We start from the raw sequence: 44,141 nt of genomic DNA, 5'->3' as shown, positions 1-44,141 counted from the left end.
GAGGTGCCCCCACGCTGCGTTGTCGAATCGTCCGAGTAGCCCACTACGAGGACGACTCTCCGCCTTGCGATGCACCACACCTGGGGGCACCTCCCAGCGCAAGCCGGGGGAGCCGCTGAGCCCGCCCTCCGGGCGGTGGGGGCACCTCCCAGCGGTGGCTGGGGGAGCTCATTTGACGACAGGCTCTAGTAGGGCTTTGTTAGGTGGTGTCGTAGGGCTGCCATGGGGTGGGTTGTCGGCAGGTTGGGCAGGTGCCGGTCCAGGTGGCCAGGAGGTGTTGGAGCAGGTCCAGGGCCTGGTAGAGGGTCAGGCCCTGGCAGGGGCTTTTGGGCAGGTTCGTTGCTCGGTCAGGAACAGGTGGGCGGCGGTGACGAGGGTGACGTGGCGGTGCCAGCCGAGGAAGGAACGGCCTTCGAAGTGGTCGAGGCCGAGGCTGGTCTTCAGCTCCCGGTAGTCGTGTTCGATGCGCCAGCGTGACTTCGCGATCCGGACCAGGTCACGGGCGGGGATGTCCGCGGGCAGGTTGGATATCCAGTACCTGACCGGCTCGTCTTCGCCTTCGGGCCATTGGGCGATCAGCCAGGTCAGCCCGATGACACCGTCGGCGGCCGGTTTCGGCCGGCGTCCGGCCAGCCGGACCCGAAGGAACACAAAGCGCGAGGTCAGCGCGGCTTTGGAGCCCTTGCGCCAGGTCACCGACACCGCCCCTTCGCGACCGACGGCCAGGACGTGGTCGCGCAGGCTCACCGGCCGGGTCCGGTAGCGGGGCAGCGGCCGGGGCCCGAGCCCGCCGTAGGGCGGCTGCTCGGGCATCGCATCCTGGCTGTGTGCGGTCATCTCGCCCTTGACCTGTAGTGAGTAGGCCAGGCCCCGGTCCTCCAGGGCATGCCGGAAGTCGGCGTTGGTGCCGTAGCCGGCGTCCGCGACCAGCACCGCGGGCCGCAGTTTGCCGGTGGCCAGCTCATCGAGCATCTCCACCACGAGCTGCCACTTCGGGCGGTGGTGTTCGTCCTCGGGGATGCCGCAGCTTGCCCGCCGATCGGCCGCTTCGGGTTCATCCCAGCCCACCGGCAGGAACAGCCGCCATGACAGCGGACACGAGGCGGTGTCGGAGGCGGCATGCACGCTGACACCGATCTGGCAGTTGCCGACCTTGCCCAGTGTTCCAGAGTACTGGCGGGCCACCCCGGGCGAGGCGATGCCGTCCTTGGGGAAGCCGGTGTCGTCCACCACCCACACCTGCGGTCGCACCACCGTCACCGCCCGGCGGGCCAGCCCTGCCCGGACCACGCCCACCGGCCAGGTCGAGGACGTCATGAACTGCTGCAACTGCTGATGATCCACCCCGAGGCGTCCGGCCATCGGCTGCATCGATTTGCGGCGCCCGTCCAGGAGCAGGCCGCGCAGATACAGACCACCTTTGGCCCGCTGATCCACACGCGCCAGCGGCGCGAACACCTCCCTGGCGAACTCCTCCAACCGCTCACGACACGCGGCTAATTCATCCGGCCTCATGACCGCAGCGAACCACCAGCACCGCCACCTGACCAGACAGCTAACAAAGCCCTACTAGACCGCTGAGCCCGCGACCCGCCGTCCCGCCCGGCCCGTAGACGGTCGTTTCGTGCGGGTCCGTCCGGGCAGACGCAGCCCATGTGCCACGACCGGTTCGGGCGACCGCACGGGAGCGGTCGCCGGGGCGCGCGAGCTGTTCCCGGCCGTACCAGCGCGTCGGGACCCGCGCAGGGCCCGCGCGACGGAGCACCCCGCACGCGCGGGCGACCGGCGGGGCGGAACACCGGGGCGTGCAGCGCGCCGTCCTCGGGGGAGATTCCGGCATGAACCGTCCGACCTGCGCAGATACGTTCTGGAGATGCGGGCCGCCGGGTGGCGGTCCAGTCTTGATTCGGACCGGACGGCAGAGGCCGCCCTCGACACGGGTGTCACCTGCCGTCCCTCGGCCGTTCGTCCGGGGCGCTCTTGAGCGGCCCGGACCGAAGGGATTAGGTGGTACGGACACCGTCCGGCCCCGGCCGGGCGGACACGGAGAGCCGCCTTCGACGGGAGGTCCCGGCCATGCCCGGCACCAGTCAGCGGATGGAGACATCCGAACCGATCAGCGAGACGACAGCGGAGGACCATATCCAGGGCATCTGCTTCAAGACCGGCCCGCCGCGCCGCATAGGCGTGGAACTGGAATGGTTCCTCCACGACCCGCACGACCCGGCCCGCCCGGTGGGCCCCGCCCGGCTCGGCGCCGCCGTCGCCGGACTGCACGACCTGCACCTCCGCTCCCGGCTCACGACCGAGCCCGGCGGACAGCTGGAGCTCAGCTCGCTGCCCGCCCCCTCGCTGACCGCGTGCGTCAACGCCGCGGCAGCCGAACTCCACTCCGTACGCCACCGGCTCCGCCGGGACGGCCTCGTCCTGGCCGGCCACGGCCACGACCCCTGGCGACGGCCCCGCCGGCTGCTGGACGAGCCCCGGTACGCCGCCATGGAGGCGTACTTCGACCGGTCCGGACCCGCGGGCCGGGCCATGATGTGCTCCACGGCCTCGGTCCAGGTCTGCCTGGACTCGGGCACCGAGGAGCCGGGTCCCTTCGGCCTCGGCAGACGCTGGCTGCTGGCGCACCTGCTGGGCGCGGTCCTGGTGGCGGCGTTCGCCAACTCGCCGCTCAGCACCGGCCGCCCGACCGGCTGGCGGTCCACCCGGCAGGCGGTGTGGGCGGCGCTGGACCCCGGGCGCACCCTCGCGCCGCCCGGCGGGGGCGACCCGCGTGCGGCCTGGACGGCCTACGCCCTGGACGCCCCGGTGCTGTGCATCCGCGGCGACGAGGGACCGTGGACGGTGCCGCACGGGCTCACCTTCCGCGACTGGATCCGTGACGGCTCGCACCGCCGGCCGACCCTCGCCGACCTGGACTACCACCTGTCGACGCTCTTCCCGCCGGTGCGGCCGCGCGGCTACCTGGAGCTGCGCATGATCGACGCGCAGCCGGGACGGGACGGCTGGATCGTGCCGCTGGCGGTGGCCGTGGCGCTCTTCGACGACGCCGCCGCCTCCGAGGTCGCCTACCGGGCGGTGAAGCCGCTCGCCGACGCGGCGGGCCGGGACCCGGCGCCCCGCAACCCGCTGTGGCGGCGCGCCGCCCGGCACGGTCTGGCCGACCCCGAGCTCCACCCCATCGCCGTGACCTGCTTCGCCGCGGCCCGCGAGGCCCTGCCCCGGCTCGGGGCGGACCGGGCCGTACGGCGGGCGGTGGACGACTTCACCGAGCGCTACGTCGAACGCGGCCGCTGTCCCGCCGACGACATGCTCGACGCATTCCTACGCAAGGAGAGCCGCACGTGACCGCACCCGCGCTCGACCCCGAAGCCCTGCGCCGGCGGGCGCTGGACGCCCTGACCACCGCGCGCGAGCGCACCCGGGCGCTCACCACCTGCGTGGACGACCGTGAACTCACCGCCCAGCACTCCCCGTTGATGTCCCCCCTGGTCTGGGACCTGGCCCACATCGGCAACCAGGAGGAGCAGTGGCTGCTGCGGAACGTCGGCGGCCGTGAGGCCCTGCGCCCCGACATCGACCCGATCTACGACGCCTTCGAGCACCCGCGTTCGGAGCGTCCCACGCTGCCGCTGCTGCCGCCCGCGGAGGCGCACGCCTACACGGCCGAGGTGCGCGGCAGGGTGCTGGACATCCTGGAGCGGGCACCGCTGCGCGGCACCCCGCTGACCGACGCGGCCTTCGCCTTCGGCATGATCGCCCAGCACGAACAGCAGCACGACGAGACGATGCTGATCACGCATCAGCTGCGGCGCGGCCCGGTGGCCCTCACCGCTCCCCCGCCGCCGCCCGCCCCCGCGGACACGGCGCTGCTGCCGGCCGAGGTCCTGGTCCCCGGCGGTCTGTTCACCATGGGCACCTCGACCGAGCCGTGGTCGCTGGACAACGAACGTCCTTCGCACGTGCGCGAGGTGGCGCCGTTCTACATCGACACGGTGCCGGTGAGCAACGGCGCGTACCTGGCCTTCGTCGAGGACGGCGGCTACGGGGACGAGCGCTGGTGGACCCCGGCCGGCTGGGCGCTCGTCCGCGAACACGGCCTGGCCGCCCCGCTGTTCTGGCACCGGGAGGGCGGTACGTGGCTGCGCCGCCGCTTCGGGGTGACCGAGCCGGTGCCGCGCGAGGAGCCGGTGCTGCACGTGTCCTGGTACGAGGCCGACGCGTACGCCCGCTGGGCCGGACGCCGGCTGCCCACCGAGACGGAGTGGGAGAAGGCGGCCCGGCACGACCCGGCGACGGGGCGTTCCCGCCGCTACCCGTGGGGCGACGCCGACCCCGGTCCCGAGCACGCCAACCTCGGCCAGCGGCACCTGCAGCCGGCCCCGGTGGGCAGCTACCCGGCGGGTGCCTCGGCGCTGGGCGTACGGCAGCTGATCGGCGACGTGTGGGAGTGGACGGCGAGCGACTTCCTGCCCTACCCGGGCTTCGCGCCGTTCCCGTACAAGGAGTACTCGGAGGTGTTCTTCGGCCCCGACCACAAGGTGCTGCGGGGCGGTTCCTTCGCCGTGGACGAGGTGGCCTGCCGGGGCACCTTCCGCAACTGGGACTACCCGGTCCGGCGGCAGATCTTCGCCGGCTTCCGCACCGCCCGCGACGCCCGTCCGGAGCAGGTGTGAGGGCCCCGGGCAGACGGGGGCGCGGCTGATGTGCCGGCACCTGGCGTACGTGGGTCCGCCCGTCACGCTCCGCGAACTCGTCATCGACCCGCCGCACTCGCTGTACCGCCAGTCGTGGGCGCCGCGCCGGCAGAAGTACGGCACGGTCAACGCCGACGGCTTCGGGCTCGGCTGGTACGCGGACGGCGACCCGCTGCCCGCGCGCTACCGGCGCGCGGGGCCGGTCTGGGACGACCCGTCCTTCGCGGACGTGTGCCGGGTGACACGCTCCGGTGCGCTGCTCGGCGCGGTCCGCGACATCACCGAGGGCTCGGTGGCCGACGAGTCCGCCGCGGCCCCGTACACGGCGGACCGCTGGCTGTTCAGCCACAACGGGGCGCTGCGCGGCTGGCCGCACTCGGTCGCCGAGGCGGCCGCCGCGCTGCCCCCGCACGAGCTGCTGACCCTGGAGGCGCGCTGCGACTCGGCCCTGGCCTGGGCGCTGACCCTGCACCGGCTGCGGGCCGGCGCCCCGGCGGACGAGGCGCTCGCCGACACCGTCGGCCGGCTGGCCGCGCTCACCCCCGACTCACGGCTCAACTTCCTGCTGACCGACGGCCGGGCGATCGCCGGCACCGCCTGGGGCGACACGCTCTGGTACCTGGACGTGCCCGGCCGCTCCCTCGTCGTGGCCTCCGAGCCGTACGACGACAGTCCGCGCTGGACCGAGGTCCCCGACCGCCACCTGCTGTACGGCGATCCCACCGAGGTCCTGCTGATCCCGCTCAAGGAGCCGCACCTGTGAGCCCGTTCACCCTCACCCGCACCCTGCCCGCCGACGCCACCGCGGCCGCGCTGCGCGCCGACGTCGCGTACGGACTGACCCGCAGCCCCAAGCAGCTCCCGCCCAAGTGGTTCTACGACGCCCGTGGCAGCGAGCTGTTCGAGGAGATCACCCGGCTGCCCGAGTACTACCCGACCCGCGCCGAGCGGGAGATCCTGCACGCGCGTGCGCCGGAGATCGCCGCGGCGACCGGTGCCCGCACCCTGGTGGAGCTGGGTTCCGGTTCCTCGGAGAAGACCCGGCTGCTGATCGGCGCGCTGGGAGGGCCGCTGACGTACGTGCCGATCGACGTCAGCGAGTCCGCGCTCACCGGCGCGGGCGAGGCCCTGCTCGCCGACCACCGGGACCTGTCCGTGCACGCGCTCGTCGCCGACTTCCAGCACGGCCTGGCCCTGCCCGGGACGCCCGGCCCCCGGCTGGTCGCCTTCCTGGGCGGCACGATCGGCAACCTGCTGCCGCAGGAGCGGGCGCACTTCCTCTCCTCGGTCCGCGCGCTGCTCTCCCCGGGCGACGCGCTGCTGCTCGGCACCGACCTGGTCAAGGACGAACAGACGCTGGTGGCGGCGTACGACGACGCGCAGGGCGTCACGGCCGCCTTCAACAAGAACGTCCTGTCGGTCATCGACCGCGAGCTCGGCGCGGACTTCCACCCGGACGACTTCGACCACGTCGCCGTGTGGGACCGCGAGGAGGAGTGGATCGAGATGCGCCTGCGGGCGCGCGCCGACGTGACCGTGAAGGTACCGGCGCTCGACCTGACCGTGGACTTCGCGCGCGGGGAGACGATGCGCACCGAGGTCTCCGCGAAGTTCCGCGAGGAGGGCGTGCGGGCGGAGCTGGCGGCCGCCGGTCTCGCCCTGCGCCACTGGTGGACCGACGCCGGGGACCGCTTCGCACTGTCGCTGGCGTTCCCGGCCTGAGCCGGGCGGCAAGGACGCGGTGGCCGGTCCCGGGGACGGGGCCGGCCACCGCGTCCTTGCCGCGTCGGCAGATGTTTCACGAGTAAAACACCTGCTAAGCTTTTCAGCATGTCCGCTTTCCCCCTGCCCGTCCGCGGTGTCCTCCGGCTCCGTTCCGTGCAGGACCTCTGGCACCACCGGGCGCTCGGCGTCGTCGCCGCCGTGGGCCCGGTCGAGGTGACGCTGCTGGCCCTCGGGCGGCTGGACCTGGTGCCGTACGCCGCGGGCGGCGGGCTGTGCGCCCTGTACGCGCACGGGCTGCCCTACGCGGCCCGGGCCAGGGTGCTCGCCCTGGTCGTCCTGGGCATGGCGGCCGGGACCGGGCTCGCGCTGACCACCGCCGCGCTGACGCAGTCGACGCCGCTGCGGGTGGCGGTGGCCGCCCTCCTCGCCGCCGTGCACAAGGTGGTGTGCGACGCGACGCGGATCGGGCCGCCCGAGAACGTGATCTTCACCTTCGTGGCGGCGAGCGCCGCCTTCGTCCCGCAGACACTCGGGCAGGTGCCGGCCCACACCGGGCTGACGCTGCTCGGCGGGGCCGTCGCCTGGCTGGTGTGCATGGCCCCCGCGCTCGTGCGGCCGTACGCCCCCGAGCGCGCCGCCGTCGCCCGGGCCCTGGAAGCCCGGGCCCGCGCCCTGGCCGACGGGGGCGCCCCCGGCAGCCGGCACGAGGCCACCGTCGCCGTGCACACCGCCTGGCACACCCTGCGCGGCGCCCGGACCACCGCCCACCTGGCGGGCCTGGAGCGGCTGCTGGCGCGCGCCGAGGCCGCGGACCCGGCCGACGGGGACCGGCTCACCGCGTGGGCCCGTGCCCTGCGCCGGACCCGCGCCCTGCCCGACCCGGGCCCCGCCGCACGCACCCCCGCCCCCTCGGTCGGCACCCGGACCGGCCGCGCGGGCCGGCGGCCGCACCGGCCCGCCCCGCGGCACCTGCTCCCGGTCGGGCTGCGCGTCCTGCTGGGCAGCGCCCTGGCGGGGTGGGGATCGACGGCGCTGGGCGTGGACCGGCCCTCCTGGGCCGTGGTGACCGCCGCGGCCGTCTTCGCGGCCAACACCACCCTGTCCTGGCACCGGGCGCTGCAGCGGGTACTCGGCAACCTCCTGGGGGTGCTGCTGTTCACGGCGCTGGTGCCGGTCACGGCCACCGGGGCCGCGGCGCTCATCGCGACCGCCCTGGCGTGCAACGTCGCGGCCGAGGCGACGATCGCGCGCAACTACTGGATCGCCAGCGCCTTCGTGACGCCGATGGCGATGGTCATGACCGAGTTCACGGGCGCGCAGCCCGCCGGCCACCTGGTGGCCGACCGCTGGCTGGACACCCTCGTCGGCGCCGCGGCCGGGCTGCTGGCCTGCTTCGCCGTACCGAACCGCCGGGTGGGCCACCGGGTGGCGGCCGCACTGCAGCGCCTGGAGCACGAGCTCACCGCGCCCGTCGCCCGCGAGGCCCGGCTGGCGGCCGCGCTCCTGGAACTGCGCGAGGCCGCCGACACCGCCTCCGGCGAGTGGTGGGGCCGGGCCCTGCCCGAACGGCGCATCGCCGCCGCGGAGGAGCGCGGGCACCTGATGCTGGCAGGTCGGTGCCACCAAGGCCGGTCCGTCACCGTGACCTGACGACGCGTACGATCATGCGGACGCCGCCGGAGCCGCCGGCGTACGGAGGGAGGACGACTCGCGTGGAGGACGCCGTCGCGACGGTGCTGCGCCAGTGGCAGGACGTCTACCCCGACCTGGACTTCGGTCCGGTCGCCGTGATCGGCAGGCTCAACCGCTGCGCGGCGCTGCTGCAGCAGGTCACCGAGACGCCTCTGGGCCGCGAGGGCCTCACCCGTCCGGAGTACGACATCCTCCTCGCCCTGCGCCGCGTCGGCGGCGAGCTCACCCCCGGCCGGCTGGCCCGGGAGACCTTCGCCTCGGGCGCCGCGGTCACCAAGCGGATCAAGCTGCTGGAGGAGCGCGGCCTGGTGGCCCGCCGCCCGGACGGCCGCGACCGCCGGGTCTCCCACCTGCGGCTGACCGACGAGGGACTGACGCTCGTCGACCGCGTGCTGCCCGAGCAGCTCGCCTACGAGACGGGGCTGCTGTCCGGTCTGCCGGAAGGCCGCCGCGAGGATCTGGCGGGTATCCTCGGTGAACTCCTGCTGCTGCTCGAAGGCCGCTTGGGAGCGCTTTCCGGGTGAAGCGGGCGGTCCGCGGGGCCACGGCACCGGCACTTCAGCGAGCGCACATCTGCGCGCTCCGTCAAGGACACGCCAAGGCAAGGCCGCGACGGGACAGATAAGGGTGTCCCCGTCCCCCTGACCAGGGAATCGCGCCATGACCGCTTCGTACGAACTCGCACCCGTCGTCGACACCCCGACCGACCGGCCCCGCTACTCGGTGAGCCTCGCCCAGGACGAGGCGGAGGTGCGGGCCGCGCAGCGTCTGCGGCACCAGGTGTTCGCCGGGGAGATGGGGGCCGTGCTGGACACCCCCGAGCCGGGCCTGGACGTCGACGCCCTCGACGCCTACTGCGACCACCTGCTGGTGAAGGAGGACGCGACCGGTGAGGTCGTTGGCACCTACCGGCTGCTGACCCCCGCCAACGCCCGCCGCGCGGGCCGCACCTACTCCGAGTCCGAGTTCGACCTGTCCCGGCTCGCGCCGATCCAGCACGACATGGTCGAGGTCGGCCGCTCGTGCGTGCACCCCGCCCACCGGGACGGGGCCGTCGTCGCGCTGATGTGGGGCGGCATCACCCGCTACATGGCGACCACCGGTCACAACTGGCTGGCCGGCTGCTGCTCGGTGGAGCTGGCCGACGGCGGCTCGCTGGCGGCCGGCGTGTGGGACCGCGTCTCGGCCAAGAACCTGGCCCCCGAGGAGTACCGGGTCTCCCCGCTCCGCCCCTGGGACCCGACGGGCATCGCCCGCCCGGCCCGCGCCACGCTGCCGGCGCTGCTCCGCGGCTACCTGCGGCTGGGTGCCTGGGTGTGCGGCGAGCCCGCCCACGACCCGGACTTCGGTGTCGCCGACCTGTTCATCCTGCTCTCCCTGGAGCGCACCGACGAGCGCTACCTGCGGCACTTCGGCGCCCTCGGCTCGCTCGGGTCGGTCTGAGATGGCCGCGGCGTGGTGGTCGCCGGTCTCGACCTGCACCCCGCAGGCGTGCGTGACCGGTGACGGCCCGAAGGTGGGCCTCCTCCGGCGGCTGCTGCGTTACCTCGCCGCGGTGACGGTGCTGCTCGTCGGCGTCGTGCTGTCGGTGCCGCTCGGCGCGCTGTGCGGTCCGGCCGGACGCGAGCGGCTGATCCGGCGCTGGACCCGCGCCGCGGTGGCGGCCTTCGGCATCCGGGTACGGCTGCCCGATGCGGCGCCGCGGGAGCCGGGCACCGGTCTGCTGGTGGTCTCCAACCACGTGTCGTGGCTGGACATCGTGCTGATCGCCGCGGTCTTCCCGGGGCGCAACGTCGCCAAGCGGGAGATCCGCGACTGGCCGGTGATCGGGCGGCTGTGCGTGCGCGGCCGCACGATCTTCATCGACCGGGAGCGGATCCGCACCCTGCCGGACACGGTGGCGGAGGTCGCGCAGGCGCTGCGCTCGGGCGCCACGGTCGTGGCGTTCCCGGAGGGCAGCACCTGGTGCGGCGGCGAGGAAGGCCACTACCGCCGGGCGCTGTTCCAGGCCGCGCTGGACGCGGGCGCCGACGTGCAGCCGCTGCTCGTCCGCTACCGGTACGCCGACGGGCGGTCCAGCACCGCGGCGGCGTTCCTCGGCGAGGACACCCTGATGGACTCGGTGCGACGGGTGGTCGCGGCCCGCGGCCTCACGGCGGAGGTGACGGCGTTCCCCCGCATCACCGCGGACTCGCTGCCCGACCGGCGTGCGCTGGCGGCCGCCGCCCGCCACTCCGCCGTCGCCCCCGCGCCGCGTCCGGTCATACCGGTCCAGGCCGGTCCCCACGGGCGCGGGACGGGCGTCCGGGTCGGCGCGCCGGCCCTCCGTCCCGGCGACCAGGTCGTGGGACTTCCCGGCTGACGTCCGGGCCGGCGTCCGGGCCCACTCCCGACGAACGCGCAGGCTGACGTCCCGTCACCGGACCGCGCCCACCGGCTGCCGCCTCCACGGCACCGGGCGGGCGCGGTCCGGCGGTTCGTGGCCCTCTTGTGACCACCCTTTCGGTTCATGACAATGTGCATGCCAAAACCGAAAGAACTTCGGTCTCGAGAGGACCCCCCACATGAAACGACCTCTCAGAGGATTCCTCGCGGCCGCCCTCGCGGCCCTCGCCGCGGTCGCGACCCTCGGCCTGTCCGGCGCCCCCGCCTCGGCGGCCGGCCGTGACGCCGCGGCCGCACCGCACACGGCCGCGGCCCCGGCCCCGGCCGCCGTCACCGTCGACTTCGCCGGGACGGTGTCGCTCAGCAACTGCTCCGGGTCGCTCATCCGCTTCCCGTCCTCCGCGTCCACCGACCCCGCCCTGGTGCTCTCCAACGGGCACTGCCTGACCAGCGGCTTCCTCGACGCCGGCGAAGTGCTGGTGAACCAGGCGTCCACGCGCACCTTCGGCCTGCTCAACGCCTCGGGCCGCTCGGTCGCCACGCTGCGCGCCACCAAGCTGGCGTACGCGACCATGACCGACACCGACATCTCGGTGTACCAGCTGAACCGCACCTATGCGCAGATCCGGTCCTCCTACGGGATCTCCGCGCTGGAGGTCTCCGGCACGCACCCGGTACAGGGCACGGCCATCAAGGTGGTCTCCGGGTACTGGAAGACCATCTACAGCTGCTCCATCGACGGCTTCGTCCACCTCCTCAAGGAGGGCGACTGGACCTGGAAGGACTCGGTCCGCTACACCCCCTCGTGCAACACCATCGGCGGCACCTCGGGTTCGCCGGTCATCGACACCGCCACCGGCAAGGTCGTCGCCATCAACAACACGGGCAACGAGGACGGGGGCCGCTGCACCCTCAACAACCCCTGCGAGGTGGCCGCGAACGGCACCGTCACCGTCCGCCAGGGCATCAACTACGCCGAGCAGACCTACGGCATCGGCGCCTGCGTCACCACGGGCAACCGCTTCGACCTCACCCTGCCGGGCTGCGGGCTCCCCAAGCCGTGACCGCGGTTCAGCGCCGGTACATGGCGTCGATCTCGGCGGCGTAGGCCTCCTCGACCGCCCGGCGCCTGAGCTTGCGGGAGGGGGTGACCAGCCCCCGTTCCTCGGTGAAGGAGGCGGCCAGCACGCGGAACGAGCGGATCGACTCCGCCTTCGACACCCGTGTGTTGGCCGCCGACACCGCCCGCCGCACCTCCGTCTCCAGGTCCGGGTCGCGCACCAGCTCCTGCAGCCCGGCCCGCTCCTTCCCGCGCAGCCGCAGCCACTGGGCCGTCGCCTCGGCGTCCAGGGTCACCAGGGCCGTCACGTACGGCCGGTCGTTGCCGATGACCAGGCAGTGCTCGATCAGCGGGTGCTCGCGGACCCGTTCCTCCAGGACGGCCGGGGAGAGGTTCTTGCCGCTGGTGGTGACGATGATCTCCTTCTTGCGGCCGGTGATCGTCAGGTAGCCGTGCTCGTCGAGGGAGCCGAGGTCGCCGGTGTGCAGCCAGCCGTCGCGCAGGGCCTGCGCCGTGGCCTCGGGATCACCGAGGTAGCCGGAGAACACGGCCGGGCCGCGCAGCAGGATCTCGCCCTCGTCCGAGATCCTGACCGCCGTGCCCGGCACGGGGTGGCCGACCGTTCCGTAGCGCACCCGGCCGGGCGGGTTGGCGGTGGCCGCCGAGGTGGACTCGGTGAGTCCGTACCCCTCGTACACCGTGACCCCCGCGCCCTCCAGGAACAGCCCGAGCCGCCGCCCCATCGTGGAACCGCCGCTCACCGCGTTGCGGACCCGGCCGCCCAGCGCCTCGCGGACCCTGGCGTACACCATCCGGTCGTAGAACCGGTGCAGCACCCGCAGCGCGGCGCTCGGGCCCGGGCCGGTGCCCAGCGCGCGGCGCTCGCGGGCCTCGGCGAAGCGCACCGCCACGTCGACGGCCTTGTCGAACACCCCGAGGTGGCCGGCCTCCTCCGCCTTGTCCCGCGCGGAGTTGAAGACCTTCTCGAAGACGTACGGCACGGCGAGCACGAAGGTCGGCCGGAACAGCGCCAGGTCGGGCAGGAGTTCGGCGGCCGTCATCTCCGGCTGGTGGCCCAGCCGCGCCCCGGCCCGTACCGTCGCCACCTGGATCATGCGGCCGAAGACGTGGGCCAGCGGCAGGAAGAGCAGCACGGACGGCTGCGCTGAGGTGCCGCTGTCGAAGACCGGCCGCCAGCCCGCGATGAGGTTGTCGGTCTGGCACATGAAGTTGCCGTGGGTCAGGACGCAGCCGCGGGGGCGCCCGGTGGTGCCCGAGGTGTAGATCACGGTGGCGACGGCGTCGGGGGTGACCGCGAGCCGGTGCCGGTGGACCACGTCCTCCGAGATCCGCTCGCCGTCCGCCACCAGCTGCTTCACCGCCCCGGAGTCCAGCTGCCACACCCGGGTCACGGCGGGCAGCCGGTCGATCACCGAGCCCAGCGTCATGGCGTGGTCCTCGTTCTCCAGCACGCAGCCGACGGCGCCGGTGTCGTGGAGGATCCAGCGCAGCTGCTCGGCGGAGGAGGTCGGGTAGACGGGCACCGGCTGGGCCCCGACGGTCCACAGCGCGAAGTCGAACAGCGTCCACTCGTAGCGGGTGCGCGACATGATCCCCACCCGGTCCCCGAACCGCACCCCGTGCGCGAGCAGGCCCTTGGCCAGGGCCAGCACCTCGTCGCGGAACTCCGCCGCGGTCACGTCGTGCCAGCGGCCGTCCTCCTTGCGGCCCAGCCGCACCTCGTCGGGGGCCTGCGCCGCGGTCTCGAACACCACGTCGGCGAGGCCACCGGCGAGGGTGGCCGGGACCAGCGCGGGAAGACTGAATTCGCGCACGCGGGCACCTCGTGGGGGGGTCGGAGCGGGCGGAGAAACGTAACGTAACGGATCTCTCACGCACTGTCGGCCCGGGGCCGGTCGCCGTCCGGCTTCTTCACCAAACCTCCCCCGGCGAGAGATCATGGATGCAGGAGGTGACCTCCATGACCACCAGGATCCGACTCCACGGCGGCCCCGGGGACGGTCTCACCCTCGGCATCGTCCTGGGAGCCGGGGGGCAGCCCCCCGAGGGCATCCTGTACGACCCGCTGGCCATCAGCGTGCAGGACGCCGGGGTTCACCAGGCGTGGCCCGACAGCGCCGCGTACTACAAGCGCCTCGAGCACATGGCCGACGAGCCCTGGGACTACGCGTACGAGAGCGAGGCCACCGCTCCCCTGGAGTGACCGCCGGCCCGCCGCCGACCGCCCCGGGACCGCCCCGCGACCGCTCCGGGCCACCGCCCGCGGCCACCGGACGGGGCACGGGCGAAAGCCGCCGTTTTGGCCGGGGCCCGCCGCCTCCGTAGAGTTCCGCAGGACACCAGTGGGAACACACGATCCAGGGAACGACGGCGGGCATGACGGCGACCGAGAACGAGCAGAGCACGGCCACGGCCCGGGACGGCGTCCCCGGCATCGACCCGGTACGCCTGGAACTGTGCCTCAGCGTGCTGAGGGAACTCGACGAGCTGCCGCTGGACCACCCCGACGCGATCACCGTGCGCAGGGCCACGGCCGGCATCTACCGGACGGTGAAGCAGCGGCGCCGCCAGGAGCGGCGTTCCGCCAAGACGGCCCACGACAAGGCCGTCACCGAGGCCACGGCCACCGGTTCCGCGGAACGCATCGACGACGAGACCCAGGGGCTGCTGCCGTCCTCCTCGACCATCGGTGAGATCGCCGGCATCCTGCAGCGGCCGCGCTCCTGCTACGTGTGCAAGGGCCGCTACGTCGAGGTCGACGCCTTCTACCACCAGCTGTGCCAGGACTGCGCGGCCTCCAACCGTGCACGGCGCGACGCGCGGGCCGACCTGAGCGGCCGGCGCGCCCTGCTCACCGGCGGCCGGGCCAAGATCGGCATGTACATCGCGCTGCGGCTGCTGCGCGACGGTGCCCACACCACCGTCACCACGCGCTTCCCCGCGGACGCGATCCGGCGCTTCAAGGCGATGCCGGACAGCGACGAGTGGATCCACCGCCTCAAGATCGTCGGGGTCGACCTCCGCGACCCGGCCCAGGTGGTGGCGCTCGCCGACTCGGTGGCCGCCGAGGGCCCGCTGGACATCCTGATCAACAACGCGGCGCAGACCGTGCGGCGCTCCCCCGCCGCGTACGCGGAGCTGGTGGCCGCCGAGTCCGCGCCGCTCCCGGCCGGTGCGCTGCCCGCCTCGGAGGTCTTCGGCGCCTTCGGCAGCGGCGCCCAGCCCGCACTGCCCGCCCCTCGCGCGGAGCTGGCCGCCCGGGCCCGGGAGGTCACGGACCTGGCCCTGGTGAGCGGTTCTGCCTCGCTCGCCCGGATCGAGGCCGGCACCGCGATCGACGCCGGCGGGCTGATCCCCGACCTGGACGCGGAGAACAGCTGGAGCCGCGCCGTGGGCGAGGTCGACCCGGTCGAGATGCTCGAAGTGCAGCTGTGCAACGAGACCGCGCCCTTCATCCTGGTCAGCAGGCTGCGCCCGGCGATGGCCGCCGCCGCGGCCCGCCGCAAGTACGTGGTGAACGTCTCCGCGATGGAGGGCAAGTTCACCCGCGGCTACAAGGGCGCGGGCCATCCGCACACCAACATGGCCAAGGCCGCGCTCAACATGCTGACCCGCACCAGCGCCCGGGAGATGCTGGAGACCGACGGCATCCTGATGACCAGCGTCGACACCGGCTGGATCACCGACGAGCGCCCGCACCCGGACAAGGTCCGCATGGCCGAGGAGGGCTTCCACGCCCCGCTGGACCTGATCGACGGCGCCGCCCGGGTGTACGACCCGATCGTCCGCGGCGAGCAGGGCGAGGACCTGTTCGGGGTGTTCCTCAAGGACTACGCGCCGACCGAATGGTGAGGGCCCCGGCACCGTCCCCCAGGGCCATGTGACGGCCCGTTGCGGGACAGGGGGGGGACAGGCGGGGCGGCCGGTCCGCGGCTACGATCGAAGCGTGGCCGAGCGAGGTTCCGCGCCCACCGCGCCCAAGCTCGTGCTCGAGACCGACGGGGACACCCGGATCCTGGTCCCGGGTCGGGACTACCACGTCGGTCGCGACCCCGACGGCGACGTCGTCCTCGACGACCCCCGGGTGTCGTGGCACCACGCGGTGATCAGCCCCGCGGGCGACAGCTGGATGCTGCACGACATGGACAGCACCAACGGCACCTTCGTCAACGGCCGGCCGGTGCGGCAGTGGGGGGTCGGCCCGGGCAGCGTCATCCGCTTCGGCCACGCCGAGCAGGGGCCGTGCGCCCGGCTGAGCAGCGCCGAGGCCCCCACCGGCGTCTACCGGGCGCCGCCCGCGGCCTCCCCCGCGGCGACCGGCACCTTCCGCCACCCGACCTCGGTGCGGTCGCTGCCGCACCGCACGATCCACATCGGGCGGGCCTCCGACAACGACCTGGTCGTCTCGGACCTGCTGGTCTCCCGGCACCACGCCGAGCTGCGGTCGCTGCCGGACGGCGGCTACGAGATCATCGACCTGCACAGCCACAACGGCACCTACTTGGACGGCCAGCGCGTCGACCGGGCGACGGTGCACCAGGGCGACATCATCGACGTCGGTCACGCGGTGTTCCGGCTCGTCGGCGACGAGCTCCAGGAGTTCACCGACACCGGCGAGGTCTCGCTCAACGTCCGCGACCTGTCGGTACGGGTGGACGACGGCGGCAAGGTGCTGCTGGACGACATCAGCTTCCCCGTCGGCGAGAAGTGCCTGCTGGCGGTGGTCGGGCCGAGCGGCTCCGGCAAGTCGACGCTGCTGAACGCGCTGACCGGGCTGCGCCCCGCCGACCAGGGCACGGTGCTCTACGACGGCCGGGACCTCTACCGGGAGTACGCGGACCTGCGTCAGCGCATCGGGCTCGTCCCGCAGGACGACATCCTGCACCAGCAGCTGCCGGTGGGCCGCGCCCTCTCCTACGCCGCGGAACTCCGCTTCCCCGGCGACACCGCCAAGGAGGAGCGGCAGGCCAGGGTGGACGAGGTGATCGCCGAACTGGGCCTGGAGGCGCGGGTGCGGCAGCCGGTGCACACGCTCTCCGGCGGCCAGCGCAAGCGGGTGAGCGTCGCCCTGGAGCTGCTGACCAAGCCCTCGCTGCTCTTCCTGGACGAGCCGACCTCGGGCCTGGACCCGGGGATGGACCGTTCGGTGATGACGATGCTGCGCGAACTCGCCGACGACGGCCGCACGGTCATCGTGGTGACGCACAGCGTGCTCAGCCTGGAGGTCTGCGACCGCCTGCTGGTGATGGCCCCCGGCGGGCGCATGGCCTACTACGGGCCGCCCTCCAAGACGCTGCCCTTCTTCGGCTTCCGGCAGTGGCCCGAGGCCTTCGAGGCGTTCGAGCACGAGGAGAACCGCGACTGGGCAGGCCAGTACGAGGCGTCCCCGCTCTACGACGAGTACATCGCGCCGGCGCTGGAGCCCGCCGGTCCCGGGGCCCCCGCGGAGCTCGAACCCCTCGAGCCGCCCAAGCCCCAGGGCTGGGGCGGCCAGTTGTGGACGCTGGTGCGCCGCTACACGGCGTCGCTGGCCGCCGACCGCACCTTCCTGGCGATCATGGTGGCACTGCCCTTCGTCATGGGCGGGATGGCACGAGCCCTCGCCGGCGGTTCGCTGGGCCGGAACAACGCGCTCAACGTGCTGCTGATCCTGTGCGTCGGCTCGGTGCTCACGGGGGCCGCCAACGCGGTCCGCGAGCTGGTCAAGGAACGCGTGATCTACCAGCGGGAGCGGGCCGTGGGCCTGTCCCGCTCGGCGTACCTCGCGTCCAAGGTCGTGGTCCTGGGACTGGTCACCGTCGCCCAGGCGGTGGTCCTGACGATGGTCGCCCTCGTCGGTGTCCGCCTGAGACCCCAGGGCGGGAGCGGGGTCCTGATGCCGCCGCTGCTGGAGATCACGATCGCGGTGGCGCTGCTGGCGTTCACCTCGATGATGCTCGGGCTGCTGATCTCCGCCCTGGTGCGCAAGGAGGAGGTGACCATGCCGCTGCTGGTGCTGCTCGCCATCGTGCAGGTCGTCTTCTGCGGTGCGCTGCTCCCCCTGCACGGGGTCCCGGGCCTGGAGGAGGTGGCCTGGCTGGTGCCGTCGCGCTGGGCGCTGGGGGCGATGGCCGCGACGCTGGACCTGCATGCCATCACGCCCGGCACCGTGACGTCGGACCCGCTGTTCCGGTCCGTCCCCTCGATGTGGCTCCTGGACATGGGCATGCTCGTGGTGCTGTCGGCGGCCTTCGGGCTCGTCGTCACCAGGCTGCTGCGGCGCCAGGAGCCGGCCGTCATGCGGAGGTAGGCCCCGATGTACGAGCCGGAGTTCGTCCCGACCCACGTCGCCCCGGCCGCCGGGCTCCCCACCTGGCGGGCGCCGGACGACTCCAGCCCCTCCGCCGGGCTGGACCCGCTGCTGCCGGTGCGGGTGACCGAGCACCGGGGCGACTGGGCGCGGATCGTGTGCTCCAACGGCTGGTCCGCGTGGGTGGACGGGCGGCTGCTGATCACGGTCCCGCAGGGCCCCCCGGCGGCCGGCGGCTCCCCGGCCCGCACGGCGGACGCCCGGCCCCTGCTGGGACGGCTCGTGGAGGCGCTCGGCTCGTACCGCGCCATGGTGCAGGACCTCGCGGCCGGCCGGATGGACCTGGAGTCCTTCGACCGCGGCACGAGCGGCATCCGGATCGGCGCCGTCGTCGACGGCGACTCGGTGTGGCTCTTCGACGCCGAGCACGACCGCTGGTGCTACTGCGACGGCTCCCGCATGGCCACGTACGCCTCCTCCACACCTCCGACGGCGGCCCCGGACGCCTTCGCCCCACCGGCGGAGCCGCCCCTGGGCAACGCCTCGTCCCCGACCGAGACCCGCCCCGTCACGTGGCCGGGCGAACCGTGACCCGGGTGCGGGGCGGTCCGGGCGGGCCGGGACATCTCACCGGGCGGGACCGGCGCCGGGACCTCCCCCGCGACCACCGTCGTCGCCGCCGGGCGAAGCACAGCCGCCGGCCTGCTGATCCCACCCGCAGGACGCCGTCCGATCGCCACCCGCCGAACCGGCCCCGGCGACGGCGCCCGGGGCACGCCGCCGCCTCACCGGGCCGGGACGCCCCCGCGGGCGGGGGGCAGCAGGCGGGCGGCCATGCTGCCGAGGAGGCCGGCCGCGAAGCCCCACAGCGCGGCGATGCCGATCGCGGGGAGCAGGTTCGGGAGCAGCACGATCGAACCGCCCAGGCCGCCGGTGTCGGAGGGGTCGCCGATGCCGAACAGTGACAGTCCGTAGTGGGCGTCGATCCGGGTGAGCACGCCGATCAGCAGCATGGCCACCGCGGACGCCAGCGCCAGGTGGACGGCGTTGCGCACGTGCCCGGTGCCGGGCGGGGCGCGCCGGGCCGTGGCCCACCCGGCGCCCAGCATGGCGACGGCGGCGGCGACCACCAGCCACCACGCGCGGCCGTCGTACTCGGACAGGGCCCCGAGGTCGAGGGTGACGTCCCCGTCCCCACCGCTCAGCACGGAAGCCAGCGCCTCCGGCACGGGCACGCCGAGTGCCCCCTGCACGTCGCCGTGCCACGAGGCGCCCATGCCGAGGCCGAAGGCGAGCCAGGCGACGTTCGGCAGGCCGAGGAAGACGACGGCGAAGCCGTCGGCGGGCTCCGCGCGGGTGAAGGCGGTGACCACCGCGATCACGGCGCCGGCGACCACGTAGGCGAGCAGGACGCCCACCATGGCGCGGGCGGCCGGCCGGACGACGGTGTGCGCGGGCACCAGCCGGGAGGGCAGCGGCGCCCTCCGCGACACGGCGAACGCCAGGACGAGGACGACCGCCAGCCACAGCAGCCCGGCGACGACCGTGACCGGGACGTCGGCGCGGAAACCGACGGTGGGCGTGACGCCGAGCAGGTCGCTCAGGTCGCCCAGGAAGTCCTCGCCGGTGGAGATGGTGAACGTGTGGTGCGCGCCGAGGGCGATCAGCAGCGTGACGAGGGCCCACAGCACGCCCGTCCGGACGAAGAGCCACAGCATCCGGTGCCCGGGGACCACCGCGTGCCGCCGCAGCGGCCGTACGACCACGTAGGCGGTGACCAGGGCACCGGCGAGGGTGACGGACAGCGGGAAGACGGTGACCGCGGCGTCCGACCGGGCGATGGTGCCGGCGCCGCCCTCGAGGCCGACGCGGCCCCCGACGGCCATGACCACGGTGGCCGCGATGACGGGCAGGAACGCGCCCTGCGGCAGTTCGGAGGCCCCGGCGAGCCACAGGCCCAGGGCCGCCACGACCACCATGACGGCGTACCCGGCCACGACGGCCGCGAGCGCGTGCGGCCAGCCGTGGGTGAACCCCGAGGTGATGGGAGGCGCGGTGGGCGGGGCGGAGGGCGGGTGCCGGGTCACGGTGTCAGGCTAAGCAGCCCGGCGGCCGCCCGCCCGTCCGGAATGCCCCGGCTTGCGGCCCGGTCGGAGGAGGGACGGAGAATGCGGGAGTGACCTCACCCCCGCCCGGGGAGCCGCCCGGCGCCCCCACGCCCGGCCCCCGTCAGGAGCAGCCCGCGCACGCGCGCCGCAAGCGGTGGACGTCGAGCGCCGGGCTGTCGGCACTCGCGGCGCTGGGCGCGGCGGTGCTCGTCCTGGCGGTCTTCCTGGCCACCCGGGGCGACGACGGCGCCCCGGGGACGGGCCCGTCGCCCACCGGGCCGCGGATCGTGCTGCAACCCGCGCGGGAGGCGGGGCCCGACGCCTTCACCGCGGGCACGGCCGAGGAGTCGCCGCCCGGTGACGCCCCGGAGCCCACCCTGACCCCCGAGCCGTCCGCCGCATACGGGGCGCCCAGCGTCTCCGGCGGTACGCGCGCCCTGTACGGCGGCACCAAGGGCGCGTCCGCGTGCGACGTCGCGCGGCAGACCCGGTACCTGACCGAGGACCCCGCCAAGGCGGACGCGTTCGCCGGGGTGGCGGGCATCGACGCGGACGGCATCGGGCGGTACCTGGAGTCGCTGACCCCCGCGCTGCTGCGGTTCGACACCCGGGTCACCGCCCACGGCTTCGCGGACGGCTCCGCGACCTCCTTCGCCGCCGTGCTGGAGACCGGGACGGCGGTGCTGGTCGACGACCGCGGCCTGCCCCGGGTGCGCTGCGCGGGCGGCAATCCGCTGTCGGCCCCGAAGGCGGTCAAGGGCGCCGCCCGGACCGGGCAGCCGTGGCCCGGCTACCGGTCGTCGGAGGTGGTCGCGGTGCGCGCCGCGCCACGGGCGCACCGGTCGTTCGTCCTCTACGACGCGGGCCGCGACGAACTTTTCCGCCGCCTTGTGGGCACCAGGGGCGGCGACGACACCTGGGTGCGGTGAGCCGGGCCGTCGCGGCCGGGACCAGGGGCCGGGAACGGGGCTTGAGCCTCCAGCCGCTGGAAGGTCCAGACTCGGCCGCATGAGCGACGACCAGGAGCTGCTCACCATCGGGCGGCTCTCCCGCAGTACCGGCATGCCGGTGCGCACCATCCGCTACTGGTCCGACATCGGCGCGCTGCCGCCGGCCGGGCGCAGCGACGGCGGCTACCGGCTGTACGACGCCGCCTCCGTCGCCCGGCTGGAGTTGATCCGCACGCTGCGGGAACTGGGCCTGGGCCTGGAGGACGTACGCCGGGTCCTGGAACGGGAGACCACGGTCGCGGCCGTCGCCGCCGTCCATGTGGAGGCGCTGGACGCGCAGATCAGAACGCTGCGGCTGCGCCGCGCGGTGCTCGGCACCGTGGCGAAGCGGCAGTCGGACACCGAGGAGATGACCCTGTTGAACCAGCCGGCACGGCTTTCGGCCGACGAACGGCGTCGGATCGTCGAGGAGTTCGTGGACGAGGTCTTCGAAGGGCTCGACGCCGACCCCGACATCCGCGACCGCATGCGCCGCACCCCCGCCGACCTGCCCGACGACCCCACGCCCGAGCAGGTGGACGCCTGGGTGAACTCGCCGAGCTGGTCCGCGACCCGGACTTTCGCCGCCACATGCGCACCGTCGTCGAGAACAACGCGGCGCAGCACCCGGCGCCGGGCGCGTCCGTGTGGTTCGCGCGCAAGGTCGTCGGCCTCGTGGGGCCGGCGCGGGAGAGCGGCGTGGCACCCGGCTCGCCGGAGGCCGAGCCCGTGCTGACCGCGCTCCTGGGCGCGGACGCCGACCGGGCCGCGGTGCTGGCCCGGCTGGAGGCGGGCCTGGACGACCGTGCGGAGCGCTACCGGCAGTTGCCGGCGGTACTCGCCGGTGAGCCGCCGCGTCCCACGCACGTGGCCGAATTCCGCTGGCTGTCCGAGGCCCTCAGGGCGCATCCCCGGAGGCCGGACGCGCCTTAGGAGTGCTCCTGCAGGCGCGGGCCGTACATGTCGAGCATCCTGGCCCGGGCGGAGCCCAGCCGCTGGGCGATGGTCTGGGCGGCGGCCAGCACGATGGCCTGGCCCAGCACCGGGCTCTCCCGGCACAGGTCGCGGATCTCGGCCGCGCTGAACTCGTACGCGCCCACCGAGCCCAGCGCGTGGGCGCCGACCTGCCAGCGGTAGGGAGGGAACAGCCAGGACCAGCCGACGAGTTCGCCGGGGCCGAGGGTCTCCACGGACACCGAGCCGCGGCCGGGCACGTCCATGTCGATGGAGACGGCACCCGACTCGACCACCCAGAACCGGTCGGCGAATCTGCCCTCGTCGCAGATGCGCCAGCTCTGCGGGAAGCTGACCCTCCTGGCGTGTTCGAGGAAGGCCCGGCGGTGGGCCGGCGGGAGTGAGTCCAGCATGGTCACCGTGCTGCTCATCGGCGCATCCTCCTGCTCCCTTCCACGCCCCCTGACCTCAGGGTACGGTCACGGACCCGGGGTCGCAGGGAGGTGACCGGCCAACCAGTCGCGGGCCAGGTGCGCCACCTCGTCGAGCGCTCCCGGCTCCTCGAACAGGTGGGTCGCGCCGGGCACCACGTGGAGGAGGTTGGGGCAGCCGAGCGCTTCCTGGGCACGCTGGTTCAGCTCCAGGACGGTGGTGTCCCGGCCGCCGACGACGAGCAGGGTGGGCGCCCTGACCTCGCCGAGCCGGGGCATGGCCAGGTCCGGGCGGCCGCCGCGGGACACCACGGAGGAGACGTACGGGGCGGCCCGGGGGTCGGCCGCCGCCCACAGCGCGGCGGCGGCGCCCGTGCTGGCCCCGAAGTAGGCGAGCGGCAGGTTCTCCCCGCGGGCCCACTCGGTGACGTCGGCCAGGCGGCCGGCGAGCAGTCCGATGTCGAAGACGTTGGCGCGGTCCGCCTCCTCGGCGGAGGTGAGGAGGTCGAACAGCAGGGTGCCGAGGCCGGCCTGGTGGAGGACGGCGGCCACGGCGCGGTTGCGCGGGCTGTGCCGGCTGCTGCCCGTGCCGTGGGCGAAGATCACCAGGGCCCGCGCGTCGGCGGGCCTGGTGAGCGTCCCCGCGAGCCGCGTCCCGGAGGCGCCGCCGACGGCGAGATCCACCTCGGTGGTCCGCGGCCCCCGGGCGGCGGCCTGCTTGAGCAGCCCGGACACCTCGTCGTCGCGGGTCTGGGAGAAGTCGTGGTACCACTCCCCCACCGCGAAGAAGGCGTTCGGCGCCGACAGGCACACCACGTCGTCGGCGGCCCGCCGCAGTGCCGGCAGCGACTGCGGCGAGGACACGGGCACGGCGAGCACGATCCGGGCCGCGCCCTGGGCGCGGGCCACCTCGCAGGCGGCGAGGGCGGTGGCGCCGGTGGCGACGCCGTCGTCGACGAGGAGCACGGTGCGGCCGGCCAGCGGCGTACGCGGGCGCCCCTCGCGGAAGCGGTGCGCCTGCCGGGCCAGCTCGGCCTCCTCGTGGTGCTCGACGGTGTCGATGTCGGCGCGGGAGACGTGGCTCATGCGGACGATGTCGTCGCTGAGCACCTTGGCGCCGCCCTCGCCGATGGCGCCGAAGCCCAGCTCCCGGTGGTACGGGACGCCGAGTTTGCGGACGACGATCACGTCCAGGGGGGCGTGCAGGGCCTGCGCCACCTCATAGGCGACGACCACGCCGCCTCGCGGCAGGCCGAGCACGACGGGGTTGTCGAAGTCCAGATGCCGCAGCCGCTCGGCGAGCTGCCGTCCGGCATCCGCGCGGTCTGTGAAGTGCATGGTTCCACCCCCGCGAGCGGGAGATGCGGGACTCCTTACGACCTACCCTGAATGGGGAGCAGCAAGCAACCGGCCAGGGACCGCGTGATGTCCGTGCTCGTGGGAACGTCGGGATGGCAGTACCGGGACTGGCGCGGCGTGCTGTACCCGCCCCAGGTGCCGCAGCGGCTGTGGCTGGAGGAGTACGCGCGCCGTTTCGGCACGGTCGAGAGCAACAACGCCTTCTACCGTCTGCCGTCGAGGGAGACCTTCGCCGGCTGGCGCGAGCACACGCCCGAGGGCTTCGTGATGGCGGTCAAGGCCAGCCGCTACCTGACCCACATGAAGCGGCTGCGCGATCCGGAGGAGCCGGTGCGGCGGCTGCTGACGCATGCGGAGGGGCTCGGGGACCGGCTGGGCCCGGTGCTGCTGCAGCTGCCGCCGAACCTGCGGGCCGACGCCCGGGTGCTGGAGACGTGCCTGCGCTGCTTCCCCGCGGACGTGCGGGTGGCCGTGGAACCGCGGCACGCCTCCTGGTGGACCCCCGAGATCCGCGCGCTCCTCAGGCGCCGCGGGGCGGCGCTGTGCTGGGCCGACCGGCGGGCGCGCCCCGTGACACCGTTGTGGCGCACCGCGGACTGGGGCTACGTACGCTTCCATGAGGGCATCGCCCGGCCGTGGCCCCGCTACGGGTCCCGGGCGCTGACCACCTGGGCGCACCGCATCGCGGACACCTGGCCGGAGGGCTCCGACGTGTTTGTGTACTTCAACAACGACCCCGGCGGGGCGGCCGTCCTGGACGCCGACGCCTTCCGTGACGCGGTCGGCCGGGTGCGGTCGTCGTGATCCGGCGCCGGGTCGTGGTGTCGGGCGACGTCCAGGGGGTGTACTTCCGGGACACCTGCCGTATGACGGCGGCCGGCACCGGTGTCGCCGGGTGGGTCCGCAACCGGCCGGACGGCACCGTCGAGGCGGTCTTCGAGGGGCCGTCCGGGGCGGTGGACGAGATGGTGGCGTGGTCGCACGAGGGGTCCCCGCTGTCCGTGGTGGACCGTGTGGAGGTCGTCGACGAGGAGCCCGAGGGGCTCACCGGTTTCGAGGTTCGCCCCACCCCGTGGCGCGACTGAGCACGCGACGAGGGCGTGCGGCCGCCGCCGGCGCCGTCAGCCGAGGTGCCGCAGGCCCTCGCGGTCGACCGGCGGCAGGTACTCGCGCACGAGGCTCCGCTCCCACCAGGCCCCGGTGGCGCGCAGGGTGCGCCGGTCGGTGAAGCGGTAGTGGTAGAGGCGGGCGCGGACGTACGTCGGCGGGGCGTCCGGGAAGGGGTTGCTGCGCAGCAGCCGGAGCGTGCGGGGGTCGTTCTCCAGGAGCTTGCCGACGAACGGGAGGAACCAGCTCCACGCGTACGCCGAGGAGATCCCGGCGAACCACATCATCCAGTCCAGCCGCAGGTGGTACGGGGCGAACTGGCGGGGCAGCCGGTGGCGGTCGGTGGGCTTGCCCTTGAAGCCGTACTCCTTCCACACGGCGCCGGGCCCGGGCTCGGCCGCGTCGGTGCCCTCGACGACGACCTCCAGGCGCATCCGGTTGATGCTGCCGAAGGCGCCGTAGGAGTTGACCAGGTGCAGCCGGTTGAAGGAGACGTTCATCATCTGGCCGCGGGAGAGCAGGTTGCGGGCGGGCCAGTAGCTGAGGACGGCGACCAGGGCGGTCGCGGCGATCACCAGGGCCGCGTACCAGGCGGGCGGCGGGACGGACGCCGCGGGCGGTGGCGCGGCGACCAGGGAGCCGTCGAGGGCGGCGACCGCGAGGACGATCGTCAGCCAGTTCAGCCAGGCGAAGTTGCCGGAGAGCACCAGCCACAGCTGGGTGACGATGACGACGCAGGCGGCGACGCTCGCCACCGGCTGCGGGGTGAACAGGGCGACGGGGACCACCAGCTGGGCGAAGTGGTTGGCGGCGGTCTCGGCCCGGTGCGCCCCGCGCGGCAGGTGGTGGAAGTACCAGCTGAGGGGGCCGGGCATGGGCTGCGTCTCGTGGTGGTAGTACAGGCAGGTCAGGTCGCGCCAGCAGGCGTCGCCGCGCATCTTGATCAGCCCGGCGCCGAACTCGACGCGGAAGAGCAGCCACCGCATCAGCCACAGGATCAGCACCGGCGGCCCGGTCTCGTCGTTGCCGAGGAACACCGCCAGGAAGCCCGCCTCCAGCAGCAGGGTCTCCCAGCCGAAGGCGTACCAGGTCTGGCCGACGTTCACGATCGACAGGTAGAGCAGCCACAGCGCCGCCCAGACCAGAATGGCGGCCCACAGCGGCACGAGGTCGGTGACGCCCGCCACGACGGCGGCGGACAGCGCGACGCCGCCCCAGGCGACGGCGGCGAAGAGGCGGTCGGAGTAGCGCAGGTGGAACAGGCTGGGCGCGTGGCGGAACGGCACGCGCCGCAGGAAGTCCGGGACGGGCAGCAGCCCGTGCTCGCCCATGAGGGCGCGGAACTGGTTGGCGGCGGCGAGGAAGCCGACCAGGTAGAGCACGCCCAGCCCGCGCTGGACGACGACGCGGCTCAGCCAGTAGTCGGGTGCCGTGAACCACTCCATGGCCGCTTCTCTAGTGCCCCGCCGGGGTGTCCGCGACCCGGCGGGACGATGGCGGGGCGAGGTTCATCCGATGGGACGCGGCTGGCACGCGCCACGCGTGGTGCGCGCTGGTGGTCCGCCACGCGTCATGCGCTGCTCGTGGTGCGCTACTCGTGGTCGGCGACGAGGGAGAGCAGCCCGCCCTCCGGGTCGCGGATGCCCGCCACCCTGCCGTAGGCGCTGTCCAGGGGTTCGCCGGTGACCTCGCCGCCCAGGTCCTTGGCGCGCCGGACGGCCTCGTCGACGTCGGCGACGGTGAAGAAGACGTGCCACCGCGGCCGGACCTTCGGGTCGGCCGCGGCCTCGACGCCCCCGCCGCGGATGCCCGCGACGCTGTGCCCGTCGACGTACAGCACGACGCGGTCGTTCTCCCACTCCACGACGTAGCGGGGGCCGCGCCGGTCCCAGTGGAAGACCTCGCCGTAGAACAGGGCCGCGGCGAAGGCGTCCCGGGTGCGCAGCTCGATCCACGAGGGGGCGCCGTGCATCCGCAGCTTGCGGGCGGGGCCGTGCTCGCCCTCCCAGATGCCGAAGGACGCGCCCATGGAGTCGGCGACCAGGGCCAGCCGCCCGGCGTCGAAGTCGAGCGGGCCGACGGCCACCGTGCCGCCGCGGTCGCGGATGTCGGAGGCCGTGGCGTCGGCGCTCTCCACCCCGAAGTACGTGGTCCAGGACACCGAGGTCTCCCAGTCCCGGGCGATGGCCCCGATGCCGGCGACCTCCGTGCCGTTCACCAGCGCGCGTTCGTACGGGCCCCAGCGTGAGGGCCCGGGTTCGAACTCCCAGCCGAGCAGTGGTCCGTAGAACGCCTTCGCCACGTCCAGGTCGCGTGCCATCAGGCTGACCCAGCACGGGGCGCCCGCCACACAGCAGATCTTCGCGGTGGACACGTACCGGCCTCCTTGTCCTGCCCCGTTCCCAGAATGGCGGCAGCGGGTCCTGGAGGCATCTTCGGCGGTCCGTCGTACGTACCGGTGGGCGGGCGCCACGTGCTGCGGCCCGGTGGGTCAGTGGCCGAACAGGTGCATGCCCCGGCGGCGGGCGGAGGGGGTGGGGGTCTGGGCGGCCGCCGTCTCGTCGTCGGTCCTGGCGGTGCCGGCGGCGGGGGCCGCGGTGCCGGCGGTGGTGGTGTCGGGCGCCTTCTCGGCGGCGCGGGCCCGGCGGCGCAGTCGGCGCAGCTCCGCGCGGCGGCTGCGTTCGCGTCCGGCGCCGGCCAGGGCGACCACCGAGGCCAGGCAGAACACCAGGGCGAGCGCGAGACCGGCGAGGAACGCGCCGAGGGTGTTGACGGTGGCGATGTCGGAGCCGAACAGCGTCACGGTGTAGTCGGGGCCTCCCCCGAGGTTCTCCGCGATCAGCAGTCCGGTGAAGGCGGCGGTCGCGCCCATGAGCACGAATCCCAGCAGCAGCATCGTGTCCTCCTCGATGTCGGGCGTGGTACGGGGCCCTCGTCCCGCGCCTACCCCTGGTACGGTCACGGATGCGTACGGCCGCGCTTGCGCAGGAAGCGCCGCAGCCGGGTGAGCGGCCAGGCGTTGACGACGTCGTCCGCGGTGAGCCAGCCCCGCTGGGCGGTGCCGACGCCGTAGCGCATGAAGTCCAGGTGGACGGTGGAGTGCGCGTCGCTGTCGACGGCGAACCGCACGCCGTGCCGGCGGGCCCGCAGGATCAGTTCGTCGCCGAGGTCGAGCCGGTCGGGCTGGGCGTTGACCTCGAGCGCGGTGCCGGTGCGGGCGCATGCGGCGAAGACCTCGTCGAGGTCGGCGTCGATGCCCGGGCGCCTGCCGAGCAGCCGGGTGGTGGGGTGGCCGATGATGTTGACGTACGGGTTCTCCGCGGCGCGCACCAGGCGCCGGGTGAGGGTGTCGCGGTCCTGGTTGAAGTGGGAGTGGATCGAGGCGACGCACAGGTCGAACCCGGCCAGGAACTCGTCCGGCCAGTCCAGACCCCCGTCGGGTCCGATGTTGAGTTCGGTGCCGTGCAGGACGCGCATGCCCCGGTGCGCGCGGTCCAGGCGGCGGACCTGCTCCCGCTGGGCGAGGATCTTCGCCTCGGTCATGCGCTGCATGTACAGGTCGGGCGCGTGGTCGGTGACCGCGTAGTAGGCGTAGCCGCGGGCGGCCGCCGCGGCCACCATCTCCTCCAGGCCGGCGAGGCCGTCCGTGAGGTCGGTGTGGGTGTGCAGGTCGCCGCGGACGTCGCCGGGGGCCAGCGGCTCGGGGAGCTCCCCCGCCAGGCCGGCCTGGATCTCACCCCGGTCCTCGCGCAGGGTGGGCGGTATCCAGGGCAGTCCGAGCCGGGCGTAGACCTCCTCCTCGGTCCGGGAGACGACCAGCTCGCCGGTCGCGGCGTCGAAGAGCCCGTACTCGGAGAGCTTGAGGCCGTGGTGGACGGCCATCTCGCGGGTGCGGATGTTGTGTGCCTTGGAGCCGGTGAAGTACTGCAGTGCGGCGCCCCAGGCGTCGGGCGGCACCACCCGCAGGTCGACCTGGAGGCCCTTGGTGGTGCGGATCGAGGTCTTCTTCTCGCCGCGCACGACGACCTCGGCGGTGGCGGGCATCCGGGTGAACGCGTCCATGAACCGCGCGGAGCGTTCGGCGGAGAGGAGGACGTCGACGTCCCCGACCGTCTCCCGCATGCGGCGCAGCGAGCCGGCGTACGCGCAGCGCTCGCAGCCGGGGAGCGCGGCGAGCTCGGCGACGACCTCCTCGGCGACCTGCGTGGCGACGTCCAGCGGGACCCGGCCGCCCGAGGACCGCAGCAGGGCGATGCCGTGCAGGATGTTCTCCTCGGTGCGGGCGCCGAATCCGGGCAGGTCGCGCAGGCGTTCGGCGTGGATGGCGTCGGCGAGTTCCTGCACCGAGGCAATGTGCAGCTCCTCGTAGAGCATCATGGCCCGCTTGGGGCCGAGGGTCGGGATCGCGGTCATCTCCCGCACGCCCGCGGGGATGCGGGCACGCAGTTCCTCGACGGCGGGGACGGTGCCGGTGCGCAGGTACTCGGTGACCTTCTCGGCGACGGACTTCCCCACGTTGGGGATCTTCCGCAGCTCCTTGTCGCCGAGCCGGGCGACGTCCTCGTGGTGGCCGCCGATGGCGCGGGCGGCCTTCTCGTAGGCGCGCGCCTTGAACGCGTCTCCGCCGGTGATCTGGATGAGGTCGGCGTACTCACTGAGCAGGGCTTCGACCTCGTCGTTGGCCCTGGCCATGTACGGCCCCTTCCCGGGGCGCGCCGCGGCCTAACGCCCCCGGCCGTGCTTCCCCTCGCGGCCCGACGGGCGATGGGGCACCGTGGAGGGGCGGCGGAACCGCCGGTCCCACCGATCAGGGAGGCCCCATGACCGACCACACGTACCGGGTGACCGAGATCGTCGGCTCGTCCGGCGAGAGCCTGGACGCCGCCATCCGCAACGGGCTCAGCCGCGCCTCGGAGACCCTGCGCAACCTCGACTGGTTCGAGGTGACGCAGATCCGCGGCCACCTGGAGGACGGACAGGTCGGGCACTACCAGGTCGGGCTGAAGGTCGGTTTCAGGATCGAGGAGAACGGCTGAGCGACTGTCGTACCCGTCGGGCAGCATGGGCCCCACCGGTGCGGGCACCGGGCGGGCCACTTCGACGGAGGCACACATGGTCGCGTTCCAGCTCACGATCGACTGCGCGGATCCGGAGGCGCAGGCGCGCTTCTGGGCGGGCGCGCTGCGCTACCGCCTCGAGGACGCGCCGGGCGGCTTCGCCACCTGGCGCGCGTACTGGCTATCAGTCGGTGTGTCCGAGGAGGAGCTCGGCGAGGGCGACTGCTGCGACTCCATCGTGGACCCGGAGGGCGGCGGCCCCCGGATCTGGTTCCAGCACGTGCCCGAGGGCAAGGTGGTCAAGAACCGGCTCCACCTCGACGTCAAGGTGGGCGGCGAGCGGGCCGAGGTGCCCCTGGAGACCCGCAGGGAGCGGGTCGAGGCCGAGGTCGGCCGGCTGGTCGCGGCGGGCGCCGAACGGCTCCGTGTGCTCGCCCAACCGGGCGTGGACCACTACGGCGTGGTGATGCGCGACCCGGAGGGCAACGAGTTCTGCGTGGCGTAGCGGCCGGTCCGTGGTCCGCCGCACATCGCCTTGCCTGCCCCAAATGGCCCACTTACGCTCGGAATGACGGGGTGGCGCCGTGGCGCCGACCGCCGCGACCAGCACCGGATCCCGCCGGGAAGAGGGGCAGTGGCATGCCTGCGACCAAGAAGATTCTGGTCATCGTGACGAACGTCGACGAGTACGAGAAGGTCGGCATGCGGACCGGGTTGTGGCTCGGGGAACTCACGCACTTCTGGGACGTGGTGGAGCAGGACGGCTACACCATGGACATCGCCAGCCCGGCCGGCGGCAAGGTCCCCCTCGACCCGGAGAGCCTCTCCCATGAGGTGCTGGAGGAGCTCGGCACCGGCGGGCACTACGCCGACCGCGAGTACATGGACCTCCTCGAGGACACGTTGCCGATCGCGCGGGTGGACCTCGAGGACTACGACGCGATCTACCTCACCGGCGGCCACGGCGTGATGTTCGACTTCCCGCAGAGCCGGGAACTGGAGGAGCTGACGGCCCGGTTCTACGAGTCGGGCCGGATCGTCTCCTCGGTCTGCCACGGCGCGACGGGGCTGCTCAACGTGACGCTGAGCGGCGGTGAACCGCTGGTCCGCGGCAGGCGGGTGACCGGTTTCTCCTGGCCCGAGGAGGAACTCGCGCACCGGGCCGGGGCGGTGCCGTACAGCCTCCAGGACGAGTTGCGCAAGCGCGGCGCCGACTACTCCACGGCCAGGCGGCCGTTCGACACCTACGTCGTCGAGGACGGCCGGCTGATCACCGGCCAGAACCCGGGCAGCGCCCGCGCGGTGGCGGAGGCGGTCGTCCGGCAACTGGCGGACGCCTGAGGCGGGAAGTCGTCCTCGTGGTGGGCTGCCCGGACCGTCACGCGGCCCGGGGTCCGGACCCTCCGACGGCACGGCGGGGCCGGGCGGCGCCGGTCAGGGGCGGGCCGGGGCGGCGATCCGCAGGAAGGGGACGAGCGCCCCGGCCGCGAGCACGGCGAGGACCGTGAACACCAGGCGTGGGCCGCCGAGTTCGGCGAGCCCTCCGGCGAGGGCCGCGCCGAGCGGCATGGCGCCCCAGCTGAAGAGCCGGCTGACCGCGCTGTAGCGGCCCATCATCCGCTCCGGAACGATGTCCTGGGCGATGGTGCGGGCGTTGACGGCCCACAGGGTGCCGCCCATGCCGCCGAGGAAAGCGCCGACGGCCACCGGCCAGAGGGCCGTGGTCAGCGCGGGCAGGGCCATCATCGCGGCGGTCCCGGCGATGTCGGCGGACATCGCGCCGCGGCGGCCCAGCAGCCGGTTGACCCGGCCGACGGTGAGCGCGCCGGTCAGCCCGCCCATGCCGAGGGCGCTCAGCAGGAGTCCGTACCGCCCGGCGTCCAGGCCCATGGCGTGGGTCGCGTACAGGGGCATCAGCGCCAGCCAGGCGCCCCAGCAGGCGCACAGCACGGTGAGGACCAGCGAAAGGGTTCGCAGGAGGTCGTGCCGCCACAGGTGGCGCAGCCCCTCGGCGATCTGGGTGCGGACGGCGGCCGGGGCGCGGTCCGCCGCAGCGGCCGCGCCGTGCGCCCCGGCCACCCGCCCGGCGAGCAGGAACAGGGCCAGGGAGGCGAGGGCGTACGCCGCCCAGGTGGCGCCGAGCGCGAAACCGGTGCCGACGGCGATCAGCAGGCCTCCGACGAGGGGGCCGCAGAACTCGTTGCAGACGGTCTCGGCGCCGGTGATCCACGCGTTGGCGCGTTCCCGCCCGGCCGGCGGCACCACGGACGGCACGAGCGCCGCCTCCGCCGTCAGCGCCACCACCTCCGCGACGCCGAGGACGGCACCGGCGACGCAGAGCACTCCGATGCCGGGCCCGCCCCCGGCCGCCGCCACGGCGAGGGCGGCCACGGCGGCCATCCGCACGGCGCCCGCGACCCACAGCAGGCCGCGGCGGTCACGCCGGTCGACCAGGACGCCCACGGGGAGGGCGACCAGCAGCCAGGGCAGGGTGAGGGTCAGGGAGACCGCCGTGACCTGCAGCGGTGAGCCGGAGGCCCGCACCGCGAGGAGGGGCAGCGCCATCTTGGTCACGCCGTCGGCGAGGTTGGTGACGGCGGTGAAGCCGACCAGCACGGCCGTGTTGCGGGTGCCGCGGAAATCCGTCGGTGACGGGCTCGCGGACGCGGTCGTGGTCGTCGTCGTGGCCGCCGGGGCGGCGCCGTCCTTCATCGGCGTGGCGTGGGCCCGCTCCCCCATGTGAACTCCCCTGCGCTAACCGGCTATTAGCTTCACTGGTCATTCTAACCGCCGATCGCGATAGGCGGTAGACTCCGTGACGACAGGAGGTGCCCCGTGCTCGAACCCCCGCCCGCCGCCGTCCTGGTGGAGGCCTTCGCCAACACCGTCGACCTCGACCTCGGCACGGACGACCTGGCCGCGCCGGAGCAGGTGTCCGCCTTCCTCGCCGCCCACGGCCTGCTCGACGCGGGCACGCCGGTCACGCCCGGCGAGCACGACCGCGCCCTGCGGCTGCGGGCCGGCCTCCGTGAGGCGCTGGGCGCCAACGTCGGCGACACCCCCGACCCCGGGGCGGTCGCGGCCGCGGACGAGGTGCTGCGAGGGCTGCCCCTACTCGTCGCGGTCGGCGGGGACGGTCCCGTACTGTCCCCCGGGCCGGGGCTCGCGCCCGCGGAAGCGGCGCTCGCCCGCATCGCCCTGGCCTGGAGCGCGCTGGTGACCACCGGTGACGCCGCGCGCCTCAAGCGCTGCGCCGAGCACAGCTGCGGCTGGGTCTTCTGGGACGTCTCCAAGAACCGCAGCCGGCGCTGGTGCTCGATGCGCGTGTGCGGCAACCGCAACAAGGCACGGGCGTACGCCGCACGGCAGCGGTAGCCGCGCCCGCCGCGGCATGATCCCGGTTGCGGGTCGTTGACGGGCGAAACAGCATGAAAGGGAGACCGATCTGGAGGTGGACCGGTGTCCTCACATGTTTCGGCGAACACCGCGGCCGAGTCCGGCGTGCTGCCGGAGCGCGGCCCCGGCCCCGGCCCGGTCACCCTGCACGTCAACGGGGAGCGGCGGGCGGTGGACATCGAGCCCCGGGTGAGCCTGCTCGACGCGCTCCGTGAGCACCTCCGTCTGACCGGCGCCAAGAAGGGCTGCGACCAGGGCACCTGCGGGGCCTGCACGGTGCTGGTGGACGGGCGCCGCGTGCTGGGCTGCCTGACGCTCGCCGTCACGTGCGAGGGCCACGAGGTCACCACCGTCGAGGGCCTGGCCCGGGAGGGCCGGCTCGACCCGATGCAGGAGGCGTTCATCGCGCACGACGCCTTCCAGTGCGGCTACTGCACCCCGGGCCAGATCATGTCGGCGGTGGCTCTGCTGCGGGAGGGGCACGCCGCGGACGACGCGGAGATCAAGGAGTGGATGAGCGGCAACATCTGCCGCTGTGCCGCGTACCCCAACATCCGTGCGGCGATCCGCGCGGTCCGCGACGCGGACCCCGGTGCCGCCCCCGGAACCGGCAGCGGAGCGTGAGATCGTGCGGCCCATCACCTACACCCGCGCCACGGGCACGGCGGACGCGATCGCGGCCGTCACCGCGGACCCGCAGAGCCACTTCCTGGCCGGCGGCACCACGGAGGTCGACCTGCTGCGGCAGAACGTGCTCGCGCCGCGCCGGCTCGTCGACATCAACGACCTCCCCCTGACCGGCGTGGAGGGCATGCCCGACGGTTCGCTGCGGATCGGCGCGCTGGCCCGGATGAGCCAGGTCGCCGAAGCGGCCGTCGTACGGGAGCGCTTCCCGCTCGTCGCGCAGGCCCTGGAACTCGGGGCCTCGGCCCAGCTGCGCAACATGGCCTCCATGGGCGGCAACATGATGCAGCGGGTGCGGTGCGGCTACTTCCGCGACACCTCGTCGCCCTGCAACAAGCGCGTGCCGGGCAGCGGTTGCTCGGCGATCGAGGGGACGAGCCGCGGGCACGCCGTCCTCGGCACGAGCGCGCACTGCATCGCCACCCACCCCTCGGACGTCGCCGTGGCGCTCGCGGCGCTGGACGCGCGGATCAGGACCCAGGGGCCGGGCGGTGAACGCTCCTACTCCTTCGACGAGTTCTTCCTGCTGCCCGGTGACGCCCCGGACCGGGAGCACCCGCTGGAGCACGGCGAGCTGATCACCGTGATCGAGGTGCCCTCGGTGCCGATCGCCCGCCACTCCACGTACCTGAAGGTCCGCGACCGCGAGTCGTACGAGTTCGCCCTGGTCTCGGTGGCGGCCGCGCTGGCGCTGGCGGACGGGCTGGTGCTGGACGTCCGCCTCGCGCTCGGCGGGGTGGGCACCCGGCCCTGGCGGGCGGAGCGCGCCGAGGAGTTCCTGCTCGGGGCGCCGGCGATCCCGCAGAACTTCCGCGAGGCCGCCCGCGTCGAGATGGCGGCGGCACGCCCCACGCAGATGAACGCCTTCAAGGTCGAACTCGCCTGCCGGACCGTGGTCCGCGCGCTCGAGACCCTCACCGGGAGCCCGTCGTGACCCCGGCCGTCGGACAGCCCATGCACCGGGTCGACGGACGCCCCAAGGTCACCGGCTCGGCCCGGTACTCGGCGGAGATCCCGCTGCCCGGCATGGCGTACGCCGCGCTCGTCGGGGCCCACATCGCCGGCGGGCGGATCACCTCGATCGACACCGGCGAGGCCGAGGCCGCCGAGGGGGTCCTCGCGGTCCTCACCCACGAGAACACCCCGCCCATCGCGGCGCAGCCGCCGCTGATCCCCTCCCTTGCGGGGACGGCGGCCCCCGGCCAGACCTTCTTCCCGCTGCAGGACGACGTCGTCCACTATGCGGGCCAGCACATCGCCGTCGTCGTCGCCGACACCCACGAACGGGCCCAGCACGCGGCGAGCCTGCTGCACGTGCGGTACGCGGAGGAGCCCCCGGTCACCACCCTCGACCAGGGCCGCGACCTGGCCCACGTCCCCGAGACGATCTTCGGCGGCTTCATGCCGGGGCGCATGGCCCGGGGCGACCTGCGGCAGGGGCTCGACGAGGCCGACGTACGGCTGGACCTCACCTTCACGTACGCCGCGAACAACCACAACCCCATCGAGCCGCCGGCGACCACCGCCTCCTGGGAGGGCGACCGGCTCACCCTCTGGGACGCCACGCAGGGCATCACCTCCACCCAGCAGACGGTCGCCGCGCTGCTCGGCCTGCCGGTCTCCCGCGTGCGCGTCATCGGGCACTACACGGGCGGCAGTTTCGGCGGCAAGGCGATGATCTGGCACCACCCGGCGCTCGCCGCGATCGCGGCCCGGCTGGTGGACCGCCCGGTGAAGCTGGCGCTGACCCGCGAGCAGATGTTCACCTCGATGGGGCACCGCGAGGAGCAGGAGCAGACGATCACGCTCGGCGCGACCGGGGACGGGCGGCTCACCGCGCTGCGCCACCACAAGCTCTCCCCCACCTCGCACTTCGACGAGTGGGCCGAACCCTCCCTCGGCGTCGCCTCGCAGATCTACGGATGCCCCCACTACGAGGGCGAGTACCGGGTGTTCCCCGCGAACACCATGACGCCGACCTTCATGCGCGCCCCCGGCGAGGCCTCGGGCATGTTCGCCATGGAGTGCGCGATGGACGAGCTGGCCGAGCACCTCGGGATCGACCCGCTGGAACTGCGGCTGCGCAACATCACGGCGACCGACCCCTCGACGGGTGACCCGTGGTCGAGCTGGGGGCTGGAGGAGTGCTACCGCCGCGGCGCGGAGCGCTTCGGCTGGGCCGGCCGTGACCCGCGGCCGCGCTCCCGTCGCGAGGGGCACTGGCTGATCGGTACGGGCATGGCCAGCGCCGGCTACCCCGTCGCCCAGCCCGTCACGCCGCAGCGGGCCCGCGCCCGCCTGTACGCCGACGGCACGGCGCTGGTGCAGGCGGCCACCCCCGACTTCGGCACCGGCGTGGCCACGGCCATGACGCAGGTCGCCGCCGACGCCCTCGGCCTGCCGGCCGAGCGGTGCCGCTTCGAGAACGGCGACACGGCCTTCCCGCAGATCGCCGCCGCCGTCGGCTCGTCCGGCGCCGGCATGATCAGCGCGGCCGTCCACACGGCGGCCACGGCCCTGCGCGACGCGCTCGTGGCGCGGGCGGTCGCCGACGCCGAGTCGCCGCTGCGCGGGGCGGCCCCCGGGGCCGTGGAACTCCGGGACGGGCGCATGGTGCTCCGGGACGACCCGGACACCGGCGAGACCTACGCAGAAATGATGCACCGCCAGTTCCTGCCCGACATCGAGGCACTGGGCTCCTGGACCCCCGACGCCGGCGCGAACGGCCACGCCCTGATGACCTTCGGCGCCCAGTTCGCCGAGGTCGCCGTCGACGCCGACCTCGGCCTCGTCCGGGTCCGCCGCATGGTCGGCGCCTTTGCGCCCGGGCGGGTCCTCAACCCCCAGACCGCCCGCAGCCAGCTGATGGGCGGCATGATCTGGGGCCTGGGCCAGGCCCTCCTCGAGGCCAACCACATGGAGCCCCGCACCGGCCGCTGGGCGGCCTCCAGCCTCGGCGACTACCTGGTGGCCGTCAACGCGGACGTGCCGGACGTCGACGTCGAACTCGTCGAGGTCGAGGACACCGTCGTCAATCCCCTCGGCGTCAAGGGCGTCGGCGAGATCGGCCAGGTCGGCGCCGGCGCCGCCATCGCCAACGCCGTCCACCACGCCACGGGCCGCCGCGTCCGCAAGATGCCGATCACCATCGAGGACCTGCTCTAGGCACCGCCCCCTCGGGGCCGTCTCAGGGGCCCGGGGCGCGGCGGCGGAGACGGCGGCGGCGGAGGTGGCGGGCGGTCAGGGCGGCGGCGAGGAGGGCCACGGCGATCAGGGCGTAGAGCTGGAAGCGGGTGAACCAGGCGTAGAGGGAGCCGAGGCGGGTGCCGGCGGCGTAGGCGAGGGCCGACCAGGCGCCGACCCAGAGCACCGCCCCGAGGGTGTTGCAGAGCAGGAAGCGCCACCAGGGCATGCCCGCGGTACCGGCGATGATGCCGTTGGTCTGGCGCAGGACGTCGACGAAGCGGGCGAGCAGGACGACGAGGTCGCCGCGGCGGGCGAAGAACTCCTCGCCGCGCAGGAAGCGTTCGGGGGTGAGCAGGACGTAGCGGCCCCAGCGGTGGACGAAGGCGCGGCCGCCGCTGCGGCCGATGAGGTAGCCCAGGCAGTCGCCCGCGACGGCCGCGGCGACGGCGACCGCGACGACGCCGGCGATGTCCATGCGCCCGGTGCCCGCGTAGGCGGCCGCGACGACCAGGACGGTGTGACCGGGCACGGGGATGCCGCCGTTGTCGAGGAGCACGAGGACGCCGACCGCCAGGTAGCCCCAGTCGTCGAGGAGGGGGGCCAGGTGCGCGAGGGGTCCGGGGAGGGGCGGCGGGACGTCGGCCGGGGCCACGGGCTCAGCCCGCGGCCGGGTCACGCGGGCCGCCGGCAAGCGTGAGGTTGTCGCCGGTGACCGGGTCGAAGAGCTGCGCCTGCGCGGTGTCCAGCCACAGTGACAGCCGCTCGCCCTCGCGGGCCCGGGTCCTGGGGGACACCCGGGCGACGATCTCGGGGCCGCCGGCTCCGGTGTCCGCCAGGCCGGAGTCGGCGGCGAGCTCGGCCAGTTGCCCGGCGGCCGCCGCGCCGCCCTCCTGGGCGAGGTGGACGTAGACGTCGGAGCCGAGGGACTCCCGGACGTCGACGGTGACGATGAGGACGGCGCCGCCGCGGTCCGGGCCGACGAGCGCGGCGTCCTCGAAGTGCTCGGGCCGGAAGCCCGCGACGACCTCGCGCGGTGCGTCACGGCGTGCCAGGGCGGCGCGCAGGCGGTCGTCGAGCGGCAGGTCGCCGAGCGGGGTGCGCAACCGGTCCTCCTCCACCGCGGCGGGCAGGAAGTTCATCGCGGGCGAGCCGATGAACCCCGCGACGAAGAGGTTGCGCGGCCGGTCGTACAGCTCCTGCGGCGAACCGGTCTGCTGGACGACGCCGCCGCGCATGACGACCACGCGGTCGCCGAGGGTCATGGCCTCGGTCTGGTCGTGCGTGACGTACACCGTGGTGGTGCCCAGGCGCCGCTGCAGCCGGGCGATCTGGGTGCGCATCTGGACCCGCAGCTTGGCGTCGAGGTTGGACAGCGGCTCGTCCATCAGGAAGGCCTTGGGTTCGCGGACGATCGCGCGGCCCATCGCGACGCGCTGGCGCTGCCCGCCGGAGAGGTTGGCCGGTTTGCGGTCGAGGTGGCCGGTGAGGTCGAGGACACGGGCCGCCTCCTCGACCTTCTCGCGGATGACGGCCTTGTCCACGCCGGCCAGCCGCAGGGCGAAGCCCATGTTCTGACGGACGGTCATGTGGGGGTAGAGGGCGTAGCTCTGGAAGACCATGGCGATGTCGCGGTCCTTGGGGGCCTTGTCGTTGACGACCCGGCCGCCGATGCGGAGGGTGCCCTCGGTGATGTCCTCCAGCCCGGCGATCATGTTGAGCGTGGTGGACTTCCCGCAGCCGGACGGCCCCACGAGGATCACGAACTCGCCGTCCGCGATGGCGAGGCTGACGTCGCGGACGGCGACCGCGCCGTCGGGGTAGCGCTTGGTGACGCCCTCGAGGGTGATCTCGGCCATGTGCGGTCCCTCAGCCCTTCACTGCGCCGGAGGTCAGTCCGGCCACGATGCGCCGCTGGAACAGCAGCACGAAGACGACGATCGGGACGGTGATCACCACGGCGGCCGCGGCGATCGAGCCGGTGGGCTGCTGGAACTGCGAGCTGCCGGTGAAGAAGGCGATCGCCGCCGGGACGGTGCGCGCGGCGGTGGTGGAGGTCAGCGAGATCGCGAAGAGGAAGTCGTTCCAGCAGAAGATGAAGACCAGGATCGCCGTGGTGAACACCCCGGGCGCCGCGAGCGGTGCGATGACCAGCCGGAAGGCCTGGGCGGGGGTCGCCCCGTCGACCTTGGCCGCCTTCTCCAGGTCCCAGGGGATCTCACGGAAGAACGCCGACAGCGTGTAGATCGCCAGCGGCAGCGAGAAGGTCATGTACGGGATGATCAGCCCGGGCCAGGTGTCGAACAGCCCGAGGAAGCGCTCGATGTTGAACAGCGGCGACACCAGGGAGATCGGCGGGAACATCGCGATCAGCAGCGAGGTGCCGATGAGCAGTCCCTTGCCGGGGAAGCGCAGCCGGGCCACCGCGTAGGCGGCCATCGTGCCCAGCGTGACGGCGACGACGGTGGAGATCAGCGCGATCCCGATGGAGTTGACCAGGGCGCGGGTGAACTCGGAGGTCGCGAAGATGCCGCGGTAGTTCTCCAGCGTCCAGGTGCGGGGGACGAAGCTGCCGTCGGAGAGCGTGGCGGGGTCCTTGAAGGACAGGGCGACGATCCACCACACCGGGAAGAGCGCGTAGAGCACCACGACGGTGTTGACGACGCTCCAGCGGGCGATCCGCCGCCGCTGCGCCGGGCTCGTGCTCATCGTCCGGTGTCCTCCGATCCGGGGGCGGCCGTGCCGAACAGCTTGATGAAGGCGAAGGCGATGACCGCGACACACAGGAAGATCAGCACCGAGATGGCCGAGCCGATGCCGAGGTTCAGCGCGGTGAAGAGGTTGTCGTAGCCGAGGATCGACACGGATCCGGTGCCGTTGGAGCCCTGGGTGAGCACGTAGATGTTGTCGAAGATCCGGAACGCGTCCAGGGTGCGGAACAGCAGCGCCACCAGGATGGCGGGTTTCATCAGCGGCAGCGTGACGAGACGGAAGCGCTGCCACCGGGTGGCGCCGTCGACCATGGCGGCGCGCAGCGTCTCCTCCGGCACCAGGGCCAGTCCGGCGAGCAGCAGCAGCGCCATGAAGGGCGTGGTCTTCCAGACCTCGGCCAGGACGATGAGGCCGATGGCCTTCCACTGGTCGGTCAGCGGGGCCGCGCCCGAAGCGTCGACGAGGTAGCCGATGCCGGGGGTCCAGGCGTACTGCCAGGAGAAGGCGGCGACGACGGTCACGATGCCGTAGGGCAGCAGGACCGCGGTACGCACCCCCGAACGGCCGATCACCGCCCGGTGCATGACGACGGCCAGCCCCATGCCGAGGGCCAGTTCCACCGTGACGGAGACCACGGTGATCAGGCAGGTCACCCAGAACGCCTGCCACCAGAACCCGGAGCTCAGGACGGCGGCGTAGTTGTCCAGGCCGACGAAGCGGGCCAGCTGGGGGAAGCGCAGGTCGTAGCGGTGCAGGGAGAGGTAGACGGCGTAGAGCACGGGGTATGCGGTCACGACGAGCATGACGAGCACGGCGGGGGCGCAGAGCAGCCGGCCCAGCCGCCGCTCCTGCCGGGCGCCCTCCGAGAGGCGCGTCACGGGACCAGCCCCTTGGACTGCAGGGCGTCCTCGATCTGCCCCCGCAGGTCCCGGACGGACTCGGCCGGCCGGATCGCGGCGGGCGGTGACAGGGTGTGGGACACCGCGATGGACACGTTCTGGTAGGCGGGGGTCTGCGGGCGCAGGGCGGCGTTCTCCAGCTCGGCGAGGATGTCCTGGGCGAAGGGGTAGCTCCGCCGGACCTGGGGGTCGTCGTAGAGGGAGCGCAGGGTCGGCGGCAGGCCGCCGCGCAGCGCGGCGTTCCGCTGGTTGTCCCGGTCGCGCAGGCACAGCGCCGCCTCGAAGGCGAGCTCGGGCCGGCGGCTGTGGGCGCCGACGGCGAGGTCGATGCCGCCGATGGTGACCCGGGCGGGGCGGCCGGCGTCGACCCGCGGGTAGCGGGCCCACCGGAAGTGCCGGAACAGCTGCGGGTTGTCGGCCTTCATCGCCGGATACACGAAGGGGTAGTTCAGCTCGAAGGCGGCGGTTCCCGCCTCCATGGCCAGCCGGTTCTGGTCCTCCATCTGGTTGGGCAGCGAGGGGTCGGCGGCGGGCGAGACCGCGAGGTCGCGCATGATGCCCGCGGCCCGTACGGCGGGCGGCCCGAGCGAGGGGGCGCTCGCGTCCGCGTCGAGGATCGACCCGCCGGCGCTGGAGACGAGCGTGTTGAACCAGACCGTGAGCCCCTCGTACTGGGCACCCTGGACCTCGATCCGGTGCGGCTTCCCGGCCTTCGCCAGGTCACGGGCCGTGTCGAGCATCGCGGCCCACGTCGTGGGCGGCTCCGGCACGAGGTCCGCGCGGTACCACAGCAGCTGGACGTTGGTGTTGTACGGGACGGCGTAGAGGCGGTCCTTCCACGTGGCCGTGCGCAGCGGGGCGTCGAGGGTGTCCTGGACGGCCTCGGCGCGCCGGGTGCCCGTCCACGGGCGGATCCAGCCGGCCTCGGCGAATTCCGGGGCCCAGGTGACGTCCAGGCCGAGGATGTCGAGCGCGGGGTCGTGTGCGGCCAGCCGGCGTACGAGCTGCTGCCGCTGGCCGTCGGCCGTCCGGGGGAGTTTGTTGTAGCGGATGACGTAGCGTCCGCCGGAGGCACGGCCGCACCGGTCGGCGGCCTCCTGCAGCGCCCCGGAGTCGTCGGGGAAGTTGTACCAGTCGAGCGTCGCCCGCCCGGGGGCCGGCGACGACGCGCCGCCGCACGCGACCGCGGCGGCCGCGAGGACCAGCACCGCGACAAGGGCCCGGGAGCGCCGCACCGCGCACGCCATAGGCACCTCGCTCCCCTGCTCGGACACACTCCGGCCCCGGACCATGAAGCCCCCGCGCCGGCTCCCGACGGTGCCTCAGGGGCGTGTCGGGGCCGGGTATTCACGCGGTCGGCGCAACCCGCCCCCGCTGACCGGTGCCGGAGTCCCGCGTCCGGGGAGACTGGCTGGGTGCCCGGCGTCCTCCCCGCCCCGCTCGCCGACCTCCTGCGGCGCAACAACGACCCGATCGTGGTGCAGACGGTGCGCTCCACCGTGGCCGCGGTGCTGTCGTACGCCGTGGCGGTCTGGCTGCTGCCCAACCCGGCGCCGCTGACGGCCCCGCTGACGGCCCTGCTCGTGGTGCAGGTGACGCTCTACACGACGGTGACCACGGGCGTCCGACGGGTGGTCAGCGTGGTGGCGGGCGTCCTCATCGCGGTGGGATTCGCGGAGCTGATCGGGCTGACGGTGTGGAGCCTCGGGCTGATCATCCTGGCGTCGCTGGTGACCGGTCACTTCATCCGGGTGGACGAGTTCGTGGCCGAGGTGGCGATCAGCGCGATGCTCATCCTGGCCGTCCCCGCGCCCTCGGGCGAGGCGCTGGACCGGGTGCTGGAGACCCTGGTCGGGGCCGGCGTCGGGGTGCTGCTCAACGTCGTGGTGCCGCCCCCCGCCTTCGTGGAGCCGGCCGGCGACGCGGTGCGCGAGCTCGCCGAGCACATGCGGGCGCTGATGCTCCGGATGGGCCGGGAGGTACGCGCCGGCGCCACCGCCGGACAGGCCGTCTCCTGGCTGATGGACGCACGCCGGCTGGACAACGAGATCGCGCGGTTCGACGCCTCGCTGCGCAGGGCGGAGGAGGGGACCCGGCTCAACCCGCGGGTGAAGCCGGCGGAGGGCGCGATGACCCGGCTGCTGCTGCGCAGCGGGCTGGACACCCTGGAGGTGTCGACCGTCCTGCTGCGGACGCTGTGCCGCTCGCTGACGGAGCTGGACCGCGAGCGCGGCGGGAGGGAGCCCCTGTTCACCGGCGAGCTCGCCGCCGGCATCGACGAGTTGTTCGCCGACATGGCCGACGCCGCCGACAGTTTCGGCCGGCTGATCGCGGCCCAGGTCACGGAGGGCGCCGACCATGCGGAGGCCCGGCTGGCGGACGCCCTGCGGCGCGGCCGGGAGGAACGGGACCGGATCGCGGTGCTGCTGCGGGCGGAGACGGAACGGCGCTGGGAGAGCTGGGACCTGTACGGGGCGCTGCTGGCCAACGTCGACCGACTGCTGGACGAGCTGGACCTCGAGAAGCGCTCGCTGTGGCTGTCCGAGCAGCTGGTCGCCGCCGCGCCGCGGCCGCCGACGCTGACCCGCCGGATGCGCCGTCAGGCCCGCTCCGCCGCCGCCCGGCTGCGCCTGAGGTCCCCCGGGGGGACCGCTTCCGGACGGGACGGTCGGTGATCATGCCTCATGCTGGTGGGATGGACCTGCTGAACGTGTGTGTCGCCGGGGCGACCGGCTGGACCGGGGAGGCGGTCGCCCGCGCCGTCCTGGACTCCGCGGACCTGCGGCTGCGGACGGCGGTGGCCCGGTCCGCGGCCGGCGCGGACCTCGGGGCGGTGTGGGGCGGCCCCGAGCTCGGGGTCCCGGTCTTCAGCACGGTCGACGACGCGCTGGACGGCGTGGACGTGCTGATCGACTACACCTCGCACACCGCGGTCGGGCGCCATGTGCGCACCGCCGTGGTCCGGGGGGTCGACGTGGTGGTCGGCTCGTCGGGCCTGTCCGGCGCCGACTACGAGGAGATCGCCGCGCTGGCCGAGGAGCACGGGGTCGGGGTGGTGGCCTCGGGGAACTTCTCGCTGACGGCGGCGCTGGCGCAGGCGGCCGCCAGGCTGGCGGCCCGTCACCTGCCGCACTGGGAGATCGTCGACTACGCCTCCGCGACCAAGCCCGACGCCCCCAGCGGCACCGCACGTGAACTCGCCGAACAACTGGCCGCCGTACGGCGCCCCGAGTACGCCGTGGACCCGGAACACACGGCCGGGCACCCGGAGGCCCGCGGCGCGTCGATCGCGGGCACGCAGGTCCACTCGCTGCGGCTGCCGGGCTACACCCTCGCCGTGGAGGCGCAGTTCGGACTGCCGGACGAGCGTCTGGTGATCCGGCACGA

The 44,141-nt window shown here is 73.9% G+C and carries 40 protein-coding genes and 1 pseudogene (1 of these 41 only partly in view); 26 read left to right on the top strand and 15 right to left on the bottom strand.

Features of this window, described 5'->3' with window-relative positions; translation table 11 throughout:
* Positions 1-306: 306 nt before the first annotated feature.
* A complete protein-coding gene (locus ACFZAU_RS35720) occupies positions 307-1,515 on the bottom strand; it encodes an IS701 family transposase (protein ID WP_500555618.1) in 1,209 nt (402 codons plus the stop codon).
* A gap of 582 nt (positions 1,516-2,097) precedes the next feature.
* Here ACFZAU_RS35720 and egtA point away from each other — a divergent pair.
* The 9 genes from egtA (at position 2,098) to ACFZAU_RS35675 (ending at position 11,569) form a co-directional block, all read left to right on the top strand.
* On the top strand, positions 2,098-3,354 hold the full coding sequence (egtA, locus tag ACFZAU_RS35715; protein WP_500555617.1) for an ergothioneine biosynthesis glutamate--cysteine ligase EgtA: 1,257 nt from the start codon (positions 2,098-2,100) through the stop codon (positions 3,352-3,354).
* Positions 3,351-4,682: an ergothioneine biosynthesis protein EgtB gene (egtB, locus tag ACFZAU_RS35710; protein WP_500555616.1), complete on the top strand. Its 1,332-nt coding sequence runs from the start codon at positions 3,351-3,353 to the stop codon at positions 4,680-4,682. The genes egtA and egtB overlap by 4 nt, the downstream gene beginning before the upstream one ends.
* 28 nt (positions 4,683-4,710) lie before the next feature.
* Complete coding sequence (gene egtC / locus ACFZAU_RS35705) at positions 4,711-5,466, top strand: ergothioneine biosynthesis protein EgtC (RefSeq protein ID WP_500555615.1); 756 nt, start codon at positions 4,711-4,713, stop codon at positions 5,464-5,466.
* Positions 5,463-6,425: an L-histidine N(alpha)-methyltransferase gene (egtD, locus tag ACFZAU_RS35700; protein WP_499603204.1), complete on the top strand. Its 963-nt coding sequence runs from the start codon at positions 5,463-5,465 to the stop codon at positions 6,423-6,425. The genes egtC and egtD overlap by 4 nt, the downstream gene beginning before the upstream one ends.
* Before the next feature lie 108 nt (positions 6,426-6,533).
* Complete coding sequence (locus tag ACFZAU_RS35695) at positions 6,534-8,078, top strand: FUSC family protein (protein WP_500555614.1); 1,545 nt, start codon at positions 6,534-6,536, stop codon at positions 8,076-8,078.
* A 14-nt stretch (positions 8,079-8,092) separates the two neighbouring features.
* A complete protein-coding gene (locus tag ACFZAU_RS35690) occupies positions 8,093-8,644 on the top strand; it encodes a MarR family winged helix-turn-helix transcriptional regulator (RefSeq protein ID WP_500555613.1) in 552 nt (183 codons plus the stop codon).
* A 136-nt stretch (positions 8,645-8,780) separates the two neighbouring features.
* A complete protein-coding gene (locus tag ACFZAU_RS35685; protein WP_499603207.1) occupies positions 8,781-9,563 on the top strand; it encodes a GNAT family N-acetyltransferase in 783 nt (260 codons plus the stop codon).
* 1 nt (position 9,564) lies between these two features.
* On the top strand, positions 9,565-10,482 hold the full coding sequence (locus tag ACFZAU_RS35680; protein ID WP_500555612.1) for a lysophospholipid acyltransferase family protein: 918 nt from the start codon (positions 9,565-9,567) through the stop codon (positions 10,480-10,482).
* 202 nt (positions 10,483-10,684) lie between these two features.
* On the top strand, positions 10,685-11,569 hold the full coding sequence (locus ACFZAU_RS35675) for a S1 family peptidase (RefSeq protein ID WP_500555611.1): 885 nt from the start codon (positions 10,685-10,687) through the stop codon (positions 11,567-11,569).
* Positions 11,570-11,576: 7 nt separating this feature from the next.
* Here the strand turns inward: ACFZAU_RS35675 and ACFZAU_RS35670 are convergent, their stop codons facing one another.
* Entirely contained in the window at positions 11,577-13,400 is a 1,824-nt protein-coding gene (locus tag ACFZAU_RS35670) for an AMP-dependent synthetase/ligase (RefSeq protein WP_500555610.1), read from the bottom strand.
* 146 nt (positions 13,401-13,546) lie between these two features.
* On the opposite strand from ACFZAU_RS35670, the gene ACFZAU_RS35665 reads away from it, so the two are divergent.
* The 4 genes from ACFZAU_RS35665 (at position 13,547) to ACFZAU_RS35650 (ending at position 18,466) form a co-directional block, all read left to right on the top strand.
* Positions 13,547-13,789, top strand: coding sequence for a hypothetical protein (locus ACFZAU_RS35665; protein ID WP_499603211.1), 243 nt, complete (start codon positions 13,547-13,549; stop codon positions 13,787-13,789).
* Between the two features lie 173 nt (positions 13,790-13,962).
* Complete coding sequence (locus tag ACFZAU_RS35660) at positions 13,963-15,438, top strand: SDR family NAD(P)-dependent oxidoreductase (protein WP_499603212.1); 1,476 nt, start codon at positions 13,963-13,965, stop codon at positions 15,436-15,438.
* A 94-nt stretch (positions 15,439-15,532) separates the two neighbouring features.
* Positions 15,533-17,875: an FHA domain-containing protein gene (locus ACFZAU_RS35655; protein ID WP_500555609.1), complete on the top strand. Its 2,343-nt coding sequence runs from the start codon at positions 15,533-15,535 to the stop codon at positions 17,873-17,875.
* A 6-nt stretch (positions 17,876-17,881) separates the two neighbouring features.
* Positions 17,882-18,466: a hypothetical protein gene (locus tag ACFZAU_RS35650; RefSeq protein WP_500555608.1), complete on the top strand. Its 585-nt coding sequence runs from the start codon at positions 17,882-17,884 to the stop codon at positions 18,464-18,466.
* Positions 18,467-18,660: 194 nt separating this feature from the next.
* Here the strand turns inward: ACFZAU_RS35650 and ACFZAU_RS35645 are convergent, their stop codons facing one another.
* On the bottom strand, positions 18,661-19,962 hold the full coding sequence (locus ACFZAU_RS35645; RefSeq protein ID WP_500555607.1) for a streptophobe family protein: 1,302 nt from the start codon (positions 19,960-19,962) through the stop codon (positions 18,661-18,663).
* Between the two features lie 89 nt (positions 19,963-20,051).
* On the opposite strand from ACFZAU_RS35645, the gene ACFZAU_RS35640 reads away from it, so the two are divergent.
* Both ACFZAU_RS35640 and ACFZAU_RS35635 read left to right on the top strand, forming a co-directional pair.
* Positions 20,052-20,912 carry a DUF6777 domain-containing protein gene (locus tag ACFZAU_RS35640; protein WP_500555606.1) on the top strand — a complete coding sequence of 287 codons (861 nt, stop codon included), beginning with the start codon at positions 20,052-20,054 and terminating at the stop codon, positions 20,910-20,912.
* A 79-nt stretch (positions 20,913-20,991) separates the two neighbouring features.
* A pseudogene (locus ACFZAU_RS35635) lies at positions 20,992-21,905 on the top strand (MerR family transcriptional regulator).
* Here ACFZAU_RS35635 and ACFZAU_RS35630 read toward each other — a convergent pair.
* Both ACFZAU_RS35630 and ACFZAU_RS35625 read right to left on the bottom strand, forming a co-directional pair.
* A complete protein-coding gene (locus tag ACFZAU_RS35630; RefSeq protein ID WP_500463305.1) occupies positions 21,902-22,357 on the bottom strand; it encodes a Crp/Fnr family transcriptional regulator in 456 nt (151 codons plus the stop codon). The pseudogene ACFZAU_RS35635 and the gene ACFZAU_RS35630 overlap by 4 nt on opposite strands.
* Positions 22,358-22,405: 48 nt before the next feature.
* Positions 22,406-23,695: a phosphoribosyltransferase family protein gene (locus ACFZAU_RS35625; protein WP_500555605.1), complete on the bottom strand. Its 1,290-nt coding sequence runs from the start codon at positions 23,693-23,695 to the stop codon at positions 22,406-22,408.
* Positions 23,696-23,782: 87 nt separating this feature from the next.
* Between ACFZAU_RS35625 and ACFZAU_RS35620 the strand changes: the two genes are divergently transcribed.
* Both ACFZAU_RS35620 and ACFZAU_RS35615 read left to right on the top strand, forming a co-directional pair.
* Positions 23,783-24,520: a DUF72 domain-containing protein gene (locus ACFZAU_RS35620; protein ID WP_499603219.1), complete on the top strand. Its 738-nt coding sequence runs from the start codon at positions 23,783-23,785 to the stop codon at positions 24,518-24,520.
* The gene (locus ACFZAU_RS35615) at positions 24,517-24,801 is read left to right on the top strand and encodes an acylphosphatase (RefSeq protein WP_500555604.1); all 285 of its coding nucleotides are present in this window, start codon (positions 24,517-24,519) and stop codon (positions 24,799-24,801) included. Before ACFZAU_RS35620 ends, ACFZAU_RS35615 begins: the two co-directional genes overlap by 4 nt.
* A gap of 36 nt (positions 24,802-24,837) precedes the next feature.
* On the opposite strand, the gene ACFZAU_RS35610 is transcribed toward ACFZAU_RS35615, so the two are convergent.
* From ACFZAU_RS35610 to polX, 4 genes are all read right to left on the bottom strand, one after another.
* The gene (locus ACFZAU_RS35610) at positions 24,838-26,268 is read right to left on the bottom strand and encodes a lipase maturation factor family protein (RefSeq protein ID WP_500555603.1); all 1,431 of its coding nucleotides are present in this window, start codon (positions 26,266-26,268) and stop codon (positions 24,838-24,840) included.
* A 146-nt stretch (positions 26,269-26,414) separates the two neighbouring features.
* On the bottom strand, positions 26,415-27,197 hold the full coding sequence (locus ACFZAU_RS35605) for a VOC family protein (protein ID WP_499515369.1): 783 nt from the start codon (positions 27,195-27,197) through the stop codon (positions 26,415-26,417).
* Positions 27,198-27,314: 117 nt separating this feature from the next.
* A complete protein-coding gene (locus tag ACFZAU_RS35600; RefSeq protein WP_500555602.1) occupies positions 27,315-27,719 on the bottom strand; it encodes a hypothetical protein in 405 nt (134 codons plus the stop codon).
* Between the two features lie 62 nt (positions 27,720-27,781).
* Positions 27,782-29,515 carry a DNA polymerase/3'-5' exonuclease PolX gene (gene polX / locus ACFZAU_RS35595; protein ID WP_500555601.1) on the bottom strand — a complete coding sequence of 578 codons (1,734 nt, stop codon included), beginning with the start codon at positions 29,513-29,515 and terminating at the stop codon, positions 27,782-27,784.
* Between the two features lie 128 nt (positions 29,516-29,643).
* Here polX and ACFZAU_RS35590 point away from each other — a divergent pair, with 128 nt between their 5' ends.
* The 3 genes from ACFZAU_RS35590 (at position 29,644) to ACFZAU_RS35580 (ending at position 31,221) form a co-directional block, all read left to right on the top strand.
* Positions 29,644-29,859, top strand: coding sequence for a dodecin (locus tag ACFZAU_RS35590; RefSeq protein WP_499603224.1), 216 nt, complete (start codon positions 29,644-29,646; stop codon positions 29,857-29,859).
* Positions 29,860-29,935: 76 nt separating this feature from the next.
* Positions 29,936-30,385, top strand: coding sequence for a VOC family protein (locus ACFZAU_RS35585; protein ID WP_500555600.1), 450 nt, complete (start codon positions 29,936-29,938; stop codon positions 30,383-30,385).
* 134 nt (positions 30,386-30,519) lie between these two features.
* Complete coding sequence (locus ACFZAU_RS35580; protein WP_500463313.1) at positions 30,520-31,221, top strand: type 1 glutamine amidotransferase domain-containing protein; 702 nt, start codon at positions 30,520-30,522, stop codon at positions 31,219-31,221.
* 93 nt (positions 31,222-31,314) lie between these two features.
* Here ACFZAU_RS35580 and ACFZAU_RS35575 read toward each other — a convergent pair whose 3' ends face one another.
* Positions 31,315-32,619, bottom strand: a complete 1,305-nt coding sequence (locus ACFZAU_RS35575; RefSeq protein WP_500555599.1) for an MFS transporter — start codon at positions 32,617-32,619, stop codon at positions 31,315-31,317.
* A 96-nt stretch (positions 32,620-32,715) separates the two neighbouring features.
* Here ACFZAU_RS35575 and ACFZAU_RS35570 point away from each other — a divergent pair, with 96 nt between their 5' ends.
* From ACFZAU_RS35570 to ACFZAU_RS35555, 4 genes are all read left to right on the top strand, one after another.
* Positions 32,716-33,255, top strand: coding sequence for a CGNR zinc finger domain-containing protein (locus ACFZAU_RS35570; protein ID WP_500555598.1), 540 nt, complete (start codon positions 32,716-32,718; stop codon positions 33,253-33,255).
* A gap of 84 nt (positions 33,256-33,339) precedes the next feature.
* Positions 33,340-33,900 (top strand): (2Fe-2S)-binding protein, encoded by a 561-nt coding sequence (locus tag ACFZAU_RS35565; RefSeq protein WP_499603228.1) that lies wholly within the window; start codon positions 33,340-33,342, stop codon positions 33,898-33,900.
* Positions 33,901-33,904: 4 nt separating this feature from the next.
* Positions 33,905-34,894 (top strand): FAD binding domain-containing protein, encoded by a 990-nt coding sequence (locus ACFZAU_RS35560; RefSeq protein ID WP_500463316.1) that lies wholly within the window; start codon positions 33,905-33,907, stop codon positions 34,892-34,894.
* Entirely contained in the window at positions 34,891-37,125 is a 2,235-nt protein-coding gene (locus ACFZAU_RS35555) for a xanthine dehydrogenase family protein molybdopterin-binding subunit (protein ID WP_500555597.1), read from the top strand. Before ACFZAU_RS35560 ends, ACFZAU_RS35555 begins: the two co-directional genes overlap by 4 nt.
* A gap of 22 nt (positions 37,126-37,147) precedes the next feature.
* Here the strand turns inward: ACFZAU_RS35555 and ACFZAU_RS35550 are convergent, their stop codons facing one another.
* Genes ACFZAU_RS35550 through ACFZAU_RS35530 form a run of 5 tightly spaced genes read right to left on the bottom strand, consistent with a single transcriptional unit; the run spans position 37,148 to position 42,001 of the window.
* Entirely contained in the window at positions 37,148-37,798 is a 651-nt protein-coding gene (locus ACFZAU_RS35550) for a DedA family protein (RefSeq protein ID WP_500555596.1), read from the bottom strand.
* A 4-nt stretch (positions 37,799-37,802) separates the two neighbouring features.
* The gene (locus ACFZAU_RS35545; protein WP_500555595.1) at positions 37,803-39,002 is read right to left on the bottom strand and encodes an ABC transporter ATP-binding protein; all 1,200 of its coding nucleotides are present in this window, start codon (positions 39,000-39,002) and stop codon (positions 37,803-37,805) included.
* A gap of 10 nt (positions 39,003-39,012) precedes the next feature.
* Positions 39,013-39,852: a carbohydrate ABC transporter permease gene (locus tag ACFZAU_RS35540; RefSeq protein WP_500463319.1), complete on the bottom strand. Its 840-nt coding sequence runs from the start codon at positions 39,850-39,852 to the stop codon at positions 39,013-39,015.
* Positions 39,849-40,733, bottom strand: coding sequence for a carbohydrate ABC transporter permease (locus ACFZAU_RS35535; protein ID WP_500555594.1), 885 nt, complete (start codon positions 40,731-40,733; stop codon positions 39,849-39,851). The genes ACFZAU_RS35540 and ACFZAU_RS35535 overlap by 4 nt, the downstream gene beginning before the upstream one ends.
* A complete protein-coding gene (locus ACFZAU_RS35530; protein ID WP_500555593.1) occupies positions 40,730-42,001 on the bottom strand; it encodes an ABC transporter substrate-binding protein in 1,272 nt (423 codons plus the stop codon). Before ACFZAU_RS35530 ends, ACFZAU_RS35535 begins: the two co-directional genes overlap by 4 nt.
* Positions 42,002-42,169: 168 nt before the next feature.
* Here ACFZAU_RS35530 and ACFZAU_RS35525 point away from each other — a divergent pair, with 168 nt between their 5' ends.
* On the top strand, positions 42,170-43,429 hold the full coding sequence (locus ACFZAU_RS35525) for an FUSC family protein (RefSeq protein ID WP_500555592.1): 1,260 nt from the start codon (positions 42,170-42,172) through the stop codon (positions 43,427-43,429).
* Positions 43,430-43,449: 20 nt separating this feature from the next.
* A protein-coding gene (gene dapB / locus ACFZAU_RS35520; RefSeq protein WP_499603237.1) for a 4-hydroxy-tetrahydrodipicolinate reductase crosses the window boundary here: on the top strand, positions 43,450-44,141 show its 5' portion. It continues 115 nt past the right edge of the window; 692 of the gene's 807 nt are visible here — the first part of the coding sequence; it begins with the start codon at positions 43,450-43,452; its stop codon lies off the right edge, out of view.

Source organism: Streptomyces sp. NPDC008238 (assembly GCF_042956445.1).
Classification (GTDB): Bacteria; Actinomycetota; Actinomycetes; order Streptomycetales; family Streptomycetaceae; genus Actinacidiphila.
Note: the sequence above shows the minus strand (reverse complement) of the source record. Positions and strands in the feature narration are given on the sequence as shown.

Excerpts from the sequence above, each read along its gene's own strand:
- ACFZAU_RS35720 (WP_500555618.1), bottom strand. The coding sequence starts at position 1,515 with ATGAGGCCGGATGAATTAGCCGCGTGTCGTGAGCGGTTGGAGGAGTTC.
- egtA (WP_500555617.1), top strand. The coding sequence starts at position 2,098 with ATGGAGACATCCGAACCGATCAGCGAGACGACAGCGGAGGACCATATC.
- egtC (WP_500555615.1), top strand. The coding sequence starts at position 4,711 with ATGTGCCGGCACCTGGCGTACGTGGGTCCGCCCGTCACGCTCCGCGAA.
- ACFZAU_RS35695 (WP_500555614.1), top strand. The coding sequence starts at position 6,534 with ATGTCCGCTTTCCCCCTGCCCGTCCGCGGTGTCCTCCGGCTCCGTTCC.
- ACFZAU_RS35690 (WP_500555613.1), top strand. The coding sequence starts at position 8,093 with ATGCGGACGCCGCCGGAGCCGCCGGCGTACGGAGGGAGGACGACTCGC.
- ACFZAU_RS35685 (WP_499603207.1), top strand. The coding sequence starts at position 8,781 with ATGACCGCTTCGTACGAACTCGCACCCGTCGTCGACACCCCGACCGAC.
- ACFZAU_RS35680 (WP_500555612.1), top strand. The coding sequence starts at position 9,565 with ATGGCCGCGGCGTGGTGGTCGCCGGTCTCGACCTGCACCCCGCAGGCG.
- ACFZAU_RS35675 (WP_500555611.1), top strand. The coding sequence starts at position 10,685 with ATGAAACGACCTCTCAGAGGATTCCTCGCGGCCGCCCTCGCGGCCCTC.
- ACFZAU_RS35665 (WP_499603211.1), top strand. The coding sequence starts at position 13,547 with ATGACCACCAGGATCCGACTCCACGGCGGCCCCGGGGACGGTCTCACC.
- ACFZAU_RS35660 (WP_499603212.1), top strand. The coding sequence starts at position 13,963 with ATGACGGCGACCGAGAACGAGCAGAGCACGGCCACGGCCCGGGACGGC.
- ACFZAU_RS35650 (WP_500555608.1), top strand. The coding sequence starts at position 17,882 with ATGTACGAGCCGGAGTTCGTCCCGACCCACGTCGCCCCGGCCGCCGGG.
- ACFZAU_RS35630 (WP_500463305.1), bottom strand. The coding sequence starts at position 22,357 with ATGAGCAGCACGGTGACCATGCTGGACTCACTCCCGCCGGCCCACCGC.
- ACFZAU_RS35625 (WP_500555605.1), bottom strand. The coding sequence starts at position 23,695 with ATGCACTTCACAGACCGCGCGGATGCCGGACGGCAGCTCGCCGAGCGG.
- ACFZAU_RS35620 (WP_499603219.1), top strand. The coding sequence starts at position 23,783 with ATGTCCGTGCTCGTGGGAACGTCGGGATGGCAGTACCGGGACTGGCGC.
- ACFZAU_RS35610 (WP_500555603.1), bottom strand. The coding sequence starts at position 26,268 with ATGGAGTGGTTCACGGCACCCGACTACTGGCTGAGCCGCGTCGTCGTC.
- ACFZAU_RS35600 (WP_500555602.1), bottom strand. The coding sequence starts at position 27,719 with ATGCTGCTGCTGGGATTCGTGCTCATGGGCGCGACCGCCGCCTTCACC.
- polX (WP_500555601.1), bottom strand. The coding sequence starts at position 29,515 with ATGGCCAGGGCCAACGACGAGGTCGAAGCCCTGCTCAGTGAGTACGCC.
- ACFZAU_RS35590 (WP_499603224.1), top strand. The coding sequence starts at position 29,644 with ATGACCGACCACACGTACCGGGTGACCGAGATCGTCGGCTCGTCCGGC.
- ACFZAU_RS35585 (WP_500555600.1), top strand. The coding sequence starts at position 29,936 with ATGGTCGCGTTCCAGCTCACGATCGACTGCGCGGATCCGGAGGCGCAG.
- ACFZAU_RS35580 (WP_500463313.1), top strand. The coding sequence starts at position 30,520 with ATGCCTGCGACCAAGAAGATTCTGGTCATCGTGACGAACGTCGACGAG.
- ACFZAU_RS35575 (WP_500555599.1), bottom strand. The coding sequence starts at position 32,619 with ATGGGGGAGCGGGCCCACGCCACGCCGATGAAGGACGGCGCCGCCCCG.
- ACFZAU_RS35545 (WP_500555595.1), bottom strand. The coding sequence starts at position 39,002 with ATGGCCGAGATCACCCTCGAGGGCGTCACCAAGCGCTACCCCGACGGC.
- ACFZAU_RS35540 (WP_500463319.1), bottom strand. The coding sequence starts at position 39,852 with ATGAGCACGAGCCCGGCGCAGCGGCGGCGGATCGCCCGCTGGAGCGTC.
- ACFZAU_RS35530 (WP_500555593.1), bottom strand. The coding sequence starts at position 42,001 with ATGGCGTGCGCGGTGCGGCGCTCCCGGGCCCTTGTCGCGGTGCTGGTC.